Below are 57,671 nucleotides of genomic sequence, written 5' to 3' on the forward strand. Positions count from 1 at the left end.
TTTATGGTGATTTAATCTACTTATCTATCAATAGAGGGGAAGGCATGAGAGCTTGAAAAATACAATAGTTAAATGGACAATCGTTACTACTTTAGGCATTGGTGGTATAGTTACTCAAGTACCATTTTCTACGGCATATGCTGCGAGCATAAGTGATCTTAATAAACAAAAAGAAGATATTGAAAGCAAGCAGAATGATGTGGAAAATAAAAAGAGCGATAAAAACGATGAGTTAAGCAACATCCATGACGAGCAAGAATCTGTGGAAGCGGAGCTGAAGAGACTAAATACAGCCATTTCCACTACTCAAGTCAACATTACTGAGAAGAAAAGTCAGATAGAAACAACAAAAGCTGATGTGAAAAGGCTGGAAAAACAAATTAAAGAAACACAAAAACGAATTGATGAAAGAAATGAAGTACTGAAGGACAGAGCTAGAGCAATGCAGGAAACTGGCGGAGCAGTAAGCTATATGGACGTTCTTATGGGCTCTCAAAGCATAAGTGATTTAATCGACCGTATCGGAGCTGTTGCAACGATTGTGGAGGCAGACCGAACTATTCTAAAAGAGCAGGAAGCCGATAAGAAGCTTTTAGAAGATTCAAAAGCAGAATTAAAGGAAAAGCTCAGCTCTCTTGAAACAATGCTAAGTGATTTGGAAGATATGAAAGCTGATTTGGATTCAAAAAAGAAAGAAAAAGATAAAGTGATGGCTCAGCTTGAAAAAGAAGAGGATCATGTTCACGCAGAAATGCTGTCTCTTGAAGAAGAAGAAGCAATTTTGTCAGATCAAAAGGTAGCAATGGAAAAAGCAATTAAGCTGGAAAAACAGCGTCAGGCTGAAGCGGCTAAAAAAGCAGCAGAAGAAGAGAGAAAGAGACAAGAGGCAGAAGCAGCCGCTGCTGCAGCTGCGGCAAAAGCTAAAGCTGCAAAAGCGAGCAGCAGTTCAAGTAGTTCAAGTTCTAGCTCTAGCTCAAAAAGTTCAGGTTCAAGTAGCTCAAGCTCAAGTTCAAGTTCAAGCAGCTCAAGTTCTTCATCTGCACCTTCAAGCCCGGCAGTATCATCAGGTGCTTTCACTAAACCGGCAAACGGAGTTCTTACTTCTGGCTTAGGCCAACGTTGGGGGACATTCCATGCAGGAGTTGACTTAGCGGCAACTGGTGATAATGTGGCAATTCTAGCAGCTGCAGACGGTGTTGTTATCCGTTCTTATACATCAAGTAGCTATGGGGAAGTTGTTTTCATCGCTCACTCTATTGATGGTCAGACGTATACAACTGTTTATGCACATATGAAATCTGGAAGCAGAAAAGTAAGTGCAGGCCAGGTTGTTTCGAAAGGCCAACGCATCGGTACAATGGGGAACACTGGTGATTCTCAAGGACAGCATTTGCATTTTGAATTGCATAAAGGCGAATGGAACCAGGCTAAATCAAATGCAATTAACCCAGTTGGTATTGTTCCATTGTAATAGATTAAAAGACTTGTCCACAAATGTGGACAAGTCTTTTTCCTTTTTACTGGAAGAGCCTCCAAATAATGAAACAGGATACAACTATGCTATAATGGAGGCATTAGTTTTAGTTAACAAGAGGAGCAATGAAAATGAGCGGCAATGATCATAATAATGACGAGTTAAATCCGATAAACGGAAACAGTGCCATGCTTGATGAGGAAACTTTATTTATCGTTTCTCAAACCTTTAAAGCATTATCAGATCCAACGAGAATTAAAATTCTCCATGTATTATCTGAAAAGCAGCATTCTGTTAATGAAATTGCAGAAAGGCTTCAAATGCTGCAGTCTACCGTATCACATCAATTGCGGTTTCTAAAAAACCTTCGTCTTGTCAAATACCGTCGCGAGGGAACTACGATGATTTATTCCTGTGATGATGAGCATGTAATGAGCGTTTTAAAACAGATGATTGACCATGCAAGACATCACTAATGAAGAGCTACAGCAGCCGCTATTTTTGCGGTTGCTTTTTTATACCCATATTGGAAATTACATTGACACTTTAAAGCCTGCTTACATATAATATGAATATATGAGTAGTTGTTCATATATTAATTTATATATAAATAAGTAAAATAGATAAAACCACTTAAGATACTTTCATTAAGGTTTACGAAAGAGGGGATAACCATGGAGAAGGGAAGAGAGCTGCAAAAAAAGGATTTTATTTTAGAAGGGCTAGACTGTGCTAATTGTGCAATGAAAATTGAGCGAGGTGTTTCTTCAATTGAAGGGGTGGATGCCTGTCAGGTCAATTTTGCGACACAAACATTGTCTATGGAGTTCAGTCAAGAAGCTGAAGCAATTGTTGCAAAAACAGAAAAAACGATAAAACGATTAGAACCACATGTTAAATTAAGAGAAAAGACAGCAGGAGGACCTAAAAAAGCGAATAATCATGCACATCATCACCATCATCATAGCCACGCTCATGAACATGAACATGAACATGAACATGGACATTCTCATGAGCATGGAAATGAGAATATGAAAAGGATGATCTTTAGGCTCGTTATAGGGACAATTATAGCTGGTGCTGGCCTTTTTCTTCCATTAGATGGTTTTGCTGAGTTATCTGTATTTCTTGTTGCTTACTTGATTATTGGTGGAGATATTGTTTGGAGGGCATGCACGAATATTGTCCGCGGCCAAGTATTTGATGAACATTTTCTTATGGCAATTGCCACAATAGGCGCATTTGCTATCTCAGAGTATCCAGAAGGTGTTGCAGTAATGTTGTTTTATCAAGTCGGAGAACTGTTTCAAGGCGCTGCTGTTAATCGTTCACGCAAGTCTATTAGCAGCCTGATGGATATCCGACCTGATTATGCTAATGTGCAAAAGGGGCAAGGCTTTGAAAAAATGTCACCTGAGGACGTTGTAATTGGGGATATAATTGTCATCAAGCCTGGTGAAAAGGTCCCGCTAGATGGTATTGTGCTTGAAGGCAAGTCAAGTGTTGATACCTCTGCGTTGACAGGTGAATCTATGCCAAGAGATATAGAAGCAGGCCACGATATATTAAGTGGATTTATTAATAAAAATGGTGTTCTTACTGTTAAGGTAACAAAGGAATTCAGCCAGTCCACTGTTGCTCGCATCTTGGAGCTTGTTCAAAATGCCAGCAGCAGAAAAGCACCGACAGAAAACTTTATCACAAAGTTCGCCCGTTATTATACTCCGGTTGTTGTGATTATTGCTGTACTTTTAGCTGCTGTTCCGCCACTGGTATTGGAAGGTGCGACATTCTCTGATTGGCTTTACCGAGCTTTAATCTTTTTGGTTATTTCTTGTCCGTGTGCTTTAGTCGTTTCCATCCCCCTTGGATTTTTTGGAGGAATTGGAGCAGCTTCAAAGGCAGGAATCCTTGTTAAGGGAAGCAATTATTTAGAAGCATTAAATAGTGTTAAATATGCAGTGTTTGATAAGACTGGAACACTTACAAAGGGTGTATTTGAAGTAGTTGCAGTTCACCCTGCAAATGGATATGCAGACCAAGATGTGCTGAAAAATGCTGCGTTAGCAGAAGTTCATTCCAACCATCCTATTGCAGAATCGATTAGAAAGGCTTATGAAGGAAAAGTATCAGAAGCGGATGTAAATAAGTATGAAGAAATTCCTGGTCATGGTATATCAGCTATTGTAGGTGGAGCAAAAATTTTAGCAGGTAATCAAAAGCTGATGGTGAAAGAAGAAATAGATTTTACCGTAAGGGAAGAGTCGGGAACTATTGTCTATGTAGCAGTAAATAATGAATTTATCGGCTCTCTTATTATCTCAGATCAATTAAAGGACGATGCAGCACAAGCAATTACAGCTTTAAAGAAAGCAGGTATTAAAAAGACAGTCATGCTCACAGGTGATGCAGCAGCAGTTGGAAGGAGTGTTGCTAAGTCGCTGGATATTGATGAAGTCTATGCAGAGCTGCTGCCTCAGGATAAAGTCGAACAAATCGAAAAGCTAGACGCAAAAAAGCATGCTAAAGAAAAGATTTTATTTGTGGGAGACGGAATTAATGACACTCCTGTACTTGCAAGGGCAGATGTAGGGATGGCGATGGGAGGATTAGGATCAGATGCTGCTATTGAAGCAGCAGATATTGTTATCATGACAGATGAGCCTTCCAAGATTGCCACAGCAATATTAATTGCCAAAAAAACGAGAAGAATTGTTTGGCAAAACATAGTGTTTGCATTAGGCGTAAAGGCAATTTTTCTCCTGCTTGGAGCCTTTGGAATTGCAACAATGTGGGAAGCAGTATTCTCTGATGTTGGTGTCACATTAATTGCTGTCCTTAATGCAATGAGAGTTCTTAATAATAAAGATATACAATGATTAAACCCGCTGCTAAAAGGGCAGCGGGTTTTTGTGTGGATATTACATTACATTTGGAGGTGTAGTATGAACTGCAGGTGGAGCGGGCTTGAGTTTTGGGGCAGGTCCAAATGGCGGTACATCCTTTACATATTGGAATGTTCCCATGCCATCCATGCTTTGACCAGATGCCCATCTTCCTTTGCTGCTTTCGTCTCCCATCGAATGGTTCAAGAACAAATAAGAAACATCTCTTTTTTCCAGTTCCTTCGGGAATGTATTTGGAACAACAACACCCTCTTGCTGCTCTAGCTCATAGATAGCAGCAAGCCACTGGTTTTGGTGCATTGTGTCACGTGCAATAAGGTACGAAAGCATATCCTTAATACCTCTGTCATCCGTTTGTTCGTAAATTCTTACAGCCTGCAATCTGCCTTGTGATTCTGCATGAAGGTTTGAACGCATATCTGCAAGCAAATTACCACCAGCTATAATATAGCTGCCGCTCCAAGGCACTCCATTACTGTCTTTAGGTGTAGCAGATAACCCTGAGACAATGGCATGCTGCGGATCCATTCCACCAATTATTGCTGCTAAAGCAGGGTTAGTAGCCGCAGCAGTATCCAGCTCTGTAACAGGAGCATCATCTAAAAGGCGGGCAACCATTGTAGATAACAGCTCGATATGTCCAATTTCTTCTGTTCCCGTATCTAACAGTAAATCTCTATATTTAGCATGCCCTCTAGTTCCCCATGCTTGAAATAAATATTGGTTCATGACTGACATTTCACCAAATTGGCCGCCAATTAATTCCTGAAGCCTTCTCGCCATAATAGGATCTGGTCTTTCTGGCTTGGCTTGATAGGCTAATTCCTTAATATGATAGAACATTGTAGGCATTCCTCCCTCATAGTCTGTATAGGTTATTCAACTAAAGGGAAATAGGTTCATTTTACTTAAGGTATGCCGAAAAGCTGTCATCATAACTTGTCCTTTGGCCGCATATAAATGAGTAGGCACTTCTCATGAAGAAGACAGGCATGATGAAGAAGGAAGGGACGATCTTAGATGAATCGAAAATTGCTGGTGATTTGCATGACAGGCTCGCTTATAGTCGGAGCTGGCGGCACCTATATTGGAATGAATAAATGGGGAGAACATTCGGAGACAGCCGCTAATAGCAGTGAAACAGTCTTATCAAAGGTTGGTAAGGCATATGACCTTATACTAAATAATTATGTCGAAAAGGTAGATAAGAATAAATTGGAGGAGGGAGCAATAAAAGGCATGCTTTCCACCTTAGAGGATCCTTATTCTGTTTATATGGACAAGGATAGTGCGAAGCAGTTTGAACAGGCACTTGATTCCTCCTTTGAAGGAATCGGTGCAGAGATAAGTGCAGAGGATGATAAAGTGATTATCGTTTCGCCAATAAAGAATTCACCTGCAGAAAAGGCTGGCATTAAAGCAAATGATGAAATAATGAAGGTAGATGGCGAAAGTGTGGAAGGCTTTGATCTGTACGATGTGACACAGAAAATAAGGGGGAAAAAAGGAACAAAGGTAGAATTAGAGATTGTGCGACAAGGCTTGGAGAAACCACTGCAAATTGCTGTCGTCCGTGATGAGGTACCACAAATTACGGTCCATTCTTCCATTAAAAGAGAAGGTGGAGAAAATATAGGCTATATTGAGATTACCACCTTCTCAGAGGATACGGCATCTGAATTTCATAAGGCATTAGCTGCACAGGAGCAGGAAGGGATTGCCGGCTTAATATTAGATGTCAGAGGAAATCCTGGTGGCTTGCTGACAAGTGTTAATGCTATTTTAGAAGAGTTTGTAACTTCAGATAAGCCTTACGTACAAATTGAGCATCGCAACGGAGAAACAGAGCAATTTTATTCTGATTTAAAGCAAAAGAAGGATTATCCTGTAGTCGTGCTTGTTGATAATGGAAGTGCAAGTGCATCAGAAATTATGGCCGGAGCTTTGAAGGAAGCGGAAAACTATACCTTGATTGGCGAAAAGACATTTGGAAAAGGTACTGTACAGCAAGCAGTTCCGATGGAGGATGGCAGTAAGATTAAGCTGACTTTATTCAAATGGCTAACACCTGATGGTAATTGGATTCATAAACAAGGAGTTGTGCCAAACCTGGAGGTCGAAAAAACCGCCTTGTATAACACGCATCCGCTTCAGATAGAGAATACGTTAAAACGGGAAATGAATAACGAACAGGTCAAATATGCACAGGAAATTTTAACAAGTATCGGCTATCGAACAGACAGGCAGGATGGCTATTATAGCAGTCAAACGGAAATTGCCGTAAAGGCATTTCAAGGAAGTAATAACCTGCCAGAGACGGGTGCAATTGACTCAAATACAGCCGGAAAAATGCAGCAAGTTGTCAGAGAAGAAATGCAAAAAGATGAAAATGACATCCAGCTTCAAACAGCTTTACATTATATTGTTAATTAACAAAAAAGAGCACCGAATTTTTCCGGTGCTTTTTCTGTGCTTATTATTTATTTAAAATGCTGTCCTCAAGCATCAGTGTCTTGTCACCATATACCTTCGTAATATGTCTTTCACCCCAATTGCACAATGCATCAAGGATGCTTTGCAAGCTTTCTCCATATTCACTAAGCTCATACTCTACTTTTGGAGGGATTTGCTGATAAATAATGCGGTTGATAATGCCGTCATCCTCTAATTCACGAAGCTGCTGTGTCAACATCTTTTGCGTGATATTTGGCATTAAACGCTTCAGCTCACTTGTCCGCTTTTTGCCATGTGTCAGATGGCATAAAATCACACATTTCCACTTGCCGCCAATAACCTCAAGTGTTGCTTCGACAGAAATATTATATTTTTTCTTTTCCATCCTATTTCCTCCTAAAGAAAAAAATTAACTATATTTTGATAGGTACTAAAAAGTACCTATATAACTTTTTGGTTCCTATATTACAAAAAAGTACGTACTTCTCAAAGAAAACGATATGATTCATAATAACATTTGCCGGTCGAAAAGCAAGCTGATAAACAATTTAATTCCACTAGTGGATAACATATAAGAAGCATCAAGAAGGAGGACATATGAGTAATCAAAAAAGCAGCATGTATGCCTTGCTTGCATTGGCAGTTAGTGCTTTCGCTATTGGTACAACAGAATTTATTAGTGTAGGTCTTTTGCCGCTTATTTCCAAGGATCTGCACGTCAGTATAACCGCAGCAGGATTGACAGTTTCCATCTATGCGCTAGGTGTGACAGTTGGAGCACCTGTTTTAACATCAATCACATCAAGCATTTCAAGAAAGACATTATTATTATGGATAATGATTGTGTTTATTATTGGAAACAGCATCGCAGCAACGGCAGGAAGCTTAACTGTTCTGCTGACGGCAAGAATTATCTCTGCATTAGCACATGGAATATTCATGTCAATTGGTTCAACCATTGCAGCAGACCTTGTCAGCAAGGATAAAAGAGCAAGTGCTATTTCCATCATGTTCACAGGACTAACAGTAGCAACTATAACAGGAGTTCCAATTGGAACATTTATTGGCCAGCAATTTGGCTGGCGGCTAGCATTTTTTGCCATCGTGGTTGTTGGTGTCATTGCATTTATCGCCAACAGCATTCTTGTTCCTAAAAATTTGTCTCAGGCGAAGCCGGCTACTTTTAAGGACCAGCTTCGATTGGTGAAAAATGGCAGGTTGCTGCTGCTGTTCATAATTACGGCATTAGGCTATGGAGGAACATTTGTCGTCTTTACGTATTTATCACCACTTCTCCATGAAGTCACTGGCTTTAAAGAAGGTACTGTAGCGGGAATCCTGCTGCTGTATGGTGCAGCCATCGCAGCAGGGAATATGATTGGAGGAAGGCTTTCCAATAAAAAGCCGCTTACAGCCTTATTTTATATGTTCATGATCCAAGCTGTTATCTTATTCCTGCTTATCTTTGCCTTGCCATATAAAGGGGCAGGCCTTGCAATGATAGTGTTAATGGGACTGTTGGCGTTCATGAACGTTCCTGGCTTGCAAGTATATGTCGTCATGCTCGCAGAACGATATGTACCTGGAGCTGTCGATGTGGCATCAGCTATTAATATTGCTGCCTTTAATGCAGGCATTGCAATAGGCTCCTATCTGGGCGGTGTTGTCACCAACTCATTAGGACTGATTCATACAGCCTGGGTTGGCGGAATAATGGTCACAGCAGCAGTACTGTTGACTGGCTGGAGTTTAATACTAGAGAAAAAATCAAACAAAGAAGAATGGGGTAATTAAATATGAAACATTTACAAGATACAGTTGCATTATCAAATGGAGTCCAAATGCCATGGTTAGGACTTGGTGTATTCCAAGTGGAAGATGGTTCCACTGTTGTTGAGTCTGTTCGCACAGCGATAAAAAATGGATATCGCAGTATTGATACGGCGGCTATTTATCAAAATGAAACAGGTGTTGGGCAAGGCATTAAGGAGGGACTTGCGGAAGCTGGTATCAGTCGCGAAGAGCTTTTCATCACGTCTAAAGTTTGGAATGAAGATTTAGGCTATGACAAAACACTTGCAGCGTTTGAAACAAGCTTAGAAAAGCTAGGATTGGACTATTTGGATCTTTATTTAATCCACTGGCCAAAAGCTAATAAATATCAAGAGGCTTGGAGAGCACTAGAAACACTATATAGGAATGGAAAGGTAAAGGCAATCGGTGTAAGCAACTTCCAAATTCATCATTTGGAGGAGTTAATGAAGGATGCGGAAATTAAACCAATGATTAACCAAGTCGAGTTCCATCCAAAGCTAACACAAGTAGAATTAAGAGCTTTTTGCCAGCAGCACGGCATCCAAGTTGAAGCATGGTCGCCGCTGATGCAAGGCAAGCTTTTAGATAATAGTCTATTAATGACAATTGCTGCAAAATATAATAAATCTGTTGCACAAGTTATCATTCGCTGGGATTTACAAAATGGGGTCATTACTATTCCTAAATCTATTAAAGAGCATCGTATCATCGAAAATGCAGATGTGTTTGATTTCTCCTTAACTTCAGAAGAAATGGAGCAAATTGCAGGCTTGAATGAAGACTTGCGTGTTGGTCCAGATCCAGATAATTTTGATTTTTAATACTCGTAAAGGCCTGACTCCAAATGGATCAGGCCTTTTTATCGATGTTGGAGGGGAGTTGTTTTATGAAAACTTCAGAAAGCAAAATTTGTTGGTTTCCATTTCAAGGGGAGAGTGGACCTTTTAGATAATCAATAGACGACGCTTTTTCTAACTATTTCTAAAGTAAACTAACAGCTATTTTGCTGAAAAGTCTGACCTTATTAAAAAAATTACGCTACATGTACGTACCATTGTTATATAGTTAATAAGTTTTATAAAAATAAAACTATTTTCTCTATACATGTACGTACGAATATATGATAAAATGTACGTGTCAAAATAAATTTCATGAAAAGGTCTAAAATAGTTAGGAAGGGGATAGGGAATTGAAGCTGGCAATCGCAAGTGATCATGGCGGCTTTCGTTTGAAAGAAGCAGTAAAGGCATATTTAGCAGAGAAGGGCCTTGAGGTTCTTGATTTCGGGTGTACTGGCACAGAGAGTGTCGATTTTCCTGGGTATGCTAAGAAGGTGGGCGATGCTGTTAATGCTGGTGAAGCAAAATTAGGCATTCTTTGTTGTGGAACAGGGATAGGCATGAGCATTGCCGCAAATAAACTAAAAGGGATTCGTGCTGCTGCAGTTGGGGATGTGTTTACTGCTAAAGCTACAAGGGAGCATAATGACAGCAATGTTCTTTGTTTAGGGGAGCGTGTAACTGGAGAGGGATTAGCCTTAACTATTGTGGATACATGGCTGAATGCTGAATTTCTAGGAGGCAGGCATGCCCAAAGGGTAAACGCTATCAGTAATTTGGAAGCAGAGCTCTGCTGACTAAGGGAGATATCTGAAAAATCTGCTAAAAATAATCCTCTAAAAGACAAGTTTTTTTCCATTGCTCTAATAATCCTATATAATACCATTATACGAAAGTAAAAACGCATGCAAAAATTTAGGGGGTAAAATGCTTTGAAAGTGGGAGTAATTGTCTTTGGGAGTTTGCCTGCAGGGGTCAAACAAATAGTGTATAAAATGCAGCTTCATTTGGCTTCTAAGCACGAATTGGTAGGAATGGAGATAGAAAAGGATACAGGTGCAGCAACGTATAGAGAGTTGAACATTAACAGCGACGCTCCTTATTTAAGCCAATCTATGCTGATGATGTCTGCATATCCTGAAGATAATAAATGGGAAGAAATTTTCTCGGCAGTGGACGCTGCTGTTGTTATCGGAAATAAAGAGGCAAAGGAAAAATGGGAAACGCATCTTGCTGGCCGTTCTTCTGTTCGTTCTTTGTTTGTGCCAGTATCAATTTATAACGATATGGAAGGTTCTGATTCTTCTTTAGGATATGATACTGCTGTTAACAGCATTGTTGATAATATTTTAAGAGTCAAAGATACGATTAATTCGTTGAAGTATGATAAACCGAGGTTATTCGGTTTTTCTATAGATGGAAGCCCCTCCACAAAAATGCTGAAGGATATCTCCATTGCAGGAGATGGTCATTATTTTGCACAGGCAGCTAGTGAAGAGGAAATACTTTCTTTAAGAGAACGAATTGAAAACAGCTTTACGGAGTGGAACACGTCCTCCGTTATTGTTTATAGCAAGGCTTCAGCAAATGAGGCTCAAGAAAAAGTGGTCGACCAGTTGAATGTGGACTTTAAATACACGGAAATTGATGAAGCACTTTGTATGGGAACAAACCCAACTTCTGCAGACCGAATCATTGCTAATGGACTGGCAGTAGAGATATTATCATGGGTGCAGAATGAGCAGGAAACAGGCCAAGTGGCTGTTCACACAGATGGGTTTACCTTTTTGAAGAAATAACGACAATCCATAAAGGGCGGGAAATGATGAGTGAAATGACGAAGACAAATATTGAGCAAATGGCAATCAATACAATCAGAACACTATCTATTGATGCTGTCGAAAAATCCAATTCAGGTCACCCAGGAATGCCAATGGGTGCAGCACCGATGGCGTATGCATTATGGGCAAAGGAAATGAATCATAATCCAGCAAACCCAAATTGGTTTAACAGAGACCGTTTTGTGCTGTCTGCAGGACACGGTTCTATGCTGTTGTACAGCCTGCTGCACTTGTTTAATTATGGTGTGAGCATTGATGATTTGAAGAACTTCCGTCAATGGGGCAGCAAAACTCCTGGACATCCGGAATTCGGTCACACTCCTGGAGTGGAAGCAACTACAGGCCCACTTGGACAAGGGGTTGCTATGGCGGTAGGAATGGCAATGGCAGAAAGGCATCTTGCTGAAACTTACAATAAAGAAGGCTATCAAGTAGTTGACCATTATACATACAGCATCTGTGGAGATGGTGATTTAATGGAGGGTGTTTCTGCAGAAGCAGCTTCTCTTGCAGCACATCTAAAGCTGGGAAGATTGGTTGTCCTTTATGATTCAAATGATATTTCCCTTGATGGTGACCTGCATCTTTCCTTCTCTGAAAGTGTGCAAAAACGTTTTGAAGCATACGGGTGGGAGGTCCTTCGTGTCGAGGATGGCACTGATATTACTGCAATTCAGAAAGCGATCTCTCAAGCGAAAATATCAGATGTGCCAACATTGATTGAAGTCAAAACAGTCATCGGCTACGGTTCGCCGAATAAAGGCGGTAAATCAGCATCCCATGGTGCGCCGCTTGGAGCTGACGAAACATTGCTTGCAAAAGCTGCATACAGCTGGGATTACGAAGAAGCCTTCCATGTGCCAGCAGAGGTTGCTGAGCATTATGCAGGCTTAGCTGAAGAAGGTCAAGCAAAGGAAAATACTTGGAATGAAATGTATGACAAATATAAATCAGCATATCCAGAGCTTGCCGAGCAGTTTGAAACAGCTGTGAAGGGTGAGGTTCCTGCAAATTTACAAGAAAGCCTGCCTGATTTTGAAGCGGGGAGCTCTATGGCAACAAGAGATTCCTCTGGCAAAAGCATTCAAGCTGCTGCAAAGGCAATTCCTGCATTTATGGGCGGTTCTGCTGACTTGGCAGGCTCTAATAAAACGTTGATTGCTGATGAAAAGAATTTTGCAATCGACAGCTATGCTGCGAAGAATATTTGGTTCGGTGTTCGTGAATTTGCAATGGGTGCAGCAATCAACGGAATGGCATTGCATGGTGGAGTGAAAGTATTCGGAGCAACATTCTTTGTTTTCTCTGACTATCTTCGTCCAGCAATTCGTCTTGCAGCATTGATGAAGCTTCCTGTAACATATGTCTTCACACATGACAGTATTGCTGTAGGAGAGGATGGTCCGACACATGAGCCAGTTGAGCAGCTTGCTTCCTTGCGTGCAATGCCAGGCCTTTCAGTCATCCGTCCTGCTGATGCGAAGGAAACAGCAGCCGCATGGCAAATTGCCTTGGAAAGCAAGGATACTCCGACTGCTTTAGTACTGACTCGTCAAAACTTACCAACATTAGACTTGTCAAAGTCAGCGGCATATGAAGGTGTAAGCAAAGGGGCTTATACAGTTTCAGCAGCAAAAGGTGAGGCACAGGGCTTGCTGCTTGCCAGCGGGTCAGAAGTTTCACTTGCAATCAAAGCACAAGCAGCGCTTGCGCAAGAGGGCGTTAATGTAAGTGTCGTCAGCATGCCAAGCTGGGATTTGTTCGAAAAACAATCAAAGGAATATAAAGAAAGCGTGCTTCCAGAAGGTATTCAAGCACGTGTGGCAATTGAGGCAGGTGCTTCACTTGGGTGGAGAGAGTACATCGGTTCTAAAGGGGAGCATATTACGATAGACCATTTCGGTGCATCTGCTCCAGCCGACAAGCTTTTCCAAGAATACGGCTTTACAGTTGAGAACATATCAGCAAAAATAAAAGCGCTTATAGAAGCAACAAAATAATACAAAATAATTCGAAGAAGCCTGCCGTTTTGGCAGGTTTTTTTCATGGATTCTACACTAATTATCCTTCCTGGTCTTTCTATTACTTTGCTAGTAGAATATAATAGATTTATATAATGAGGAATATCACATTCTTGTTCAAATAGGAATAACTAGTTTTTAAAAAAGGTGGGACTCTTCATGTGGCAAGATTGGCTGTTTGAATTTTTAAAAGGATTTGGAAAGCTTTTTCTTCATCCTTTGTTTTATGTATCCTTTCTTCTAGCTGCCTACTTAGGTGTCTCGAGGGTAAAGATGGAAAGAAAGGAATTTACCATCAGGGCAAAAAATGCCTTTTATGAGCTGCGACAGCTCCTGCCAATGGGAATTATTATAGGGCTGTGCATGTCCATCCTTTCAATTGGACTCGTTCTTGTTGTACCGATGGAATTGATTATTTATACAGGAGTTTTTACAATCCTGCTTGGGTTACTTGGAAAAACACGCTTGCTTTCCCCTGCTTATACACTTGGTTTAGGGTTATTGGCAACAATGGCTTCCCTTTATATGGGCTGGGATTTTTTCCTGTTTTCCAAGGGGGCTATAGGTGAAGGTACATACATTTTCCCGACAGCTGTTGCAGTATTAGGCTTACTGCTTGCAGCAGAAGGCTTGCTGATGGAGAAGAATGGCAGTAAAGGAACATCTCCTCGTTTGAAAAAAAGCAGCAGGGGCCAATCAATCGGCATACATTTGTCAGAAAGAGTATGGCTTGTGCCAATGTTTCTGTTCCTGCCAAACGGTATTCTTTCAATTCCAATCGAAGGCTGGCCTGCATTTACTGTCGGTAATGAAACATATTCCTTTATCTTTGTGCCATTTTTGCTTGGATTTAGACAAGCCGTACAAGGAATGCACCCAACCCCTGCAATAAAAGCAGTTGGCAGAAAGGTCTTTTTGCTTGGGATTTTTATTGCATTGAGTGCAGCTGCAGCGTATTTTATCCCGCTCGCAGCAATTGGAAGCATTCTTGTTGCGATCATTTGCCGCGAATGGATTACAGCTAGCCAAAAAGCAAAGGAAAAAAATAAAGCCTTTTATTTCACGAAGAAAAATAACGGTATTATGATTTTAGGTGTCGTACCTGAATCCCCAGCAGATAAGATGGACCTTAAGGTAGGGGAAGTCATCACAAAAGTAAACAGTATTTCTGTGCATGATGAAATTCAGTTGTACAGAGCACTGCAAAAAAACTCTGCACATTGCAAGATAGAAGTTCTCGATATAAATGGAGAGGTCCGATTTGCACAACGTGCTCTGTACGAAGGCGACTATCATAAGCTTGGTATTCTGATGATTCAGGATGATAAGGCTAGGGATGATGAGGCAGTATAAAGGAAAGAGCTTGCTTGAGTGAGGCAAGCTCTTTTTTTGATTAGCTTTGTTTGATATAAACAAGTTATTGCAACAAACGGTGAAGTACAAAGACAGTACAGAATAATCCAGGTCAGATACTAAATCTCACTCCTTTCCTAATACAAAAGCCGTTACGGAATTGGTACGAGCTGTCATATTATATGGTGACAGTGCAAAAAAAGGACAAGGAGTGATTGATCTATGGATAAAGGCACACTTATCCGTACATTAGTGTTGGCAATTGCATTGGTTAACCAAGTTTTAGTATCTGTTGGCCTATATGAAATCCCAGGTACGAGCGAGGATTGGACAAACATTATAACAAATGCATTTACGGCAATATCTGCTGCGGTTGCATGGTTTAAGAATAACTATGTGACAGCTAAAGGGAAAATGCAGAAGGAAGTTTTGAAGGCAAATAATCTTACAAAAGCGAAATAAAGTTAGGGAGCATCTTTTTAAGGTGCTCTTTTCTGTTTCTCTCGAAGGGTTTGAGCGTATTAATTTTTTATTTAAGTTGATTATTTTATAATGGTAAAGAGAGACTAGGTAAGACATAAGTCTATAGTAAGTATTTGATGAAAAGAGGGAGCAATAATGAAAATAGAAGTATGGTCAGATTTTGTATGCCCATTTTGTTATATAGGAAAACGCCGCTTAGAGGAGGCAATTGCTCAATTCCCTGGTAAAGATCAGGTTGAGGTGGAGTTCAAAAGCTTTGAGCTGGACCCAAATGCAAAAACATATTCTGGCACAGGAATAAATGAAGCTTTGGCTAAAAAATATGGCATGAGCATTGAGGAAGCGAAGAGAGCAAATGAAGGTATTGGCAGCCAAGCAGCCGAGGTTGGCTTAACATTTAACTTTGATGAAATGAAACCAACAAATACGTTTGATGCACATCGTCTAGCGAAGTTTGCTGCTACTGTTGGTAAAGAAAAGGAAATGACGGAAAAGCTATTAGCTTCTTACTTTACAGAATCGAAGCTGATAAGTGATCATGATGTATTAGTAGAAATCGCTCAAACTGCTGGAATTGAAAAGGAAGAAACTTTAGCTGTTTTGAATGACTCAACAAAATATGCAAATGATGTCAGAATTGATGAAGCGCTAGCTCAGCAAATGGGAGTTACTGGAGTACCATTTTTTGTTATTAATCAGAAATATTCTATCTCAGGAGCACAGCCGACAGAAACCTTCAGACGTGCACTTCAGCAAGTATGGGAAGAGGAAGGAAATGCCCCTAAGCTGCAAGACCTTTCAGGAGGAAACACAGCCGCTGCTTGCACAGACGATAACTGCGAAATCCCTGGAAAATAACATATTATTTAAAGAGGCTTGGATATAAATATGTAAGACCGATTGAAAAAACGAACTATTCTACTTTGTTGAATGATAGTTCGTTTTTTTTTTTATCAGTTCGTTTCATTGCACTACGCCCACTCGCTTTCCGCGGGGAGGAAGCTGAGCCTCCTCGTCTTCGCCTGCGGGGTCTAAAGCGTCCTCTTTTTCCCGCAGGAGTCGAGTGGCCTCCGCTCCATTCCACTAAAGTTCTACCTATTGCAATGAAACGAACCACTTTTAAAACCACATTTATTTAAAGTCCCAAGCCCATTAAAAGTTAGATGTATTATTTTATTTATTTACTCGTGTTTGGACAGGTTATACTTTGTATTATTTCATCCCTTTTTTATTATTGAAATGATGTTTACATAAAAAATAATTGACATGGAGGTTCCTTTTATCATAAAATTACATGCATGTGCAATTATATGTAGTGCAACTATTTTTCTGGAAAGGATACTATATGTCAGATAAGTATATGAATAATAAAGAATTAGGCTTGATACTTTCAAGGACTTACTTAGCCTTTAAAAGGGCGGCTACACGCCAGATGAGCAGCTTCGGGCTGACACCAGAACAGTTTTCCGTACTGAGTGAATTGAGTAAGACAAATGGCGTTTCTCAAAAAAGGCTTGCAGAATTGACGGAAAGAGATCAGACAACAGTCGGAAAGATTCTCGATAAGCTTATAAAAAAGGAACTTGTTAGCCGGTCAGTAGATCCATCTGACAGAAGAGCAGTCCAACTGAATATCACTAGTAAAGGACTTGATTTGCATACACAAATTTGGCCAGAGCTTGAAATGCTTGAAAAACGAGTGTATGAAGGCTTGGAGGACTCTGAAATAGAGAGCTTTATATCCACATTAAATAAAATGTATGACAATCTTTCCTAATTTTTTTTAAACATATACATGCATGTGCAACTATTTTTGTGAACAGAAGTAAAGGGGAGTAGGAATGAAGATTTTACAAGGCTTTAAAAATATGATGAAAATTCCACAGACAAAGATTGGATTAGTATTTGCGATTTTTGTACCTGTGTTTTTTATGATTGTGTGGATGACAGGCTATAATAATGCGACAGAAAGACTTGATCAGCTGAATGTCGGTATTGTCAACGAAGATGGAGCATCTAGCAAGGTAATTGCAGAGCAAATAGCAAAAAACAGTCCGTTCCATGTAGTCGCTGCTTCTGAATATGATAAAGCGAAAGAGCAGCTAGATAAAGGGAAATATGCAATGCTTATTGTCATTCCTGAAAAATTTGCTGAGACAATGACAGATGGCAGTGGAGAATTGACTTTCTATGTGAACGAGGCAAATTCGCAAGTAGCTGTGTCAATGATGGAAAAAGCCGCAGCAGAAATTAGTGCAAACTTAGGAGCACATAGTGGTGTTACAGCAGATATTGTAAAAACAAATGAGCTTCATAATTTTGCGGCATCTATGCTGCCAATGATTCTAGGCTTCATTACGTATATTGCCGTTATGACAATGAATATTCAATTTAATTTAGTTGGTCAAATAATGAAAAAGGGTCATTCCAAATGGCAGATTTTCTGGAGCAGACAAATGCTTCTGTTAATCGTAGCACTCGTTGTTCCTACTATTATTATCAGTCTAACAGTGGCTTTTCAGGATGTCGCGGCATCCTTCTGGAAGCTATGGCTGTTCCATGTATTAGTTACAGCAACATGCATTAGCTTTACACAAATGAGCTTCAGCTTGTTTGGCAATGCTGGACCGCTGTTTAATGTGGCAATGGTGCCGTTGCAGTTAATGACAGCAGGGAACATTATTCCTGCTAATATGCTTGCACCATTTTATCAGCATTTCGGTGCATTCCTTCCAGCCTCTAACGGAGTCCAAGGTTTTACGAAGCTGATTTATACAGGCGAATCAGTGTCAGCATTTGCTGTTCACCTAGTGCTTCTGCTTCTAGTGACATTCGCGATAACTATCATCAGACTGGCAGCTCAAAAAGAAAAGGCAGTCAATCCAGCTTTATCAGCAAAGCAGCTAGCCCATTAAAAAAAGGAGAATTCACCTGTATTGGTGGATTCTCCTTTTTATTATGAGAGAGGTTGTTTATCTAATGTAAAAAATTGCACATCTTCTTTTAGGATGGGTTTTGAGAACAAGTAGCCTTGAATATAAGAGCATCCCATTTCTTGCAGGAGCTGCAGCTGTTCTGGCTGTTCCACCCCCTCAGCTACAAGCTTAAGATTCAGATTGTTTGCTAGCGTAATAATGGTATGAACGATGGCATTATTCGTTTCAGTACCAAGATTTTGCACAAATTCCCTTGGGATTTTTAATGCGTCGATCGGTAGCTCTGTTAAATAGGATAAGGAGGAATGACCTGTTCCAAAATCGTCAATGGAGATTCTAACACCTAGTTTTTTTAGCATGTACATCGTATCTACCGTTTTTTCAATTTGGTTCATAGCAATGGCCTCTGTAATTTCAATGATTAGACAGCTCGGGTCAAAACCAGATTCCTCCAGTGCATCAGCGATTAGATCGACTAGCTGGCTTGATTGAAATTGTTTAGGTGAGATGTTAATAGAAACTTGCAGCATTAAACCACTGTCGTGCCATTCCTTTCCTTGTCTGCAGGCTTCCCTTACAATCCATTCCCCAATAGGAATAATTAAGTTTGTTTCTTCTGCTATATCAATAAAATGGAAGGGAGTCAGCATTCCTAGCTTCGGATGCTGCCATCTTATCAATGCCTCTACTCCGTACATATGACTTTCCAACGTATCAACTTGCGGCTGGTAATACAGTTTAAACTCATTATTTACAATGGCATGATGCAAGTCCTGTTCCATTCTTAAGTGATTCTCCGAAACACCCTCCATTCCGGGCTGATAAAAATTATATTGATTTTTGCCATTTTTCTTTGAGTAGTACATGGCAATATCGGCTTGCTTCATCATCATAACCGCACTTTTTTCTTTTTCTTCCGATAATGAAACACCCATGCTCGGTGTTGTAATAACATAATTGTTTTTTATAAAGTAGGAAGGTGCCAATACTTTCATCATCCGCTCAAGTATTTCAATAATCTCAGCCTTTGTTTGAATGTCCATTAAGAGGATGACAAATTCATCTCCTCCTAATCTGGCAAGAATATCACCACGGCGGATTACAGAGGAAAGTCTTGCAGAGATTGAAACTAGCAGTTCATCGCCAGCGTCATGTCCTAAAGAGTCATTGATTACTTTAAATCTGTCAAAATCAATAAAAATGACAGCCATGTCGCCTCGGTTTGATGCATCCAGCTTCTTCTTAAGTGTTTCTTCAAAATATGCTCTGTTTGCCAACCCTGTCAATGAATCATGATAAGCCAAAAACTGTATTCTTTCCGTGCTTGCTATTTTATTTGTAATGTCTTTGGATATGACAAATACCCCGGCAACATTCTTATCTATATAAATCGGAATGAAGGTAACTGAATAATAGTACTTATTTCCAGCATTATCAAGATAGTCCACCTCAAAGCTTTGGTGCTGTCCTTGAAGGGCAGCTAGAAAGGACCTCTCCACAACCTTTCTTTTCTCCGGAAATATATGAAAGAAGGAAGCACCCAAAAAGGATTGAACTGGCTCATAAGCAATCCTGACAAAAGCATCATTAATTTCAATGATCGTTCCGTCCAAGTCAAGTGTCATTGCAGCATCTGGATGATACTTAAACAAGGACATAAACTTTTGTTTATCAGCAGCGGCCGTTTTAAGAAGCCTTTTATATCTTGTTAGAATGATAATCTGTCTTGCTATAATTAAAAGAACAGATATTATGCTGCCAATTGCTAAAACATAATGGTGATGATTCAACCAAATGGAAATACCTATTAAAATTAAGAACGCAGCGTAAGGAATATAAATCATGAACAATTCGTATTTAGATTCTTCAGGGCTGTCTGCAATCGGACTTTCCTTCGTCATCATGCTAGATAACGAGACTATCAGCAAGGATAACGTGAATAAAGGGTCAAAAAAACTTCCCGAATTATAATATGTTCCAAAAAGTGAGTACATATATCCTGTATCTGAGACTATTTGCACAAGTAAGCCGACTATGATTATCGACAAGCTTGAACGAAATGGTAATTCCTTAATGGAAAACAGAATAAGTAATGCTCCTGTCAATAAAGCAAGGTCACCTAAAGGATACCCAATTGCTATCGTCAAAAATACACCTGTAAATTCGTTATTATTTAATAAAGGTTCAATAATAAAATAGTAGCTTAAGCAGAATGCAGCGATCATAATAATCATCATTTCAAATACAAGCTGAACACTGCGGAGCGCGTTTCTCAGCCTGCTGAAGTAACGAATTAACCCAATTAAGTAAAAGAAAATTTGCAGTACATAAAAAATGTCGCTGTAATCAGGGAAGGGAATAGTGCGGTGCAGAATACTTTCCTGATACATCCAAATTAGATCTCCAATAAAGTAGGTAAACGTTCCAACAGCAAACCAAAACCAAATTACCTTGTCAGAAGCGACACTTTTTCTATAGGAATAAAATAAGACAGTAGAGGAAATTAAAGCACCAGCAACGGATAAAAAATTGCTGCTGACCACAGAAATATGACTTTCTTGTCCGAATAGTAAAATAGAGTAATAGAATAATGTATAAATGAAAATAAATGCTATGCCAAGTCTGATTTTGTAGGTATTTTTCAACGGTGTTCATCCTTTATTTCTCATATATTAATATGAATATTAGGTATTTTGTCTCATTATATACGAAATATTAGGTTATTCCTACAGTATAAGGGAATGTTTAAAGTGGTACTATTTGCTAAATGCTGTGGTGCAGTTTGAAGATATATTTTTACATATTAAGAAAGAAGTCTAAGGATTGAAAAAGTATTTTAGTTATTTACATGTCCTTATTTATAAATGTAGAGAACATTTGCCTAATAAAAGCATATATATAATTGACGTATTGTTGATATACATTTAAAATCTTTCCTAAGGGAAACTTTTTTAAATTAGGCAAAAAACATTGGTGATATGAATTGATTAGAAAACTCAAAAAATAAAAAAGGGGTATGAAGATGCCGGAGAATTTATTGCTAGCATTTGGTTTAACCTTATTAGCGGGCCTTGCAACTGGAATTGGGAGCATACTTGCGTTTTTCACATCCACGACAAATACGAAGTTTTTATCATGGATGCTCGGATTTTCTGCAGGTGTAATGATTTATGTGTCAATGATTGAAATTTTTGTTAAGGCTAAGGATTCGCTTGTGGGGTATTTAGGGGTTCAACAGGGAAATTGGGTAACTGTGGCAGGCTTTTTCGGAGGTATATTGTTGATTGCATTAATTGATAAATATGTTCCTGAACAGGGGAATCCGCATGAATTAAAGAAGGTGGAGGATTTATCTACAACTAACAAGGTTAAAGACCCAGCTCTTCTGAAAATGGGAACATTCACAGCGCTTGCAATCGCTATTCATAACTTTCCAGAGGGGATTGCCACATTTACTGCTGCGTTACAGGATCCTGCACTTGGAATTGCAATCACGGTTGCCATTGCCATTCACAATATTCCAGAAGGAATTGCTGTATCTGTACCAGTTTATTTTGCGACAGGCGATAAAAAGAAAGCATTCAAGCTGTCCTTTTTATCTGGTTTGGCAGAACCGGTGGGTGCTGTAGTTGCTTTCCTTATTTTAATGCCATTTTTAAATGATTTACTGTTTGGATTAATTTTTGCTGCTGTTGCCGGAATTATGGTTTTCATTTCTTTAGATGAACTATTACCTGCAGCAAAAAAATACGATGAAGGTCACTTGTCCATTTACGGGCTTATAACTGGAATGGCTATTATGGCAATAAGCCTGCTGCTATTTATCTAACGAGAAAAATAGCAGCAAGTGATTACTTTACGTCAAACTTTTGGTTTTCAATTTCTAATTTTTCAACTTCTAGCTTCATTTTATTTGTCTCCAAGAGAAAATTTTCATGCTTTAATTTCTCCAGTGCGATTTCATCTTGAAGCATCTTACGCTTTAGTTTCAGCTTATCTTTGGAATGTTCTGATATGATTGCTATAATGGGTATGGCAAATATCATTATTACTGCAACTAGTCCTGTCATGGTTATCCTCCTTAAATTCATTTCTTATTAATAAGTATACGAATAACCCCTTATGTATGTTTCAGAAGATTCCATATTTATGTGATAAAATAGTGAAAAAAAGAGGAGTTAATGGAAATTCCTCTTTTTTTGTATTACGATGAAGACAAGCATTTTTACCAACTAATGAGGTGAAAACAATGAATGAAAAAGCTGCAGTAGGAGAAAAGGCGGCAGTCGATTATGTTAAAGACGGGATGGTTGTTGGGTTAGGAACAGGCTCAACAGTCTACTATACAATATTAAAAATAGGTGAAATGATAAAGCAAGGGATGAAAGTCCAAGGTGTAGCAACGTCTGTTCAAACAGAAAAACTTGCTGAAGAGCAAGGCATCCCACTGTTAACGCTAGATGAGGTCGATTCCATTGATGTAGCGATTGATGGTGCAGATGAGATAGATCATTATTTTTATGCCATTAAAGGCGGGGGCGGAGCACTGTTGAGGGAGAAAATAATTGCAAAGGCTTCCAACAAGTTCATCGTTGTGGCTGATTCTAAGAAGGTCGTTCAAAAGCTTGGCAGCTTCCCATTACCGGTTGAAGTAGTCCCATTTGGAGTAAGGAAAACGGAGAGCTATATTCAACGTTTTGGTTGTCAGACGGTGTTAAGAATGAAAGGTGATACTCCTTATGTAACAGACAATGGTAATTATATTATTGATTGCATATTTGATGTAATAGCAGATCCGACACAACTGGAAAAGGATTTGAACAACATCACTGGTGTTGTCGAAAATGGTTTGTTTATCGATATGGTCAAGGATGTAATTACGATAAACGAGGATAAACAGGCAATCCTCCTTGATAAGCTAGAATAAGCTATACAATAGGAGAAGCTAATTTAGCGAACAAGTGATAAAGAGCTTTCCAGCTAAAACCTTTAACTTTGTTAGAGGTTTTTTATACTGTCTTTATTTGTTCATAAAATCCTCACAATATCGCCATTTTTTTTACTTTATTAAAGTTTCCATTTCATTTTGTAAGTTATATCATCGTTACATGGATATTTATAAAATGAAAAATTATCAGAAGTAAGTGGTTTTAGCTTTATCTGCTTATGATTTGATAAGCGAAAGGGAGAGAAAATATGTCATTACGAGAAGATGCTTTAAAAATGCATCAGGAAAAGCAAGGCAAATTAGAAGTAAATGCAAAGGTAGAAGTAAAGAATGCAAAGGATTTAAGCCTTGCTTATTCACCTGGTGTTGCAGAGCCTTGTAAGGTAATTCATGAGGAGCCGGAAACAGTTTATGACTATACAATGAAAGGCAATATGGTTGGTGTTGTAACGAATGGTACTGCTGTTCTTGGTTTAGGTAATATTGGTGCAGCGGCTTCTTTGCCTGTTATGGAAGGGAAAGCAATTCTATTCAAGAGCTTTGCAGGTGTAGATGCATTTCCAATCGCATTGGACACTACAGACCCAGATAAAGTTGTGGAAACAGTGAAATTGTTAGCATCTGGTTTTGGCGGAATCAATCTAGAGGATATAGCGGCACCACAGTGCTTTGAAATTGAAGAGCGTCTTAAGCAGCAATTAGATATTCCAGTATTTCACGATGATCAGCATGGAACAGCAATTGTAACGGTTGCAGGGCTGTTAAATGCTTTGAAAATCGTTAATAAAGAGTGGAAGGATATTAAGGTTGTTTTAAATGGTGCAGGTGCTGCTGGAATTGCTATCACAAAGCTTTTATATTCTTATGGTGTGACAAACATGATTATGTGCGACACAAAGGGAGCCATTTATGCAGGACGTTCTGAGGGCATGAATAAAGTGAAGGAATCTGTGGTCGCATATACAAATGTAAACAAAGAGGCTGGCTCTTTAGCTGATGTCATTAAAGATGCAGATGTGTTTATCGGTGTTTCTGTTGCAGGTGCCCTAACAAGTGAAATGGTTGCAACGATGAATAAAGATGCTATCATCTTTGCAATGGCAAATCCAGTGCCTGAAATTACACCAGATGAAGCGAAGTCTGCTGGAGCTGCAGTTGTTGGAACAGGAAGATCAGATTTCCCGAACCAAGTGAATAATGTTCTAGCATTCCCAGGAATCTTCCGTGGAGCACTTGATGTACGTGCAACAGATATTAATGAAGAAATGAAGCAAGCAGCAGTTGGTGCAATTGCTGACTTGATTATGGAGTCTGAGTTAAATCCGGATTATGTTATTCCAAGCCCATTTGATCCACGTGTTGCCCCGGCGGTAGCAGCGGCAGTTGCAAAGGCTGCAATGGAGACAAACGTTGCAAGAATTACAGTTGATCCACAGCAGGTCCAAGACAAGACTGCCGAGCTGACAAGCATTGGCGGTTAAGTTTTTAAATTAGTGAAGGGCTGCAGCATATGCTGCAGCCCTTCTTTATTATGATGATTGTTCTAGCGTAGGAGTAATCTTTTGGGTGGCTTTCTCTCTCTTAGGCTTGATGCTGAAAAGCAGATTTAACAGAATGGCAACAAGACTTCCAGAAATAATGCCATCACTGACAATTATGCGAAGAGCTGAAGGAAGCTGTGCGAATAAATCAGGAACAGCAGTTGCACCTAGGCCAATAGAAACGGAGCACGCCATGATAAGCAGATTTGCCTGTTTGCTGAAATCAACAGTGCTGAGCATCTTAATTCCTGAAGCTACGACCATCCCGAACATGACGACAGTGGCTCCGCCAAGAACGGGTGTTGGTATGATGGTCGCAAATGCAGCTATTTTAGGAATTAATCCTAAAAATACTAAAATACCGCCGGCTGCTACGACTACATTTTTTGTTTTTACCTTTGAAAGCTGGACAAGACCAACGTTCTGGGCAAAGGTGTTATAAGGGAAGGCATTGAGGATTCCACCAAGTGTGATGGCAACGCCTTCTGCCCGATAGCCTCGAGTCAAGTCTTTATCTGACAGCGGCTTTTCACAAATTTTACTTAGTGCAAAGAAGACACCTGTTGATTCAATAACAATAACAATTCCTACAACTAGCATCGTCAAAATCGGACCAATTTCAAAGGTAGGTGTTCCAAAATAGAAAACACTTGGCAAACGGAACCAGCTTGCTTCGGCTACTGGAGAAAAGTCGACCTTGCCCATTAATGTAGCTACAGCGGTTCCTGCGATAATGCCAATCAAGACAGATAATGATTGAATAAATCCTTTGGAGAAGCGACTTAGAACTAAGATGAAAAGCAGAACACCAAAGGATAAGGTGAGATTATCAATCGAACCAAAATCGGGACTTGTTGCACCGCCTCCCATATTTTTTATTCCAGAGGGTATTAGTGATAAGCCGATAATCGTCACAACAGTGCCAATGACAACAGGAGGGAACAATCTTGCAATTTTACTAAAGAGCGGCGCACATAGGACGATGAACAAGCCTGTAACGATGATGGCTCCATAAATGGCCGTAATACCATAATTTGTACCGATTGAAATCATCGGAGTGACGGCAACGAAGGAGCTGCCTAACACTACGGGCAATCCGATTCCTAAATACTTGTTTTTCCAAGCTTGCAATAATGTCGCAATTCCACATGTTAGCAAGTCGATTGCGACTAAATAGGAGAGCTGTTCTGCTGTCAGCTCTAACGCTCTGCCGACAAGTAATGGCACAAGAATCGCACCTGCGTACATTGCCAGCACATGCTGGAGGCCTAAGGAAAAGATTTTCCCGTTGTTCTGCTTTGTTTTTGTCATCATTATCACTCTTTCATCCTTAATGTTAATTAATCTAACATAACGAGTTAGGTTTAATAACATATTAAAGAGTGGAGAAAAAGAAGTCATTGGTTATAATGTACAAAATATTTAGAAAATATAGTTTACTTTACGCCTGCCGCTGGCTTCTGTGTATGCAATATTGATTTTATCCGAAAAGCAAGCCTTAAATGGAAGGTTGTATCAGCATCCTTCAAGCTTCTTCCTAAAAGCTCTTCGCATTTTTCCAAGCGGTAAATAACTGTATTACGATGAACAAATAATCTTTTGGCAGTCTCGGAAATCTGGCAATGTGTTTCTAAATAAACGGATAAAGTATGAAGCAGAATTTGTTCATCCTCTTCTTGCTGCTTGCTCGACAATCCTTGGAAAATATGATCACAAAATTCCTGCAAATCCTTTCCTGGAATAATGCGGAGCATTTCTGAAACATCCTTAGGACGATGGATCTGGATGAATTGTGCTTTTGCTGAAAGCAGTCCAGTATGATAAGCACTTAAAGCCTCTTTATAAGCATTAGGCATATTGATTAACTGATGACTTATATTACTTATTCCAAAGGACATTGTTTTCTTGAAAATATTGGCGATATTTGCTTGCAGTTTTTTTAAGTAAGAGATTGCCTGTGAACGGAATTCTACATTGGAATCGCCAGCCTCCATAATAAGGATGCAATGATCGCCTTTCACAAACAGTTGTGCCATAAATGGTGCCTTCGTAATTTCTGTTTCCAGAAATTCATACAAATAGTCTGTTTCAAGCTGGTGCTGAGTAAATGTTTTATGTACATCATCTTGATCAACCTTGCCAAGAAACATGAGACAGGGCTGTTCGTTTTGTAAGGAAAATTCTTTTGCTCTGCTGGCAATTTCCTCTTTTGAAGTAATTCTTCCTTCCACCATATTTAAAAAGAATTCATTACGAGCTCTTCTTGCATATTGTCTCTCCGTATTTTCACGCATCAGCTCAAAGGAAAGTACATTTGTAGCCTGTTCAATTGTCAGCAGCAAGTTTTTGTCATGGATAGGCAGGCTTCCCAACGCAATCAGAAATGCTGGTTTCCCGATAGGGGTATGAATTGGAAATGCACAAAAGACTTCCTCTGTGTACCTTGATGAAAAACATGTGCAGGCAGTGCTATTTAAAAACAAGCGAAAGTCCTCTGCATATAAGTTCATGACAAACTCACTTATTGGATGTTTGGAATGGGAGGATGCATGTGTTTGAAAATGCTGATCAAGCAAAATAACCCTTTGTCCAATCATGTTAGATAAATCATCAAGCAATCTTTTAATCCCTTTTCCTTTTAAAATATGCTGAGTGAATTTTCGGTGGGTTTCAAAAGCAGTCATTAAATCGGTTGTCCGCTCATTCAACATATAATGCAAAGTTGCATTTACGATTTCCCCTAACGATTTCTCCAGTGGAATTTGCATAATCGGAAATTGGTGCTCGTCAGCAAATTGTATAACACTGTCTGGAATTTGCTCTAAAAAACGATGTGTTTTAATCCCCAGACCGGCACATTTTTGCTTATGCATTGATTGCACCAATTCTAAAAGCAAGGCAGAATCATCCTTCAAGTGATAAGCGGTCGTTACAAGAAAATCATTTTCAAACAGGAAGTCAATGATGTCTGGGGCATCCATCATGGTGACGTTTTTAATTTCTCTGCTTAAACCGTTTTTTCCAGCAAGTACTTCGATGTCACAAAAAGCTGGTTTATTAAGAAGATCGGTAAGTTTCATAATAGCCTCCTTTATAAATGCCGTTTTTTCTTTATATTATAACGTCAACTTAGTTAATTTGCACAAAAAATTTAGATAATTCTAACATTACCTCTAATGAATTCACTAAATATCGTCTTTATGATTAATTTAATAAAAAACTGTTTATTGGTAAAAAAAGTGCTTATTGATGAAGATTGCTAGGAGGAAGTGAGGCAAAATGATGAAAACATCCATTCAGGTGAACGAACAAGAAATAGACAACTGGCTTAAATGGCTGTCTGATTACGGACAATCGGAGGAAGGTGGGGTAACTCGCCTTCTTTATGATGAGAGCTGGGCAGAAGCACAAACCGCCTTAAAGGACCGAATGGAGCAAATCGGATTGTCTGCCAGGTTTGACGGTGTAGGAAATCTATTCGGTAGACTTGAGGGAACTGAATCGGGTAACGCGATTTTGACTGGTTCTCATGTTGACACTGTCGTCAATGGCGGTATCTACGACGGGGGATTTGGCATTATCGCAAGCTTATTAGCTGTCGGTTATCTTTTTGAAAAGTATGGAAAACCGAAGAAAACGATAGAGGTAGTGTCACTATGTGAAGAGGAAGGAAGCCGTTTCCCATTGGCATTTTGGGGTTCTGGATCCATAACTGGAAAATATCAAAAGGACGAAAGCTTGCTACTCTTTGATTCTGCTAATATCTCTATGTCAAAGGCAATGAATAATATTCCGTTCATTCCAGATTCTGATAGTCTTCTGCGAAATGATATTGATTGTTTTATTGAATTGCATATTGAACAGGGTGCGGTACTAGAAAAAGAACAAAAATCGATCGGACTTGTTTCTCACATTGTTGGGCAACGGAGATTCACTATTAAAGTGACAGGCGAAAGCAATCATGCAGGCACAACACCGATGCCTTACAGGAAGGACAGCCTCCATATTGCATCACAATTAATTGTGCATGCATTGAATAAAGCCTCCACCATTAATAGTTTAGTAGCGACAGCCGGGAGTATAACGGCTTCTCCAAATGTCCCGAATGTTATCCCGAATGAAGTGGTATTTACATTAGATGTGCGCCATCATGAGGAAGAGATTATTCAGCAATATTGCGAAAATATCTTTAACTATTTCAAAGAAATAGGCGCGCAAAAGGGAGTTGCTGTCGAGATAGATCAATGGCTTGATGTAAAGCCCGTGGAAATGAACAAGGAGCTGACTCGGATTGCTGAGGAAGTGGTGAAGGAAAACGAGCTTTCCTATAAAACAATGACAAGCGGTGCAGGACATGATGCACAGGTATTTGGAACGTTTTGCAAAACAGTGCTGTTATTTGTTCCGAGTGTAAATGGAATCAGCCATTCACCATTGGAATATACGAATAAACATGACTTGAAAAATGGCGTTACAGTTTTGATAGAATTACTGCATAAACTAGCCTATTGATAGAAACCATTATGAAACTAAAGGAGAGATAATGATGTTTGCTGAATTGAATACACCGTTAAGAACGATCATGACCCCAGGTCCCGTAGAAGTTGATCCAAGGGTTTTACGCGCAATGTCCACGCCAATACTTGGACAGTTTGATCCTGCTTTTACAGATATTATGAATAATGTTATGAAAATGCTGCAGCGTACTTTTAAGACAAACAACGAATGGGCATTTCCGATTGACGGGACTTCCAGATCAGGATTAGAAGCAGTGCTTGCAAGTGTGATTGAACCAGGCGATAAAGTGCTTATTCCCATCTACGGCAGATTTGGCCATTTGCTCACAGAAATAGCTGAAAGATATGGCGCGGAAATCCATTTGCTTCATACTGATTGGGGAACTGTGTTTGATCCTGAAGAAGTAATTACAGAGATGAAAAAGGTAAATCCGAAAATCGTTGCAATGGTTCATGGCGAAACATCAACTGGCTGTATGCAGCCTTTAGAAGAAATCGGGAGGGCATGCAGGGAAGCGGATGTCTTGTTTATTGTAGATGCCGTTGCCACAATCGGAGGAGCAGATGTCCAGACAGATAATTGGTACATTGATGCTGCTATCGGTGGAAATCAAAAATGTTTATCTGTTCCTTCAGGGAATGCACCGATAACTTATAATGACCGGATTGAAAAAATCCTTAAGCAACGTAAAAAAGTTGAACGAGGCATTGCGACAGAACAGGAATTAGCAGAAGGCAGATCCTTTTCTGCTATTCGCAGCAATTACTTTGATTTAAGCCAACTACAGGATTATTGGGGACCAAGAAGACTGAATCATCATACGGAAGCAACATCCATGCTGTATGCTCTTCACGAAGGCTTAAGAATCGTTCTCGAAGAAGGACTTGACGAAAGGTTAAAGAGACATAAGCTTCATGAGAAAGCTTTGATTGCTGGGATTGAGGGGATGGGCCTTGAGCTATTCGGTGATGCCCGTTCAAAGCTGCCGACAGTAACATGTATAAAAATTCCAGACGGCATTGAAGCAGAATCAGTACGCAGCATGATGCTCAACGATTTTGGGGTCGAAATAGCAAGCTCATTCGGTCCGCTGCACGGCAAGATTTGGAGAATCGGCACAATGGGATACAGCTGCCGTAAGGAAAATGTTTTGTTTGCCTTAGCGAGTCTTGAAGCAGCATTAATTAGGCACGGTGCAAAAGTCAATGCTGGGCAAGCACTTCAAGCATCATTAAATGCCTACGAAAAGGAAAAGTCACTAATTTAGTTCCTTATATTTTTCAAGAAAATTGACAATAATAAATCTATTGGCTATTATGTTAAAAAATAAGGAAACAATAAAAAGGATTAGTAAACGGTAATGGCTATCAAAAGAGAGGGTCTTACAGCTGAAAGGGACCTATAGTACGGCCGTTGAACCTGCCTTTTTCGTTCTGCATCGGATAATGTGAAGATTGCAGCGGTTAAAAGACCGTTATCATGAAGAGTGTAAAGCTTTGCTTTGAATTAGGGTGGTACCGCCGATTTTTCGGTCCCTAATGAAAGCAGGGCTTTTTTTGTTTTCAAAAATGCGGGGAGTGAATAACATGAAGGGTAATTTTGTTGAAAAAATTACGAATATGGAAGATGATTTTGCAAAATGGTATACAGATGTAGTGACAAAAGCGGAGCTTGTTGACTATTCAAGTGTCCGTGGATCCATGATTATTAGACCATACGGCTTCGCCATTTGGGAAAATATTAAAAATGAGCTTGATAACCGAATCAAAGAAACCGGGCATGAAAATGTCTATATGCCATTGTTCATACCAGAAAGCCTTCTTCAAAAGGAAAAGGATCATATTGAAGGCTTTGCTCCAGAGGTAGCATGGGTTACACACGGTGGCGAAGAAGAGCTAACAGAAAGACTTTGTGTACGCCCAACATCTGAAGTGCTGTTTGGCGAGCATTATAAAGACATCATTCATTCATACCGAGACTTGCCAAAGCTTTATAATCAATGGGCTAATGTTGTCAGATGGGAAAAAACAACAAGACCTTTTTTGCGTACACTAGAATTCCTTTGGCAGGAAGGTCATACTTGTCATGAAACAGAAGAGGATGCAGACAAAGAAACCGTGCAAATGCTTCATGTTTATGCAGATATTTGTGAACAAATATTAGCAATTCCTGTCATTAAGGGGAAGAAAACAGAGAAGGAAAAATTTGCTGGGGCAAGATATACTTATACGATTGAAAGTTTGATGCATGATGGAAAGGCGCTGCAATCAGGCACCTCTCATCATTTAGGGGACCACTTTGCCAAAGCCTTTGGTATTCAATTTACAGACAGGAACGGTAGGGAAAGCTATGTGCAGCAGACCTCATGGGGATTCACCACAAGAATCATTGGGGCAATGATAATGGTTCACGGCGACGACAGAGGATTAGTTGTGCCTCCAAGGATTGCACCGACCCAAGTGATGATTATTCCGATTGCCCAGCATAAGGAAGGCGTCCTTGATTTTACTTACGAGCTAAAAAACCAGCTCCAAACGAGCTTCCGTACAGGCTTGGATGCAAGTGATAAGAAGCCTGGCTGGAAGTTCAATGAATATGAAATGAAAGGTATTCCTGTCAGACTCGAGGTTGGCCCAAAGGATATAGAGCAAAAGCAAGTTGTGCTTGTGCGGCGTGATACAGGCGAAAAGCTTGCTGTGCCATTAGAGGGGCTTGAGCAAACAATAGCCAATCTCCTTCATGATATCCAAGGAAATCTGCTGACAAAGGCTACAGAGCATCGCGAAGCAAATACCCATATTGCCCTTGACTTCGATACATTTAAAAAACAGGCAAATGAACAGAAAACCGGCTTTATAAAAGCAATGTGGTGTGGTGACAGAGTGTGCGAAGATTTCATTAAAGAAGAAACTGGCGCAACATCAAGATGTATGCCGTTTGAACAAAAAAAAATCAGTGATAAATGTGTATGCTGCGATAAAGAAGCAGACGCGCTAGTGTATTGGGCAAAAGCTTATTAATGCCAAAAAGCCGAAGGAGAATATCCTTCGGCTTAAGCTGATTTTTTTAAAAAAATACAAACGTTTTCATTTTTCGCTATTTTTACCATATAGATAGTAAGAAAGTAGTATAACCCAAGTATTGACCGTCATGTATTATTTGTTAACATTAAAAGTGGGAGAAATAAAGCGTTATTATGGCGTATACCAGTGTGCTATATTGGGAAAATAGATTGCCTTTAGTCCTTGCTGGTTGATGACAGGACATCAGGCAGTGGAGGGGTATTGGATGAGAAAATGGGCTGTAATCGTCATGGTGGCCCTGTTTCTGGCTGGCTGCAGCTCAGAAACATATGCAAACGACATGAAAGCAGCAAAAACTGCGATAGAGAGCGGCGACTTAAAAAAAGCTCTGTTATCACTTGAACTTGCCCTTGAGCAGAAGCCAAAGGATAAAACCGCGCACGATCTACATAAAAGAGTGGCAGGATTAATGGATATAAAAACCGCCATTGATAACGGAAACTGGAGCGATGCCTTAGCCAAAGCAAGCCATCTTGCAGAGGATGGCAAGGTGGATAAAGATTTAGATACACTGCTGGACAAATATTTAGTAGCAGCAGAAGCAAATGCAATTGAATAGGAGAGAGGACAGGCTTCAATCAGTCTGTTTTTCATTAAGAAAGGCGTATTTTCTTTGGAAAAGCGTCTTTTTTTATTGGATATATGATTTGTTCATTTACAAAAAAACGCCATACACTATGGTAGTATCAAAACCCTTACCAGAGAGAAAATGAGAGGTTAAAAGAGGTACCACGTATGCTGTCGGTAATAAAAAGGAAAAGAAAAACGTTGCGCTGCTATGATTATTCATTATAGTTGGACAAGTCTTCTTAGTTATTTCAGTAACGATAAAGGCAAATGCATGTCTCTTTATGAATAATGATATTCCAACTATTAATGCTATTTTTTATCTGTATGTAATTTCCCTAATGATTTGGTGAAAGGAAAATGATTAATGATGAAATTCTTAATACATACACCTTAATAGAAGAATAAGGAAGTGTTAAATACGTATAAAAGAGACCTAGTAGATAACTTCTTCTAGGTCTCTCTTTATTAGAATTCATTAAACTGTTTGATTGTTCTCTAGCTTTTCTCTCTCTTTTTCATTACTTTCATGCAAATGTTTTGTTGCTGGCCAAAAGGCAGCTTTTTTGCATAAGGCAGTTATGCTAGGCACCAAAAATGGACGAACAACAAATGTATCGAGAAGCACACCGATTGCGGTAATTGTTCCGAAATGGACTAATATTTGAATCGGTAATGTTGTTAATACCATAAAGGTGGCTGCAAGGATAACTCCTGCTGAGGTAATAACTCCCCCAGATTCGGCGACTCCTTCTTTAATCGCTTGGGTAAGCGGCATTTCCTTGCTCTTCTTCCAAATGCTCGAAATCATGAAAATATTATAATCTTCTCCAAGTGCGACAATGAAGACGAAGGCGTAAAGTGGAATCAGCCCTTGAATAGCGTCAACACCAAATCCGTAATGGAGAATGACCCAGCCTAAGCCTAATGCACTGAAATAAGACAGCAGCACTGTTGCAATTAAATAAATCATCGCTGTTATGGATCGCAAATATGCAAGCAATAGCACTGCTATCATTACAATAATAATCGGAATGACAAGAAGTGCATCACCATCAGCTGTTTCTTTCGTATCAAGCTGCTCTGCGGTTATGCCTCCAATCCAAACCTTGTCACTGCTGTTTGCAATACCATTGTCAGAAAGAGTTTTTTCAACAGCTTCACGGAGGTCAGGCAGCTTTTCCATTGCCTCATTTGAGTAAGGATTTGTGTTAAGCTCTACCGAGTATTTCAGCATGCCTGCATCATCTTTTCCTTGCTCACCCTCAGAAACCTTCTCTACATATGGCAGCTCGTTCAATGTATCTTCTACAGATATATTTTTTCCTTCTGTTTGGACAACAATTTCTGCTGGAGCAAGCTCACCTGCAGAAAAATGCTCAGAAATAATTGAGAATCCCTCTCTTGACGGCATATCTTCAGGGAAGGAAGACAATGTGTCATACGTGTATTCGGTCTTTAAGGATAATAAGGCGAAAATGCCGAGAAATACAGTCGTTATTATAGTAACCTTCCAAGGATGCTTCACGGCGATTTTACCGACAAATTCCCCGATTGCCCAAGTCTTTTTCGGTTTCTTCGCTTTTTTTGCTTTTTCCATGTCTGCGGTTTTTGGCATGAAAGGGAAGAAGGATATTCTACCAAAAATCGCTAGGATTGCTGGAACAAGTGTTAAACTTGCGATCATCATAATTAAAATTGCAAGGCTGAAGGGCACAGCAAACCGTTGGATAGATCCATATTCTGCAAGCAACAGAACTAGCAGGGAGAACACAACTGTCAGCCCGCTCATTGCCACAGCTCCGCCTGAACGGCGCAGGGCATTTACCATTGCGATTTCCTTTTTTGTTTCAACCTTTAGCAAGCTTCGGTATTTGCTTATAAGGAACAAGCAATAATCTGTTCCTGCGCCAAACAGTAAGACTGTCATGATGGCAATGCTTTGTGAGTCGAACTCAATCCAGCCTGCTTTTCCCATTCCCCCAAGGATTGGGCTAATCACTAAGTAGGCGATACCAACTCCAATCAGCGGTATGAATGCTAGAATAGGAGAGCGGTAAATAACTAGTAGACAGATTAAAACAATAATAACAGTACCAATTAGTAAGGATAAGTCACCTTGGCTAAACAAAGCGGCTGCATCGACTGCAATCCCGACAGGACCTGTAGTCCTTGCTGAGAGGTTATCGGCATCCCCAATTTTTGTTTTGAAGGGATCTGTGCTAAAAACATCGGACGCTGTGTTTTGAAGCTCTTCAAGACTTTTTTCTAATTCAGCAGTTGTTGCTGACTTCTCAAACAATACAGCAAGAACAAATGTGGTATCATCCTCTGAAACTTGCTGCTTCAGTACTTCAACAGGCAGCTGATGAAGCGGTGCGATACTCTGTTGATTTGCAACTGGCTTCTCCGCTAATTTACCAGCTAATTCCTGTATTTGCGTTAAATCCTCATCTGTAAGGCCAGCTTCTCGATGAAAGGTAATAAGTGCTGGTGTACCTTGTTCATTTGGGAATTCTTTATTAATAATTGCTTCTGCCTCTTGAGAAGGAGAATTCTCAGACAAATTTGCCGCAAGCTCGTTTTTTTGTGAGCTTGCTTGTGGCAATGTCAGGCTCAAAACAAGGACAAGACAGATCCATGCAAGCAAGGTTAACCATCTTCCTGTTTTACCTGAAACAAAACGAAAAACAGTAGGGATAAGATTTTTCACTGTATTTAGCTCCTTTAGATTAGTTTATATGATGAACTTATCAACTGATAAGCTGAGATGAAAAAAACAGCTTATCAAATGATAAGGTAATCAAAAAAATATTATGCTGCTTCTGTAATGGTGTAGAAACAGCATGCATATAAGAGTGAAACTCAGCCGTTTTTTTCTGCAATTCCACTTAAAAATATTTGGACGATGAGTCTAGCTTTCTTTTCAACGATGGCTTTTTGCTCCGATTCAGTTAAGCTTTTCATAAAATCTGGAAGGAGAGCTGACTTAATCATGTTCAACAAAAGGAGAGAAACTTCAAAGCTGCTGCTGTCTATAGCCTCAAATGAACCAATTTCCTTTTTGGAAACTGCCTCCTCGAACATATGAATAATCGGTGAAAGGAAGCCCTTTTGCCAATGGCTATTGATAACCTGTTTGACATCTTCCGGCATTTCATGATGAAGATCATGAAACATTTGCATTAAATCCTCTTGATAATTTTGCATGAAATAACAGGACAGATGAAAGATGCGCTGCTTTATGTCAGGAAAATCTCTAGCTATCTTGGTAAGATAGTTCTCTGTCTGAAGGATGGAAGCCTTTAAGACCTCTATATAAATTTCTTGCTTATTCTGAAAGTGGTGGTATAAAGCAGGCTGGGTTATCCCGCATTCTGCCGCGATTTTCCTTGTGCTGACTGCCCGATATCCAAGCTCCATAAATAATTTTGTTGCTGCCTTGATGATCAAATGGTGTGTATCCTGTGTTTGTGAAGGCAGCTCAGTGTGATTCCTTTTCATTTTGTTTCCTTTCTAATACCCATTAAAATGACTTATCACTCGATAAGTATAGGAGAAATTAAAGAAATATGCAACTTGTGAACAAAAAGTGAATAACTTTGTGAAATGTTGAACAAAGTTTTCTAAACCTATTGCGGACTGGTACAAAAGGGATTAAGATATGCTTGTAAGAAGAAAAAATGGTTTTACAGGATGAAATTTCCATTATTTAAATCTTTAATTGCAAACCGGGTCAATATATTAGACATGACGGTTTTTCTTTTAAAGACTTATGTGAAATTATTCACAAAGTACAAATCTGGAGGGATTAGGAATGTCGACTGTCGAAAAGGATGTTAAAACAAAACAGGAAGCGAATGACGTGCAAGCTATCATTGATGATATTGCTGCAAAAGGCAAGAAGGCGCTCAAAGAGTTTTATGAGCTGGATCAGACTAAGATTGATCAAATTGTGAAGGAAATGGCCTTGGCAGGTCTTGATAAGCATATGTATTTAGCTAAGCTTGCAGTTGAAGAAACTGGGAGAGGCATTTATGAGGATAAAATAACGAAAAATATTTTCGCAACAGAATATATTTATCACAGTATTAAATATGACAAAACGGTCGGAATCATAAGAGATGATGAATCGGCAGGAGTTGTTGAAATAGCTGATCCAATTGGTGTTATTGCAGGTGTTACTCCTGTAACGAATCCCACATCTACAACGATGTTTAAAGCCATTATTGCCATAAAAACACGTAACCCGATTGTATTTGCTTTCCATCCATCAGCACAGCGCTGCAGCAGTGAAGCCGCAAGAATTTTACGAGATGCTGCTATAAAAGCAGGCGCTCCTGAAAATTGCATCCAGTGGATAGAGAAGCCTTCCATTGAAACGACTAAGACATTGATGAACCATCCAGGCATTTCTTTAATTTTGGCAACAGGCGGTCCGGGAATGGTTAAATCTGCGTATAGCTGCGGAAAGCCGGCGCTTGGCGTAGGTGCAGGGAATGTGCCTTGTTATATTGAAAAAACAGCAAAGGTAAAGCGTGCTGTCAATGATTTAATTCTTTCTAAAACATTTGATAATGGTATGATTTGTGCATCTGAACAGGCAGTTATCGTTGATAAGGAAATTTATGAAGAGGTAAGAACCGAGCTTATTCGTAACGGCTGTCACTTCTTAAATGAAGCAGAAAAAAAGAAAGTGGAAGAGCTCGTCATTAATGTAAACACATGTGCAGTCAATCCTGATATTGTCGGTAAATCAGCCTATGATATTGCCGCAATGGCAGGAGTCGAAGTGCATGAAGAAACAAAAATTCTCATCGCAGAACTGGATGGAGTTGGTCCAGCATATCCTCTTTCAAGGGAAAAGCTCAGCCCTGTGCTTGCCTGCTATAAAGCAGACTCAACAGAAGAAGGGCTTAAGCGTGCGGAGGAAATGCTTGAGTTTGGAGGATTAGGGCATTCTGCTGTCATTCATTCAGAGGATGAGGAGGTAACGAAGAGGTTTGCTTTAAGGATGAAAGCATGCCGCATCATCAGCAATGCCCCGTCCTCTCAAGGAGCAATCGGTGATATATATAATGCCTTCATGCCTTCCTTGACATTAGGGTGCGGCTCTTATGGAAAAAACTCTGTTGCCACGAATGTAACAGATGTGCATTTGCTGAATATAAAAAAACTTGCTAAAAGGAATGTTAATATGCAATGGTTCAAAATTCCGCCGAAAATTTACTTTGAAAAAAATTCAGTCCAATATTTACAGAAAATGAAGGAGATTTCAAGGGTGTTCATTGTTACAGACCCTTATATGGTTAAGTTTGGCTATGTGGATAAGGTACTGCATCATTTAAGACAAAGATCCGACCTTATCCAAGTCGAAGTATTTTCAGATGTTGAGCCAGATCCATCTCTCGACACTGTTGCAAGAGGAACAGAAATGATGGCTAAATTCCAGCCTGATTGCATCATAGCATTAGGCGGCGGTTCACCAATGGATGCAGCGAAAGGAATGTGGCTTTTCTATGAGCATCCTGAGGAGGATTTCTTTGGATTAAAACAAAAATTTCTTGATATTAGAAAAAGAGTCTACAAGTATCCGAGTCTTGGAGGCAAAGCTAAGTTTGTCGCAATACCGACAACTTCCGGAACAGGCTCTGAGGTAACTTCTTTCGCTGTTATTACAGATAAGGAGAATAATATTAAATACCCGCTCGCAGACTATGAGTTAACACCAGATGTTGCCATCATTGATCCACAATTTGTTATGACAGTTCCTCCGGCTGTAACTGCTGACACGGGCATGGATGTATTGACACATGCAGTAGAGGCTTATGTTTCCAATATGGCGAATGATTACACAGATGGATTGGCTGTTAAAGCAGTACAATTAATTTTTGAATATTTGCCGCGAGCTTATCGCAATGGGTCTGACGAAGAGGCACGGGAGAAGGTGCATAATGCCTCCACCATAGCAGGAATGGCATTTGCTAATGCCTTTTTGGGAATTAACCATAGCTTGGCACATAAATTAGGGGCAGAGTTCCATATTGCTCACGGGCGTTCCAATGCCATTTTAATGCCACATGTAATCCGCTATAATGCAGAAAAACCGAAAAAATTTACAGCATTTCCTAAATATGAGCATTTTAAAGCAGATGAGCGTTATGCTGAGTTAGCAAGAATATTAGGTCTGCCTGCAAATACGACAGAGCAGGGAGTAGACAGCTTTATCAAAGCAGTCATCAGCTTGGCTAAGGAGCTGAATATTCCGATGAGCATTGCTGCTAACGGTGTTGAAAAGGAAGCCTTCGAGGAAAAAGTAGATTATTTGGCAGATAGAGCATTTGAAGATCAATGTACAACAGCAAATCCTAAGCTGCCATTAGTTACTGATTTAGCAGAAATATACCGTAAAGCATATAAAGGAGTTTAAGAATGCAAAAAAAAAGGCGCAGATTATCTGTGCCTTTTTTGTGTTTTTTTAGCTGTTTTCCTGACCCAACCGTTATGCTCGTCCTTTTATTTTTATAGAGGACGTTTTTCTTAAATCTAAATAATCATCTTTAATACGAACTAGTGGCAGATGAGGCTCATTTTGGTGGATAAAAATAATTTCCGCTGTTTGCTCAGTTGTTAGTGTTACTTTGTTAAAAAGCTGTTTTCGCATGAGGTAGGAAGCAAACGGAATAACGATGGCTGGGTTCAAAGAATTCCCATGAGCTTCGTCAACCAATTCGTTTATCGCTTCAAAATAGGTTTTTTTCTTTTGGTGCCAAGGATTGGAGCACATACTGTTAAAAATGTCAGCAACTGAAATAATTTGAATCATGAATGGAATATCCTTTTCCTTGCGGTTATAAGGATAGCCGTTACCGTTAATTTTCTCATGATGGAGCAGTGCTGTTCTTGAAATGATAATGTCTAATGAATTAATAGAAAAAAGAATGCTTTTTCCTAATGTTGTATGTTTTTGGATTTCTTTATATTCAGAATGTGTCAGCTTTGTCTTTTTGTGAAGGATATCTTCATTTATCAGGAGCATACCAATATCGTGAAATAAACCCATTTGGCTTAATAAATGATAGTTCTTTGCGGAGTATCCTAACGTATTGCCAATAAGAGCGGATATGATACCTACATTAATACTATGCTTATAAATAGAGCTGCTTGCAAGAGATTCATCGAGAATTATATCTAAAATAGAAATGTCTTGTATCGCTAATTCTATCAAATTTTCATAGTCTAAGAGCATTTTCTCTAGACCATCCTCACTTTTAGTGATTATAGCGGAAAATGTTTCTTTTACTTGCTCAATAAGCGTCAAGTAAGCATCCTCAACGGATAAGGGCTTGTAGGCCTCAGATAAAAAATTTAAAGAATTAATATCTACTTTGTGGTTTATAAGCAGTTCAATATGGGTATCATCCAAAACAGCGCCTTTTTTTAATAGTAAAAGACCTTCAGTGGAATTTGAAAAGATATCTTCATTTATTTTCGTTCCGATGTATTTTGTTTTTATTTTTTCAATATCCATATTGATTCCTCCTCCTAGAAATCATGAAGCATTGGAGTGTATGAACGTAGAAACAGGGTAAAATTAATATGTAAAATATATAGTAAATTCTACCTTATATTAATTTAGAGCGGAATAGACTATATCCCTAGGCGGCATACGACATTATTCCTAATTTCCTTCCATATAAGGAGGATACTGCCTTTCATGATTGACCTCTACTTATCAAGTAGATATATTTACACTTGAATAAAGAAGTTACTGAAACTAAAACGTCTACAATTGTATGTAACCAAAGTGAGGTGCAGCTATGTATAAAGAGGATCGTACACAGAGGGTTAATCAAGTTGAACAAAATGGGTTATCAAAATATGAATATCATATGAATATACTCAGAAAAGAGCTTATGCAATGTCGGACAATCAAAATTCCTTTTCAGAACATATCTATAAGCCATCAGGAGTTGGCAGATTGGATAATTGAAGAACTTTCTCCGCAAGAATTGAATGAAATTATTGTCATGTTGAGCAATGCTAAAAAAAGATCTTCATCTGTTAAGCCGCTTTTTCAAGTTATTGCCACAGGACTTATAAAAAACTAAGTATTTCTTAGACCTATATAAAATATAAATGCTGCAAACTGCAAATGAGGTAATTCCTTTCTTAAAGTTTGGTCAACAGCTGTAAAATGCATTTGATTCATACGGACAAGCTCCTTTTCTGTTAAGATACGGGCTTTTTATAGTACAATTACTATGGAGATATCCTTCTAGATAGTGATTAAAAGATAAAAACTCGCAATTTTAAAGATTGGACCGTCGCAAACTTTCAGGAGGGGATTACGTGTCAGATTGCAAACAAAAACTATACATCTATTTAAATGAACATATAGAATTTATGGCAGAGGAATGGATTAAAACATTAAGCGCAAGCGATTCTGTTTTTTATAAAATTGAAGAGGGACAGCCAATTAGGGAAGAACTAATTAGCAGCTTTCAAACATTGATGAAAAACGTTCTTCATGTCTTTAATTCAGAGGAAGACGTCTATCGAACAAGCATTGCTGAATGGGCTGTAAAGGTTGCAAAACAAAGATCACAAGACCTTGTGCCGATTTTGGAATCAATAGAGCAGCTTACTTGTGTTAAATCAATCTTGTTTAAGTATATTCAAAAATTTGCTGAGGAATCTGGTGAGCATTTGACAGTTAGTAATATGTTCAACTGGCTGCGTCTAGCAAACTATGCTTTTGATATTTTTACAAATATTTTTATTGAATACTATGATAAGTTTAAGCATCATCAGCTTTCCGCACAGCAGGAGACAATTTATGAATTAAGCAGCCCTGTTATTCCAATTACAAAGGGAATAGGGGTGCTTCCATTAATTGGCGATATTGATACACAAAGAGCAAATATTATTATGGAAACTACACTGAAGCAATGTAATAATAACAATATGGAAAAACTATTTATTGACTTATCGGGAGTACCGATAATTGATACAATGGTAGCACAGCAAATCTTTCATGTTATCCATGCATTGAACCTTATTGGGGTTAGTGCTTATCTATCCGGCTTGCGTCCAGAAGTGGCACAGACGGCAATCCAGCTAGGTGTAGACTTTAGTAAAATTCCAATTTTCAACAACCTTGCCAGTGCATTGTCAAGACTGGGGATTACGGTTAATGAAGGATAATTAACGCTCAAGCAAAAAAGAGGTGTATCATTATAAAATGATCTATTTAGCAGCACTCATTTTTCCTGGATTATTAGTATTGCTTTTTACAAGGGTAGCGTACAACCGTGTACTTGCCTTAGTGCTGACTGTTGCACTGATCGCTGCCTCTGCGTACAAAGGCTATACGAATTCTCTTTTGCTGATTGTAATTGATTCATTCTCCCTCACAGCGGGATTTTGGCTTAGTCATAGGTTAATAAAACGTGCGGCTAAACCAGCTGAATAAACATAGAAAAAAATGGCCTTCCTGCCAGGTGATATTATCCTTTGTGGAGAAATCATCTTTTAGGGAGGCCATTCTTTTTTTTCGGAAGAGCATACAAGTTTGTAAAGCCATCATAATAAAAGAAGAAGAAAAAAATAAAAAGGGGAATATTCGTTCGCATATTGTTGGTTTGAATAGGGCAGTTTGTGGTAGAATGGTGATATATCAATTTCTTACATTTCGATTAGGAAAAACGGTGTGCGTTTATAGAATGTTTCCTGAACATTTACATATAAAGCTACAATTTTAAAACTGGTGAACCTTAAGATACTTACCTTACAGATAAATGAAACAGGAGGATTACAGTGAGCCAAGAATTCGAATTAGTTTCTAAATATTCCCCTCAAGGGGACCAGCCGGCGGCAATTAAAGAGCTCGTTTCTGGAATAAATTCAGGCAAGAAAATCCAAACGCTCCTTGGTGCTACAGGGACAGGGAAAACATTTACTGTCAGCAATGTCATCAAAGAGGTAAAAAAACCGACATTAATTATTGCACATAACAAAACACTAGCAGGTCAGCTTTACAGTGAATTTAAGGAGTTTTTCCCGAATAATGCTGTTGAGTATTTTGTCAGCTATTATGATTATTATCAGCCAGAAGCATATGTGCCAAGCACAGATACCTTCATAGAGAAGGATGCAAGTATCAATGATGAGATAGATAAGCTTCGTCACTCGGCTACAGCCTCGCTGTTTGAGAGGGAGGATGTTATCATCATTGCCAGCGTTTCCTGTATATATGGCTTAGGTTCTCCTGAAGAGTACAAGGAAATGGTTGTTTCGTTAAGAACAGGTATGGAGATTGAACGCAACCAGCTTCTTCGCAGGCTTGTGGATGTTCAATATGACCGTAATGATATTGATTTTAAGCGGGGAACATTCCGCGTAAGAGGAGATGTCGTCGAAATCTTTCCTGCATCTCGTGACGAGCGCTGCATTAGAGTAGAGTTTTTTGGAGATGAAATCGACCGCATTCGTGAAGTAGATGCATTGACAGGAGAGATTTATGGAGAAAGGAATCATGTTTCCATATTCCCGGCTTCCCACTTCGTTACACGAGAAGAAAAAATGAAAATAGCAATAGAGAATATCGAAAAAGAGCTGGACGAACGGCTAGAAAAGCTAAGAGAGGACAATAAGCTGTTAGAGGCTCAGCGCCTTGAACAGCGCTGCCGTTATGACTTGGAAATGATGAGGGAAATGGGCTTCTGTTCGGGTATTGAAAACTACTCCCGCCATTTGACTTTAAGGCCGCCAGGCTCCACACCATATACATTATTGGACTTCTTTCCAAAAGACTTCCTGCTTGTCATTGACGAGTCCCATGTTACATTGCCGCAAGTAAGGGGAATGTACAACGGAGACCAAGCGCGTAAAGGGGTGCTTGTTGACCATGGCTTCCGCTTGCCGTCTGCATTGGACAACAGACCATTAACTTTTGGTGAATTTGAGGAGCATATAAATCAGATGATTTGTGTTTCGGCAACACCTGGTCCGTATGAAATTGAGCATACTCCAGAAATGATTGAACAGATTATCAGACCGACAGGATTGCTTGACCCAACGATAGATATCCGTCCGATAGAAGGTCAGATAGATGATTTAATCGGTGAAATTCAAGAGCGTATTAAGAAGAATGAAAGGGTATTGGTTACTACCTTAACGAAAAAAATGTCTGAGGACCTGACGGATTATCTGAAGGAAATCGGTATTAAGGTTCAATATCTCCATTCTGAAGTGAAGACATTGGAGCGGATTGAAATTATCCGTGAGCTCCGTTTAGGCAAATATGATGTACTTGTAGGTATTAATCTGTTGCGGGAAGGGCTTGATATTCCGGAGGTATCCCTTGTGACTATTTTGGACGCAGACAAAGAGGGCTTCCTTCGTTCTGAGCGTTCGCTGATTCAAACAATCGGGCGTGCGGCAAGAAACTCAAATGGGCATGTCATTATGTACGCAGATAAGATGACAAAATCCATGGAGATAGCGATAAATGAAACGAAACGCCGTCGAGCTATGCAAGAGGAATACAACGAGAAGCACGGCATCACACCGCAAACCATCCAAAAAGGCATCAGAGATTCAATCAGAGCAACACAGGCTGCAGAGGAACCAGAAGAGTATTCTGCATCTGCCAAGCTGGAAAAGTTAACGAAAAAAGACAAAGAAGCAATGATTGCACAAATGGAAGCAGAAATGAAGGAAGCTGCAAAGGCTCTCAATTTCGAAAGGGCTGCAGAGCTTCGCGATTTGCTTCTTGAGCTTAAGGCAGAGGGGTGAAGGCTTAAATGGCAAAGGATAAATTGATTGTAAAAGGTGCAAGAGCACATAATCTTAAAAATATTGATATCACGATACCAAGGGATAAGCTTGTTGTGATAACTGGACTGTCAGGCTCAGGGAAATCCTCTCTGGCCTTTGACACCATTTATGCAGAGGGACAAAGGCGCTATGTGGAGTCATTATCAGCATATGCCCGCCAATTCCTCGGCCAGATGGATAAGCCGGATGTTGACTCGATTGAGGGGCTTTCTCCTGCTATTTCGATTGATCAAAAAACAACAAGTCGAAATCCAAGATCCACTGTAGGAACAGTTACGGAAATTTACGATTATTTGCGTTTATTATATGCAAGAATCGGCAGACCAGTATGTCCTGAGCATGGTGTTGAAATCACGTCCCAAACGATTGAACAGATGGTTGACCGGATATTGGAATACCCGGAAAGGACGAAAATTCAGGTGCTTGCTCCGGTTATTTCCGGCAGAAAAGGAGCACATGTGAAGGTGCTCGAGGATATTAAGAAGCAAGGATATGTGCGTGTCAGAATTGACGGAGAAATGCATGAGCTGAGTGATGATATTGAGCTGGAGAAAAATAAGAAACACAGTATTGAAGTGGTTATTGACCGGCTTGTAGTCAAGGAAGGAATTTCTCAGCGTCTTGCAGATTCACTGGAATCAGCCCTGCAATTTGGCGGCGGAAAAGTAATCATTGACGTGATCGGGGAAGAAGAGCTGTTATTCAGTGAACATCATGCCTGCCCGATTTGCGGTTTTTCCATTGGAGAATTAGAGCCAAGATTATTTTCCTTTAACAGCCCATTTGGCGCATGTACTGAATGTGACGGTCTTGGTACAAGGCTTGAGGTGGATATCGAGCTTGTCATTCCTAATCCTAATTTGACATTAAAGGAAAATGCGATTGCGCCATGGGAATCAATCAGCTCTCAATATTATCCGCAGCTTTTGGAAAGTGTCTGCAACCATTATGGCATTGACATGAATATACCTGTTAAGGATATTCCAAAAAATATGCTTGATAAAATTCTTTACGGGTCAGGAAAGGAAAAAATCCATTTCCGGTATGAAAATGATTTTGGACAAGTAAGGGAAAATGATATCCAGTTTGAGGGTGTTGTTCGCAATGTAGAGAGAAGATATAAAGAAACGAGCTCTGACTTCATTCGTGAACAGATGGAAAAATATATGGCTCAACAGGATTGCCCGACATGCAAAGGCTATCGCTTAAAGAAGGAAGCCCAAGCTGTGTTTGTAAATGGCTTGCATATCGGCCAAGTGACAGAGAAATCGGTCATTGAAGGAAAAAATTTCTTTGAAAACCTTACGTTAACTCAAAAGGAACAGCAAATTGCCAATCTTATTCTTCGTGAAATTTCAGAACGACTTGGGTTCCTTAATAATGTTGGCTTGGATTATTTAACGCTGAGCAGAGCTGCAGGGACATTGTCAGGCGGAGAAGCACAGCGAATTAGGCTCGCAACCCAAATAGGTTCAAGATTAACTGGCGTCCTTTATATATTGGATGAGCCCTCCATTGGGCTTCATCAAAGAGATAATGACAAGCTGATTGATACATTGAAGCATATGCGGGATATCGGGAACACGTTAATTGTTGTAGAGCATGATGAAGATACCATGATGGAAGCAGATTATCTTATTGATGTCGGACCAGGTGCTGGTGTTCATGGCGGCCAAATCATATCGACAGGAACACCGCAGGAAGTAATGGCGGATGATAATTCTATTACGGGTCAATATTTGTCAGGCAAGAAGTTTATTCCATTGCCATTAGAAAGAAGAAAAAGTGATGGCAGAGAAATAGAGATTATTGGGGCGAACGAAAATAACCTCAAAAATGTCAATGTCAAAATTCCGCTAGGTGTGTTTACAGCAGTAACTGGAGTATCCGGTTCAGGGAAAAGCACCTTGGTAAATGAGATACTTCATAAAAGCCTTGCTCAGAAGCTGAACAGAGCGAAAGCAAAGCCTGGAGAGCATAAAGAAATCAAAGGAATTGAACAGCTTGAAAAGGTTATTGATATTGACCAATCTCCTATTGGCCGTACGCCAAGATCTAATCCGGCCACATATACTGGTGTGTTTGATGATATTCGTGACGTTTATTCCACAACGAATGAAGCAAAGGTACGAGGCTATAAAAAAGGCAGGTTCAGCTTTAATGTGAAAGGCGGAAGATGTGAAGCTTGCCGCGGTGATGGTATTATCAAAATTGAAATGCACTTCCTGCCGGATGTTTATGTTCCATGTGAGGTTTGTCATGGAAAACGATATAACAGAGAAACACTTGAAGTGCAATACAAAGGGAAAAATATCTCAGATGTACTTGATATGACTGTGGAGGACGCAGTATCCTTCTTTGAGAATATCCCGAAGATACACCGTAAGCTGCAAACAATAGTAGATGTTGGTCTTGGATATATTAAACTTGGCCAGCCGGCGACAACCCTGTCTGGCGGTGAAGCGCAAAGGGTCAAGCTTGCTTCGGAGCTTCATAAAAGATCAACAGGAAAAACCTTTTATATTTTAGATGAACCGACGACAGGGCTGCATGTTGATGACATTTCGAGACTGCTTGTTGTTTTGCAGCGTCTTGTAGATAATGGAGAAACTGTCCTCGTTATTGAACATAATCTGGATGTAATTAAGGCAACTGACTTTATTATTGACCTTGGTCCTGAGGGAGGAGACAAGGGCGGAACTATTTTAGGAAGCGGCACACCTGAAGAGATTGCTGAACTAAAAGGTTCATATACTGGTAAGTACTTAAAGCCCATCCTTGAAAGAGACCGTTTGCGTATGAAGAAAAGCATTAAAGAAGCGGAAGAAATAACAACAGGATAAGCTTTTCTCTTCAAGCCGGCTTTAGAGTTTATTCTCTAAGCCGGTTTTTTGTATAAAATCACCACAGGCATTTGATGGTGGACATTATTCTTAATCCTTAACACTGCTCATACGATAGAAAGAAATGTTTTATTCCCAGCTTAGATGAAACTTTAAGATTGTTTCATTCGTAGTAATAGGAAAGGGAAGCAAGTAAAAAATCCCGCTTATTACTGTATTTTTAGTAAGCCACAGGTGAAGAATGGACATAAAGAAAAGAAGCGGCAAGTATTATGCTCAAAGCTTAAAGTTTTACTTAAGTAGGGAAATATATAACAAGCATATGGGGAGGCATTTAGAATGGCTGATGAAAAAAGAAGAATTTTGCAACTGTTGGAAGAAGGGAAGCTTACGATAGAAGAGGCTCTGTCTTTAATTGAAAAAGCAGATGAAGCGGATTTGGTTAAAAAACTTAACAGTGAGGAGACTCCTGCTGAAGATTCTGTTTTTCAAGAAAAGAAGAAAGAACCATATCAGCAATCAGCTTTTAAATTTCAATCGGCGAAAGAGAAATTGTTCGACTTTGTAGATAATGCAGTGAAAAAAGTAAAGGAAGTAGACTTCGATCAGTTAAATATTACAAGACATGAAGAAGTATCGCATATTTTTCAATTTACAGAGGTATTTCCAAAAAACATAGATGTTGATATACCAAACGGTGAAGTAGAGATTATTCCTTGGGACCAAGACGAAATTCGCATTGAGTGCAAGGCGAAGATATACAGAGTGGATTCGAATGAACAGGCGAAGGAATTGTTCTTGAAGGAAGTGCAAGTAAAGGCGAAGGAAGATATTCTAGAGCTTAAAGTAAATCATAAGTGGATGAAATTGCAGACGAAGTTTTATATTCCGAAAAATGCTTATCATATAGCAAAGGTTAGATTATTTACGGGCTCCATTAAAACATACGATTTACTGGCAAATCAGCTTTATGCCAAAACAGCAAACGGAAAAATTACGATAAATGCCGGGCAAAGCGAAAAGCTTGAAGCGGATGCGGCAAACGGCAGTATTGTCATTGAAAACAGTGTGATTGAAAAGCTTGATGGAGAAACATTAAATGGTGCAATCAAGGCAGAAGGTTTCTTCCGAAAGGTCGACCTCCAATCATTTAATGGCAATATCCTTTGCATCAATCATTCAGAAGATATTGAAGTGCTTGAGTTGAACGGCACAACTGGAAGTATTGAGGTTCAAGTACCAGACCAGCTTGCTGTTACTGGAAATTTAAAGACTAATTTTGGTGGATTTAATGTTGAATTGGAGGGTATACAAATAATAGAGGAAAAAAATGATGTGCTCCAAAAGGTGATGCAGTTCCAGTCCATTCAATCATTAGATAAACGAACTAAAATTGAAGCAAATACAAAAACTGGATCCATCAAAATTAAAAAGCGGGAGCAGCAGTAATCTTCGAAAGGAGACAATATGAAGAAATTAGTGCGCTCAACAAATAATCGGAAATTGGCAGGAGTTATCGGTGGACTTGCAGAAAATATCAATGTTAATGCAAATCTGTTAAGAGTAATTTTCGTCCTGGCATTAATTCCGACTGGGTTTTCACTAGTGTTAATTTACTTATTATTGACGTTTGTTCTTCCAAATGAGGTGTAGGAAAATATGAAGTGGTTATTAGGTATTGTTATAAATGCAGTGTTTTTCATTGCGTTGGCAGGGTTGTTTAAAGATTCATTTTACCTTTCTGGTATAGGAGCAGCAATTGGAGCAAGTGTTATTCTGTCATTGCTTAATATTGTTGTTAAGCCTATCCTGATTCTTTTGACACTCCCTGTAACAATACTATCCTTAGGTTTGTTTTTATTTGTAATCAATGCAATTACCCTTTCTTTAACAGATCACTTAATGGGAGACAGCTTTGAGATTTCAAGCTTTGGCATGAGCATGCTTGCAAGTGTCCTGCTTTCTCTCTTTAATATCATTATTCAGAATACAATGCTGAAAAGTGAAAAGTAAATTTGTTAAGATGGTTTTAGCATGTGGAAAAGGCGGCGCATATGTGTCGGCCTTTTTTCTTTTCCTTGAAAAAAGCTATACGAAAAACGTCAATTAACATAGTCAGAATCTAGCATAAATTTATGGAATAATGCTAAAATAAGATGATGCGATAAAGTTATTTAGTTAAAGCAGCATTGAACCTTTGAAGGAGGAACCCCATTGGCTAAGGTATTAATAAAAGAAGTAATGGAAGAGTTTGATTTAGAACTGATCAGTGGTGAAGAAGGAATTAATAGACCGATTACGGTAAGTGATATATCTAGACCTGGATTAGAGCTTGCAGGTTATTTTGATTATTATCCTGCAGAAAGGGTGCAGCTCCTTGGGAAAACCGAGCTTACATTTGCAGAGAAGCTAAGTGAAGAGGAGCGGGAAACAAGGCTGACAAGGCTTTGTAATGATATAACGCCAGGAATTATCATCACAAGAGGTAAAGAGGTACCAGCAGAATTAATAGAAGCTGCTGAAAGAAATGCCGTGCCTGTTATGCGTTCCAAACAGAAGACATCTTTATTCTCAAGCAGACTGACAAACTTTCTTGAGCGCAAGCTAGCTCCGACTACTGCTGTTCATGGTGTGCTTGTAGATATTTATGGTGTTGGTGTGCTTATCACTGGAAAAAGCGGTGTTGGTAAAAGTGAGACTGCACTTGAGCTTGTTAAAAGAGGACATCGTCTTGTAGCAGATGACTGTGTAGAGATTCGCCAAGAGGACGAGGGAGTAATTGTCGGACGCTCTCCTGAATTAATTGAGCATCTGTTGGAAATCCGCGGATTAGGTATTATCAATGTGATGACATTGTTTGGAGCTGGTGCTGTCAGAAGTGATAAAAAAATCTCCATCATCATGTCTCTTGAGCTGTGGGAACAAAACAAGCAGTATGACCGCTTAGGCTTAGATGAAGAGAAAATGAAAATTATTGATACAGATGTAACAAAGCTGACAATTCCTGTTCGTCCTGGACGAAACTTGGCAGTTATCATTGAGGTTGCAGCGATGAACTTCCGTCTGAAAAGAATGGGTGTAAATGCTGCACAGCAATTTACGAACAAGCTTGCTAACGTGATTTCACACGAGAATGCATGATAGCCTTATAGAGAAAAATAACTAAAGGGGAAAAAGGGAGGAATAGTAGTGGAGAATATACAGCCGATTGATCCTATTGCATTTTCGATAGGAGGGCTAGATGTTCGTTGGTATGGTGTTATTATCGGAACAGGTCTTATCCTGGCTTTGATTTTGGCAATACGTGAAGGGAACAGGCGAGGCCTTGGAAAAGATGATTTCCCGGACTTAATGCTTTGGGCTATTCCGATATCCATAATATCTGCCAGAATTTATTATGTTATTTTTGAATGGGATTATTACGGCAGCCATTTAGGAGATATTCCGAAAATATGGCATGGCGGTATTGCCATTCATGGTGCGTTGATTGGTGCCATTATAACGACATACATATTTACAAAGAAAAAGGGCATTTCGTTTTGGAAAATGGCAGATATCGCAGCACCAAGCATTATTTTAGGTCAGGCGATTGGCCGTTGGGGCAATTTTATGAACCAAGAAGCACACGGCAGGGAAGTAAGCCGTTCGTTTTTAGAAGGCTTGCATTTACCTCAATTCATTATTGATCAAATGTATATAAATGGAACTTACTATCACCCGACATTTTTATATGAATCTTTATGGAATATTGTTGGTTTCATCATTTTAATGTTATTAAGAAGAGTTAACTTACGCAGAGGGGAAATATTCTTCTCTTACATTATTTGGTACTCAATCGGTCGGTTCTTCATTGAAGGGATGAGAACAGACAGTTTAATGGTTGGTGATTTAAGAATGGCGCAGCTTATTTCCTTGGCATTGATCTTAGTGTCAATTCTGGCTGTTATTTACAGAAGGAAATCCGGATTGGCGAGCGAGCGCTATTTGGAGAGCGGTAACTAGAAGTCAGAAAGGATAGATAAGATGAACGGAAAAATTAATACACTGTTATTTGATTTAGATGGAACACTTATCGATACAAATGAACTAATCATTTCATCATTTTTGCATACATTGGAGTTCTATTATCCTGGTAAATATCAACGCGAAGATGTCATTCCATTCATGGGCCCAACCTTAATGGAGACATTCGGCGGGATAGATGTAGACAAGGCAGAGGAAATGGCCGCTAAGTACAGGGCATTTAATATAGCTAACCATGATAATATTGTGACGATTTTTGAAGGTGTTTATGACACGATTAAGACTTTAAAAGAAAGTGGCTATAAGGTTGGAATTGTCACGACAAAGTTGTCAGATGTAGTCAATATGGGCTTGCGTTTAACGAAGCTGGATGAATTTTTTGATGTCATTGTTGCACTTGATCATGTGAAGAATGCAAAGCCAGATCCAGAACCAGTCTTAATGGCGCTGGAACAGCTCGGGTCTTCACCTGAGGAAGCAATTATGGTCGGTGACAACTCTCATGACATACTTGCAGGGAAAAATGCGGGAACAAAAACAGCAGGTGTAGCATGGACTTTAAAAGGAAGAGATTTCTTGGCTTCCTTGCAGCCAGATTATCTTTTGGATAATATGAGCGATCTGCTGACTATTCTTGAAGTGGAAGTTAAATGAGACGAACGACTCGCTATCCGGTGAGCGGTCCCAACTCTTTATGGCATGTTTATAAAACAGTTCCGTTTCTGAAGGTAATCAAAAATTTCATCGTCATTCAGCTTGCAAGATATACTCCGTTTCTTGGATTGAAAAACTGGATGTATCGCAAACTACTGAAAATGACCGTCGGCAGGGAAACATCCTTTGCTTTAATGGTGATGGTCGACATTATGTACCCAGAAAAAATAAAAGTGGGGAAAAATACGGTCATCGGCTATAACACCACAATTTTGGCGCATGAGTATCTCATTGAGGAGTATCGTCTTGGAGAGATAGTAATCGGTGATGAAGTGATGATTGGTGCGAATACGACAATTCTTCCTGGTGTGGAAATTGGTGACAAAGCAGTTGTTTCTGCAGGCACCCTTGTTCATAAGGATGTTCCTGCCGGCAGTTTCGTTGGCGGTAATCCAATGCAAATCATATATTCTGCGGACGAGATGCAAAAGCGGCGACAAAATAGTCCGATTTATATAGTAGAAGAATAAAATAGGGCAACTCTAATAATGAGTCTTATTTCAAAGGGAACGACAATAAGTCAGACCAATTTGGAAAAAGATCATGAGCTAGGGTTGCTTTTTTTTATAAAAGAGAAAAGTCAGAAAACAGTGTTTTTTACTTGACCAAAAGGGATTGGAAGAGTAAACTACAACTAACCTTTAATTTGTTAGCATATTAGCGAACTAAAGTATTCGGAATATTCTTCTTTATGAGGTGTATAAAATGAGCAGCTTGTTTATGTTTGAAAAGCCATTAGGAATGAGAGATAGTTTACCTGAAATATATGAAACAAAATATATAGTAAAGCAAAAAATGGACAAAGAAATAAAGCAATGGGGTTATCAATTTATTGAGACACCTACATTGGAGTACTACGAAACAGTTGGAGCAGCCTCTGCTATTTTAGATCAGCAGCTGTTTAAGCTACTCGACCAGCAAGGACATACATTGGTGCTTCGTCCTGATATGACTGCACCAATCGCAAGGTTGGCAGCTTCTAAACTGTTGAATGAAGACTTGCCGCTGCGCCTTGCCTATAATGCCTCTGTTTTTCGAGCACAGCAAAGAGAAGGTGGCAGACCTGCAGAGTTTGAACAAATTGGTGTCGAGTATATTGGTGACAAAACAGTTAGCGCAGACGGCGAAGGGATAGCGCTGATGATATCCTTATTAGAGAAGGCGGGCGTGCAGAAATATCAGCTTTCTGTTGGCCATATCGGCTTTGTGCAAGCTTTTTTTGAACAAATTCTTGGCACGAAGGAAAGAGCAGACGCCTTGACGAAATACTTGTATGAGAAAAATTATGTCGGCTATCGTCAGCATGTGGATAATCTTTCGTTGTCTAGCATTGATAAACAGAGGCTTCATGATTTTCTGAAGCTAAGAGGTGGGGAGGAAATCATTCCTCTTGCATATAAGCTGATTGAAAATGGCAGTGGAACACAAGCAATTGATGACTTACAGCAATTATGGGACATCCTATTAGATTACGGTGTTGAAAATCAAGTTCGCTTTGATTTAACCCTTGTCAGCCATATGAGCTATTACACAGGAATTCTGTATGAGGCATATGCCGAAGGGGTTGGGTTTCCAATTGGAAGTGGAGGCAGATATGATCTCCTCCTCGCTAAATTTGGAAAGAACACAGGCGCAACAGGGTTTGCTATTCGCATTGATCATTTGCTGGAGGCATTAGGAAGTCTTGCTAGAAAAAGTGATATTCACTGCATTCTTTTCAGTGGTGACAGAAGAAAAGAAGCATTCGAACTGGCAAAGCAAAAAAGAGCAGACGGCTTTAAAGTGATTACACAGGACATAAATGGTGTTGGCAACGTGGATGCTTGTACAAAGCAATATGATGAGATTACCTTGCTAGTCGGTAAAGCGGGAATGGAGGTTGTCAAATGAGTGATATTCTAACAATTGCCATGCCAAAAGGAAGGATTTTTGAAGAAGCAGCAGAGCTTTTACGAGAAGCTGGTTATCAGCTGCCACAGGAATTTGACGACTCCAGAAAACTAATTATTGATGTAGAGGAAGAAAACTTCCGGTTTATACTGGCAAAACCTATGGATGTTCCCACATATGTTGAGCATGGTGTTGCAGATTTAGGAATCGCAGGCAAGGACGTTATGCTAGAAGAAGAAAGAGATGTTTATGAGCTTTTGGACTTGAAAATAAGTGCTTGTTACTTAGCAGTTGCAGGCTTGCCAAATACAAAATTAAATGAGATTGCACCTCGAATTGCAACAAAATATCCAAATGTAGCTGCAGCATATTTTCGTGAACAAGGCTCACAGGTGGAAATCATTAAGTTGAATGGTTCTATTGAGATCGCGCCAATTATCGGCTTAACAGATCGGATTGTAGATATTGTTTCTACAGGAAAGACGCTTGTTGAAAATGGTCTTGTTGAATATGAAAAAATTGTTGATATTACTTCCCGACTTATTGTTAATCCAGTCAGCTATCGCATGAAGGATAAACGAATAAGTGATTTAGTCGACCGTGTTAACGTTGTAGTAAGAGCGGTGCAAAAATAGATTTTGGAGTGGAGACCGGAATGAAAATTGTAAATGGTGTAGACAGTTCCTACCTGAAACGATCTGTGGATGCAGGGACGGAAGAACAGAGAATTATTGTGAAGGACATTATAGCAAATGTGAAAAACGCTGGTGATAAAGCGTTGAAGGAATATACGTTGAAATTTGATCAAGCCGATTTATCAAGCCTTCTGGTCAGCGAAGAAGAATTGGAAGCTGCCTACGAAGACGTTGATAAGGAAATGGTAGCCATTATTCAAGAGGCGGCGGAAAATATTCGGTCTTATCACCAAAATCAGCTGAAAACCTCGTGGATGGTAACAAAGGAAGATGGCACAATACTCGGGCAAAAAATAACACCATTGGATTCAGTCGGTGTTTACGTTCCAGGTGGTACAGCGGCATATCCTTCATCTGTTCTGATGAATGTTGTACCCGCAAAGGTCGCAGGCGTTGCTAGAATCGTCATGGTGTCCCCTCCGAACGCAGATGGAAAATTGCCAAGTGCAGTTTTGGTAGCAGCACATATCGCTGGTGTAAAAGAAATCTATAAGGCTGGAGGAGCACAAGCAGTTGCTGCCCTTGCATATGGAACGGAAACGATAAACAGCGTCGATAAAATTGTTGGACCAGGCAATATTTTTGTAGCACTAGCAAAAAGGGAAGTTTACGGTGATGTTGATATTGATATGATTGCAGGTCCTAGTGAAATTGCCGTTCTTGCAGATGAAACAGCAAATGCAAATGAAGTGGCAGCAGACCTCCTGTCACAGGCAGAGCATGACACAAGAGCATCGGCTGTTCTTGTAACAACATCCCAGGTGCTTGCAGAACAAGTTTCAGCAGAAGTGGAAAAGCAGCTGAGCGAATTACCACGCAAAGAAATTGCTCAGAAATCTATTGAAGATTATGGGTTGATTGTGTTAACCGAGACAATGGATCTTGCGGTAGAATCAATCAATGCAATTGCCCCTGAACATCTGGAAATTATCACAGAAAATCCGTTTGAGCTGCTTGGTAAAATCAAGCATGCTGGTGCTATTTTTCTCGGGCGTTACAGCTCGGAGCCGGTCGGTGATTATTTTGCAGGGACAAATCATGTTTTACCGACTAATGGAACGGCTAGATTCTCCAGTCCATTAAATGTTGACGACTTCCAAAAGAAATCAAGCGTAATTTCCTACAGTGAAAAGGCGTTTGCCCAAAATGGCCAGAAAATTGCCGCATTTGCACGCCTTGAAGGCTTGGAAGCACATGCTAGAGCAATCGAAGCAAGATATAAAAACAAGTAATATTCTTTACAGGAGGATTAAAAGATGGGAAGAACAGCAGCGATAAGCAGGAAAACAGGCGAAACGAATATCCAATTGTCCTACAATATTGATGGGGAGGGCATTTCGGAAATTGATTCAGGCGTACCTTTTATGAACCATATGCTTGATCTCTTTACAAAGCATGGTCAATTTAACTTAACAGTTCAAGCAAATGGGGATATTGAGGTTGACGACCATCATACTACAGAGGACATTGGTATTTGTCTTGGTCTTGCATTGAAGGAAGCACTTGGTGATAAAAAGGGAATTAAACGCTATGGAAACAGCTTTGTCCCAATGGATGAAACATTGGCACAAGTGGTAGTAGATTTAAGCAATCGTCCTCATCTTGAGTTCCGAGCGGAATTTCCAAGCAATAAGGTAGGGACATTTGATACAGAGCTTGTTCATGAGTTTTTATGGAAATTTGCCTTAGAAGCAAGAATAAACTTGCATGTCATCCTGCATTATGGGCAAAACACTCATCATATGATTGAAGCAATCTTTAAAGCGTTGGCTAGAGCGCTTGACGAGGCAACAACAATTGATCCAAGAGTAAAAGGAATTCCATCCACGAAAGGAATGCTTTAAAATGCTTGGAATTATCGATTATGGCATGGGCAATTTATTTAGTGTAAGCAAAGCACTAGAAAGATTGGACATTCCTTATTTCATTTCGGAGGATGCGGAGAAGCTGATGGAAGCAGATGCGTTAATTCTGCCAGGTGTCGGGGCATTTAAGGATGCGATGGCAAAACTTAATGAATCAGGCTTAGCTGATATGATCCGTCAATATGCTAACAGCCAAAGGCCATTGCTTGGCATCTGCTTAGGCATGCAGCTCCTTTTTGATGAAAGCGAGGAGCATGGTCAGGCAGAAGGTCTCCACTTATTGCCAGGTAAGATCGTCCGCTTTCCAGGTGAAACAGCAGATGGTGAGAAATATAAAGTGCCGCATATGGGCTGGAACCGAATTGAGTTTAAGAAGGATTCAAAATTAACTGCGGGATTAACAAATGATTATGTTTATTTCGTCCATTCTTACTATGCAGAAACAAACGATGACATTATCATTGCCAGCAGTGATTATGACAAGGAAGTGCCAGCAGTAGTCGGAAAAGACAATGTATACGGAATGCAATTTCATCCTGAAAAAAGCAGCAAGCTGGGGATGGAGCTACTTGGCGGCTTTACGGAGCTTATAAAGAAAGGATGAACAACATGAGTTTTACTTTATATCCTGCGATTGATATGAGAGGCGGCAAGTGTGTCCGTCTCCTTCAAGGAGATTACGATAAAGAGACTGTTTACGGTGATTCTCCGTTTGACATGGCAAAAAGCTTTGCAGACCAAGGAGCAGAGTGGATACATATGGTCGACCTTGACGGAGCGAAGGATGGTAAAAGAGTCAATGATTTATTCGTAATAGAAGCAGCAAACAAACTGGGCGTTTCTGTGCAAATCGGTGGAGGCATTCGAACAGAGGAGGACATTGCTCACTATTTGGAAAATGGAGTTACACGTGTCATCATTGGAAGCATTGCTATATCCAATCCTGATTTTGCGATTGAAATGATTAAAAAGTATGGTAGTGCGATTGCTCTTGGTATTGATGCAAAAAATGGCTTTGTGG

Annotated in this window: 49 protein-coding genes and 1 other annotated feature (1 of these 50 only partly in view); of the genes, 40 read left to right on the forward strand and 9 right to left on the reverse strand. The window is 39.6% G+C overall.

Going from position 1 to position 57,671, the window contains the following annotated elements:
• Positions 1-52 precede the first annotated feature (52 nt).
• The 3 genes from NQZ71_RS04890 to NQZ71_RS04900 all read left to right on the forward strand — a co-directional run bounded on the left by NQZ71_RS04890 (position 53) and on the right by NQZ71_RS04900 (position 4,353).
• Positions 53-1,471 carry a murein hydrolase activator EnvC family protein gene (locus NQZ71_RS04890; protein WP_317011432.1) on the forward strand — a complete coding sequence of 473 codons (1,419 nt, stop codon included), beginning with the start codon at positions 53-55 and terminating at the stop codon, positions 1,469-1,471.
• Between the two features lie 134 nt (positions 1,472-1,605).
• Positions 1,606-1,950: an ArsR/SmtB family transcription factor gene (locus NQZ71_RS04895; RefSeq protein ID WP_260054628.1), complete on the forward strand. Its 345-nt coding sequence runs from the start codon at positions 1,606-1,608 to the stop codon at positions 1,948-1,950.
• Positions 1,951-2,148: 198 nt separating this feature from the next.
• The gene (locus NQZ71_RS04900) at positions 2,149-4,353 is read left to right on the forward strand and encodes a heavy metal translocating P-type ATPase (RefSeq protein ID WP_317011434.1); all 2,205 of its coding nucleotides are present in this window, start codon (positions 2,149-2,151) and stop codon (positions 4,351-4,353) included.
• Positions 4,354-4,395: 42 nt separating this feature from the next.
• Here NQZ71_RS04900 and NQZ71_RS04905 read toward each other — a convergent pair whose 3' ends face one another.
• Positions 4,396-5,223, reverse strand: coding sequence for a manganese catalase (locus NQZ71_RS04905; RefSeq protein WP_144453824.1), 828 nt, complete (start codon positions 5,221-5,223; stop codon positions 4,396-4,398).
• Positions 5,224-5,400: 177 nt separating this feature from the next.
• Between NQZ71_RS04905 and NQZ71_RS04910 the strand changes: the two genes are divergently transcribed.
• Entirely contained in the window at positions 5,401-6,813 is a 1,413-nt protein-coding gene (locus tag NQZ71_RS04910) for a S41 family peptidase (protein ID WP_275009076.1), read from the forward strand.
• A 43-nt stretch (positions 6,814-6,856) separates the two neighbouring features.
• Here NQZ71_RS04910 and NQZ71_RS04915 read toward each other — a convergent pair whose 3' ends face one another.
• The gene (locus NQZ71_RS04915) at positions 6,857-7,219 is read right to left on the reverse strand and encodes a winged helix-turn-helix transcriptional regulator (RefSeq protein WP_127738192.1); all 363 of its coding nucleotides are present in this window, start codon (positions 7,217-7,219) and stop codon (positions 6,857-6,859) included.
• 212 nt (positions 7,220-7,431) lie between these two features.
• On the opposite strand from NQZ71_RS04915, the gene NQZ71_RS04920 reads away from it, so the two are divergent.
• The 10 genes from NQZ71_RS04920 to NQZ71_RS04965 all read left to right on the forward strand — a co-directional run bounded on the left by NQZ71_RS04920 (position 7,432) and on the right by NQZ71_RS04965 (position 18,101).
• The gene (locus tag NQZ71_RS04920) at positions 7,432-8,628 is read left to right on the forward strand and encodes an MFS transporter (RefSeq protein ID WP_144453820.1); all 1,197 of its coding nucleotides are present in this window, start codon (positions 7,432-7,434) and stop codon (positions 8,626-8,628) included.
• A gap of 2 nt (positions 8,629-8,630) precedes the next feature.
• Positions 8,631-9,470, forward strand: a complete 840-nt coding sequence (locus NQZ71_RS04925; protein WP_144453819.1) for an aldo/keto reductase — start codon at positions 8,631-8,633, stop codon at positions 9,468-9,470.
• 368 nt (positions 9,471-9,838) lie between these two features.
• The gene (gene rpiB, locus NQZ71_RS04930; RefSeq protein WP_144453817.1) at positions 9,839-10,285 is read left to right on the forward strand and encodes a ribose 5-phosphate isomerase B; all 447 of its coding nucleotides are present in this window, start codon (positions 9,839-9,841) and stop codon (positions 10,283-10,285) included.
• A gap of 141 nt (positions 10,286-10,426) precedes the next feature.
• Entirely contained in the window at positions 10,427-11,287 is an 861-nt protein-coding gene (locus NQZ71_RS04935) for a 6-phosphofructokinase (RefSeq protein ID WP_260054636.1), read from the forward strand.
• A 26-nt stretch (positions 11,288-11,313) separates the two neighbouring features.
• A complete protein-coding gene (tkt, locus tag NQZ71_RS04940) occupies positions 11,314-13,329 on the forward strand; it encodes a transketolase (protein ID WP_394374123.1) in 2,016 nt (671 codons plus the stop codon).
• 180 nt (positions 13,330-13,509) lie between these two features.
• Entirely contained in the window at positions 13,510-14,703 is a 1,194-nt protein-coding gene (locus tag NQZ71_RS04945; protein WP_144453811.1) for a PDZ domain-containing protein, read from the forward strand.
• A 222-nt stretch (positions 14,704-14,925) separates the two neighbouring features.
• A complete protein-coding gene (locus NQZ71_RS04950; RefSeq protein WP_144453809.1) occupies positions 14,926-15,165 on the forward strand; it encodes a phage holin in 240 nt (79 codons plus the stop codon).
• Between the two features lie 156 nt (positions 15,166-15,321).
• Entirely contained in the window at positions 15,322-16,044 is a 723-nt protein-coding gene (locus tag NQZ71_RS04955) for a DsbA family oxidoreductase (protein WP_260054623.1), read from the forward strand.
• A gap of 487 nt (positions 16,045-16,531) precedes the next feature.
• A complete protein-coding gene (locus NQZ71_RS04960) occupies positions 16,532-16,963 on the forward strand; it encodes a MarR family winged helix-turn-helix transcriptional regulator (RefSeq protein ID WP_260054622.1) in 432 nt (143 codons plus the stop codon).
• A 64-nt stretch (positions 16,964-17,027) separates the two neighbouring features.
• Entirely contained in the window at positions 17,028-18,101 is a 1,074-nt protein-coding gene (locus NQZ71_RS04965; RefSeq protein WP_144453805.1) for a YhgE/Pip domain-containing protein, read from the forward strand.
• A 41-nt stretch (positions 18,102-18,142) separates the two neighbouring features.
• Here NQZ71_RS04965 and NQZ71_RS04970 read toward each other — a convergent pair whose 3' ends face one another.
• Positions 18,143-20,767 carry a putative bifunctional diguanylate cyclase/phosphodiesterase gene (locus tag NQZ71_RS04970; RefSeq protein WP_317011435.1) on the reverse strand — a complete coding sequence of 875 codons (2,625 nt, stop codon included), beginning with the start codon at positions 20,765-20,767 and terminating at the stop codon, positions 18,143-18,145.
• Between the two features lie 377 nt (positions 20,768-21,144).
• Between NQZ71_RS04970 and zupT the strand changes: the two genes are divergently transcribed.
• Complete coding sequence (gene zupT, locus NQZ71_RS04975) at positions 21,145-21,951, forward strand: zinc transporter ZupT (protein WP_144453801.1); 807 nt, start codon at positions 21,145-21,147, stop codon at positions 21,949-21,951.
• A 22-nt stretch (positions 21,952-21,973) separates the two neighbouring features.
• Here zupT and NQZ71_RS04980 read toward each other — a convergent pair whose 3' ends face one another.
• Entirely contained in the window at positions 21,974-22,192 is a 219-nt protein-coding gene (locus tag NQZ71_RS04980; protein ID WP_127738179.1) for a hypothetical protein, read from the reverse strand.
• A gap of 179 nt (positions 22,193-22,371) precedes the next feature.
• Here NQZ71_RS04980 and rpiA point away from each other — a divergent pair, with 179 nt between their 5' ends.
• Together rpiA and NQZ71_RS04990 are read left to right on the forward strand one after the other, a co-directional pair.
• Positions 22,372-23,049: a ribose-5-phosphate isomerase RpiA gene (gene rpiA, locus NQZ71_RS04985; protein WP_317011437.1), complete on the forward strand. Its 678-nt coding sequence runs from the start codon at positions 22,372-22,374 to the stop codon at positions 23,047-23,049.
• A 269-nt stretch (positions 23,050-23,318) separates the two neighbouring features.
• Positions 23,319-24,551 carry an NADP-dependent malic enzyme gene (locus tag NQZ71_RS04990; protein WP_317011438.1) on the forward strand — a complete coding sequence of 411 codons (1,233 nt, stop codon included), beginning with the start codon at positions 23,319-23,321 and terminating at the stop codon, positions 24,549-24,551.
• Between the two features lie 48 nt (positions 24,552-24,599).
• On the opposite strand, the gene NQZ71_RS04995 is transcribed toward NQZ71_RS04990, so the two are convergent.
• Complete coding sequence (locus tag NQZ71_RS04995) at positions 24,600-25,922, reverse strand: nucleobase:cation symporter-2 family protein (RefSeq protein ID WP_260054635.1); 1,323 nt, start codon at positions 25,920-25,922, stop codon at positions 24,600-24,602.
• Positions 25,923-26,047: 125 nt separating this feature from the next.
• Entirely contained in the window at positions 26,048-27,691 is a 1,644-nt protein-coding gene (locus NQZ71_RS05000) for a PucR family transcriptional regulator (protein ID WP_144453795.1), read from the reverse strand.
• A 199-nt stretch (positions 27,692-27,890) separates the two neighbouring features.
• Here NQZ71_RS05000 and allC point away from each other — a divergent pair, with 199 nt between their 5' ends.
• The 4 genes from allC to NQZ71_RS05020 all read left to right on the forward strand — a co-directional run bounded on the left by allC (position 27,891) and on the right by NQZ71_RS05020 (position 32,771).
• Positions 27,891-29,123 carry an allantoate deiminase gene (gene allC, locus NQZ71_RS05005; RefSeq protein WP_317011439.1) on the forward strand — a complete coding sequence of 411 codons (1,233 nt, stop codon included), beginning with the start codon at positions 27,891-27,893 and terminating at the stop codon, positions 29,121-29,123.
• Between the two features lie 31 nt (positions 29,124-29,154).
• The gene (locus NQZ71_RS05010; protein WP_317011441.1) at positions 29,155-30,396 is read left to right on the forward strand and encodes a pyridoxal-phosphate-dependent aminotransferase family protein; all 1,242 of its coding nucleotides are present in this window, start codon (positions 29,155-29,157) and stop codon (positions 30,394-30,396) included.
• A gap of 61 nt (positions 30,397-30,457) precedes the next feature.
• Positions 30,458-30,669 (forward strand) — a binding site (T-box leader).
• Between the two features lie 46 nt (positions 30,670-30,715).
• Positions 30,716-32,149 (forward strand): proline--tRNA ligase, encoded by a 1,434-nt coding sequence (proS, locus tag NQZ71_RS05015; protein ID WP_144453791.1) that lies wholly within the window; start codon positions 30,716-30,718, stop codon positions 32,147-32,149.
• 268 nt (positions 32,150-32,417) lie between these two features.
• Positions 32,418-32,771 (forward strand): hypothetical protein, encoded by a 354-nt coding sequence (locus NQZ71_RS05020; protein ID WP_144453789.1) that lies wholly within the window; start codon positions 32,418-32,420, stop codon positions 32,769-32,771.
• Between the two features lie 486 nt (positions 32,772-33,257).
• Here NQZ71_RS05020 and NQZ71_RS05025 read toward each other — a convergent pair whose 3' ends face one another.
• Both NQZ71_RS05025 and NQZ71_RS05030 read right to left on the reverse strand, forming a co-directional pair.
• Complete coding sequence (locus NQZ71_RS05025) at positions 33,258-35,492, reverse strand: MMPL family transporter (protein WP_144453787.1); 2,235 nt, start codon at positions 35,490-35,492, stop codon at positions 33,258-33,260.
• A 152-nt stretch (positions 35,493-35,644) separates the two neighbouring features.
• The gene (locus NQZ71_RS05030; RefSeq protein ID WP_275009087.1) at positions 35,645-36,283 is read right to left on the reverse strand and encodes a TetR/AcrR family transcriptional regulator; all 639 of its coding nucleotides are present in this window, start codon (positions 36,281-36,283) and stop codon (positions 35,645-35,647) included.
• A gap of 313 nt (positions 36,284-36,596) precedes the next feature.
• On the opposite strand from NQZ71_RS05030, the gene adhE reads away from it, so the two are divergent.
• Positions 36,597-39,209 (forward strand): bifunctional acetaldehyde-CoA/alcohol dehydrogenase, encoded by a 2,613-nt coding sequence (gene adhE / locus NQZ71_RS05035; RefSeq protein ID WP_317011442.1) that lies wholly within the window; start codon positions 36,597-36,599, stop codon positions 39,207-39,209.
• Between the two features lie 72 nt (positions 39,210-39,281).
• Here adhE and NQZ71_RS05040 read toward each other — a convergent pair whose 3' ends face one another.
• A complete protein-coding gene (locus tag NQZ71_RS05040) occupies positions 39,282-40,310 on the reverse strand; it encodes an HD-GYP domain-containing protein (RefSeq protein ID WP_144453783.1) in 1,029 nt (342 codons plus the stop codon).
• Positions 40,311-40,599: 289 nt separating this feature from the next.
• Here NQZ71_RS05040 and NQZ71_RS05045 point away from each other — a divergent pair, with 289 nt between their 5' ends.
• From NQZ71_RS05045 to hisA, 18 genes are all read left to right on the forward strand, one after another.
• Entirely contained in the window at positions 40,600-40,890 is a 291-nt protein-coding gene (locus tag NQZ71_RS05045) for a hypothetical protein (protein WP_127738168.1), read from the forward strand.
• A gap of 241 nt (positions 40,891-41,131) precedes the next feature.
• Positions 41,132-41,986, forward strand: coding sequence for an STAS domain-containing protein (locus NQZ71_RS05050; protein ID WP_260054612.1), 855 nt, complete (start codon positions 41,132-41,134; stop codon positions 41,984-41,986).
• A 37-nt stretch (positions 41,987-42,023) separates the two neighbouring features.
• Positions 42,024-42,254 carry a CsbA family protein gene (locus NQZ71_RS05055; protein ID WP_127738352.1) on the forward strand — a complete coding sequence of 77 codons (231 nt, stop codon included), beginning with the start codon at positions 42,024-42,026 and terminating at the stop codon, positions 42,252-42,254.
• Positions 42,255-42,598: 344 nt separating this feature from the next.
• The gene (gene uvrB / locus NQZ71_RS05060; protein ID WP_144453779.1) at positions 42,599-44,578 is read left to right on the forward strand and encodes an excinuclease ABC subunit UvrB; all 1,980 of its coding nucleotides are present in this window, start codon (positions 42,599-42,601) and stop codon (positions 44,576-44,578) included.
• A gap of 8 nt (positions 44,579-44,586) precedes the next feature.
• On the forward strand, positions 44,587-47,463 hold the full coding sequence (gene uvrA, locus NQZ71_RS05065) for an excinuclease ABC subunit UvrA (RefSeq protein WP_317011443.1): 2,877 nt from the start codon (positions 44,587-44,589) through the stop codon (positions 47,461-47,463).
• Between the two features lie 339 nt (positions 47,464-47,802).
• Positions 47,803-48,912, forward strand: coding sequence for a DUF4097 family beta strand repeat-containing protein (locus NQZ71_RS05070; RefSeq protein ID WP_317011444.1), 1,110 nt, complete (start codon positions 47,803-47,805; stop codon positions 48,910-48,912).
• Between the two features lie 18 nt (positions 48,913-48,930).
• Positions 48,931-49,116, forward strand: a complete 186-nt coding sequence (locus NQZ71_RS05075) for a PspC domain-containing protein (protein ID WP_144453773.1) — start codon at positions 48,931-48,933, stop codon at positions 49,114-49,116.
• A gap of 6 nt (positions 49,117-49,122) precedes the next feature.
• On the forward strand, positions 49,123-49,476 hold the full coding sequence (locus tag NQZ71_RS05080; RefSeq protein ID WP_127738162.1) for a phage holin family protein: 354 nt from the start codon (positions 49,123-49,125) through the stop codon (positions 49,474-49,476).
• A gap of 201 nt (positions 49,477-49,677) precedes the next feature.
• Entirely contained in the window at positions 49,678-50,604 is a 927-nt protein-coding gene (hprK, locus tag NQZ71_RS05085; RefSeq protein ID WP_127738161.1) for an HPr(Ser) kinase/phosphatase, read from the forward strand.
• A 48-nt stretch (positions 50,605-50,652) separates the two neighbouring features.
• Positions 50,653-51,465, forward strand: a complete 813-nt coding sequence (gene lgt / locus NQZ71_RS05090) for a prolipoprotein diacylglyceryl transferase (protein WP_222118233.1) — start codon at positions 50,653-50,655, stop codon at positions 51,463-51,465.
• A gap of 21 nt (positions 51,466-51,486) precedes the next feature.
• Entirely contained in the window at positions 51,487-52,140 is a 654-nt protein-coding gene (gene ppaX / locus NQZ71_RS05095) for a pyrophosphatase PpaX (RefSeq protein ID WP_317011445.1), read from the forward strand.
• Entirely contained in the window at positions 52,137-52,670 is a 534-nt protein-coding gene (locus NQZ71_RS05100) for an acyltransferase (RefSeq protein ID WP_144453767.1), read from the forward strand. Before ppaX ends, NQZ71_RS05100 begins: the two co-directional genes overlap by 4 nt.
• Positions 52,671-52,905: 235 nt before the next feature.
• A complete protein-coding gene (locus tag NQZ71_RS05105; RefSeq protein WP_275009090.1) occupies positions 52,906-54,090 on the forward strand; it encodes an ATP phosphoribosyltransferase regulatory subunit in 1,185 nt (394 codons plus the stop codon).
• Complete coding sequence (gene hisG / locus NQZ71_RS05110; protein ID WP_144453763.1) at positions 54,087-54,725, forward strand: ATP phosphoribosyltransferase; 639 nt, start codon at positions 54,087-54,089, stop codon at positions 54,723-54,725. The genes NQZ71_RS05105 and hisG overlap by 4 nt, the downstream gene beginning before the upstream one ends.
• A 20-nt stretch (positions 54,726-54,745) precedes the next feature.
• Positions 54,746-56,017, forward strand: a complete 1,272-nt coding sequence (gene hisD / locus NQZ71_RS05115; RefSeq protein WP_275009091.1) for a histidinol dehydrogenase — start codon at positions 54,746-54,748, stop codon at positions 56,015-56,017.
• Between the two features lie 24 nt (positions 56,018-56,041).
• Positions 56,042-56,629 carry an imidazoleglycerol-phosphate dehydratase HisB gene (gene hisB, locus NQZ71_RS05120; protein ID WP_144453759.1) on the forward strand — a complete coding sequence of 196 codons (588 nt, stop codon included), beginning with the start codon at positions 56,042-56,044 and terminating at the stop codon, positions 56,627-56,629.
• 1 nt (position 56,630) lies between these two features.
• A complete protein-coding gene (gene hisH, locus NQZ71_RS05125) occupies positions 56,631-57,254 on the forward strand; it encodes an imidazole glycerol phosphate synthase subunit HisH (protein WP_144453757.1) in 624 nt (207 codons plus the stop codon).
• 5 nt (positions 57,255-57,259) lie between these two features.
• Positions 57,260-57,671: the 5' portion of a 1-(5-phosphoribosyl)-5-[(5-phosphoribosylamino)methylideneamino]imidazole-4-carboxamide isomerase gene (hisA, locus tag NQZ71_RS05130; protein WP_317011446.1), read on the forward strand. 320 nt of this gene lie beyond the right edge of the window; the window shows 412 of its 732 coding nt (coding positions 1-412); the start codon lies at positions 57,260-57,262; its stop codon lies off the right edge, out of view.

Source organism: Niallia taxi (assembly GCF_032818155.1).
GTDB classification, from domain to species: Bacteria; Bacillota; Bacilli; order Bacillales; family Cytobacillaceae; genus Niallia; species Niallia taxi_A.

Excerpts from the sequence above, each read along its gene's own strand:
- NQZ71_RS04895 (WP_260054628.1), top strand. The coding sequence starts at position 1,606 with ATGAGCGGCAATGATCATAATAATGACGAGTTAAATCCGATAAACGGA.
- NQZ71_RS04900 (WP_317011434.1), top strand. The coding sequence starts at position 2,149 with ATGGAGAAGGGAAGAGAGCTGCAAAAAAAGGATTTTATTTTAGAAGGG.
- NQZ71_RS04905 (WP_144453824.1), bottom strand. The coding sequence starts at position 5,223 with ATGTTCTATCATATTAAGGAATTAGCCTATCAAGCCAAGCCAGAAAGA.
- NQZ71_RS04910 (WP_275009076.1), top strand. The coding sequence starts at position 5,401 with ATGAATCGAAAATTGCTGGTGATTTGCATGACAGGCTCGCTTATAGTC.
- NQZ71_RS04915 (WP_127738192.1), bottom strand. The coding sequence starts at position 7,219 with ATGGAAAAGAAAAAATATAATATTTCTGTCGAAGCAACACTTGAGGTT.
- NQZ71_RS04920 (WP_144453820.1), top strand. The coding sequence starts at position 7,432 with ATGAGTAATCAAAAAAGCAGCATGTATGCCTTGCTTGCATTGGCAGTT.
- NQZ71_RS04925 (WP_144453819.1), top strand. The coding sequence starts at position 8,631 with ATGAAACATTTACAAGATACAGTTGCATTATCAAATGGAGTCCAAATG.
- tkt (WP_394374123.1), top strand. The coding sequence starts at position 11,314 with ATGAGTGAAATGACGAAGACAAATATTGAGCAAATGGCAATCAATACA.
- NQZ71_RS04945 (WP_144453811.1), top strand. The coding sequence starts at position 13,510 with ATGTGGCAAGATTGGCTGTTTGAATTTTTAAAAGGATTTGGAAAGCTT.
- NQZ71_RS04950 (WP_144453809.1), top strand. The coding sequence starts at position 14,926 with ATGGATAAAGGCACACTTATCCGTACATTAGTGTTGGCAATTGCATTG.
- NQZ71_RS04955 (WP_260054623.1), top strand. The coding sequence starts at position 15,322 with ATGAAAATAGAAGTATGGTCAGATTTTGTATGCCCATTTTGTTATATA.
- NQZ71_RS04960 (WP_260054622.1), top strand. The coding sequence starts at position 16,532 with ATGTCAGATAAGTATATGAATAATAAAGAATTAGGCTTGATACTTTCA.
- NQZ71_RS04965 (WP_144453805.1), top strand. The coding sequence starts at position 17,028 with ATGAAGATTTTACAAGGCTTTAAAAATATGATGAAAATTCCACAGACA.
- zupT (WP_144453801.1), top strand. The coding sequence starts at position 21,145 with ATGCCGGAGAATTTATTGCTAGCATTTGGTTTAACCTTATTAGCGGGC.
- NQZ71_RS04980 (WP_127738179.1), bottom strand. The coding sequence starts at position 22,192 with ATGACAGGACTAGTTGCAGTAATAATGATATTTGCCATACCCATTATA.
- rpiA (WP_317011437.1), top strand. The coding sequence starts at position 22,372 with ATGAATGAAAAAGCTGCAGTAGGAGAAAAGGCGGCAGTCGATTATGTT.
- NQZ71_RS04990 (WP_317011438.1), top strand. The coding sequence starts at position 23,319 with ATGTCATTACGAGAAGATGCTTTAAAAATGCATCAGGAAAAGCAAGGC.
- NQZ71_RS04995 (WP_260054635.1), bottom strand. The coding sequence starts at position 25,922 with ATGACAAAAACAAAGCAGAACAACGGGAAAATCTTTTCCTTAGGCCTC.
- NQZ71_RS05000 (WP_144453795.1), bottom strand. The coding sequence starts at position 27,691 with ATGAAACTTACCGATCTTCTTAATAAACCAGCTTTTTGTGACATCGAA.
- allC (WP_317011439.1), top strand. The coding sequence starts at position 27,891 with ATGATGAAAACATCCATTCAGGTGAACGAACAAGAAATAGACAACTGG.
- NQZ71_RS05010 (WP_317011441.1), top strand. The coding sequence starts at position 29,155 with ATGATGTTTGCTGAATTGAATACACCGTTAAGAACGATCATGACCCCA.
- proS (WP_144453791.1), top strand. The coding sequence starts at position 30,716 with ATGAAGGGTAATTTTGTTGAAAAAATTACGAATATGGAAGATGATTTT.
- NQZ71_RS05020 (WP_144453789.1), top strand. The coding sequence starts at position 32,418 with ATGAGAAAATGGGCTGTAATCGTCATGGTGGCCCTGTTTCTGGCTGGC.
- NQZ71_RS05030 (WP_275009087.1), bottom strand. The coding sequence starts at position 36,283 with ATGAAAAGGAATCACACTGAGCTGCCTTCACAAACACAGGATACACAC.
- adhE (WP_317011442.1), top strand. The coding sequence starts at position 36,597 with ATGTCGACTGTCGAAAAGGATGTTAAAACAAAACAGGAAGCGAATGAC.
- NQZ71_RS05040 (WP_144453783.1), bottom strand. The coding sequence starts at position 40,310 with ATGGATATTGAAAAAATAAAAACAAAATACATCGGAACGAAAATAAAT.
- NQZ71_RS05045 (WP_127738168.1), top strand. The coding sequence starts at position 40,600 with ATGTATAAAGAGGATCGTACACAGAGGGTTAATCAAGTTGAACAAAAT.
- NQZ71_RS05055 (WP_127738352.1), top strand. The coding sequence starts at position 42,024 with ATGATCTATTTAGCAGCACTCATTTTTCCTGGATTATTAGTATTGCTT.
- uvrA (WP_317011443.1), top strand. The coding sequence starts at position 44,587 with ATGGCAAAGGATAAATTGATTGTAAAAGGTGCAAGAGCACATAATCTT.
- NQZ71_RS05070 (WP_317011444.1), top strand. The coding sequence starts at position 47,803 with ATGGCTGATGAAAAAAGAAGAATTTTGCAACTGTTGGAAGAAGGGAAG.
- NQZ71_RS05075 (WP_144453773.1), top strand. The coding sequence starts at position 48,931 with ATGAAGAAATTAGTGCGCTCAACAAATAATCGGAAATTGGCAGGAGTT.
- NQZ71_RS05080 (WP_127738162.1), top strand. The coding sequence starts at position 49,123 with ATGAAGTGGTTATTAGGTATTGTTATAAATGCAGTGTTTTTCATTGCG.
- ppaX (WP_317011445.1), top strand. The coding sequence starts at position 51,487 with ATGAACGGAAAAATTAATACACTGTTATTTGATTTAGATGGAACACTT.
- NQZ71_RS05100 (WP_144453767.1), top strand. The coding sequence starts at position 52,137 with ATGAGACGAACGACTCGCTATCCGGTGAGCGGTCCCAACTCTTTATGG.
- NQZ71_RS05105 (WP_275009090.1), top strand. The coding sequence starts at position 52,906 with ATGAGCAGCTTGTTTATGTTTGAAAAGCCATTAGGAATGAGAGATAGT.
- hisG (WP_144453763.1), top strand. The coding sequence starts at position 54,087 with ATGAGTGATATTCTAACAATTGCCATGCCAAAAGGAAGGATTTTTGAA.
- hisD (WP_275009091.1), top strand. The coding sequence starts at position 54,746 with ATGAAAATTGTAAATGGTGTAGACAGTTCCTACCTGAAACGATCTGTG.
- hisB (WP_144453759.1), top strand. The coding sequence starts at position 56,042 with ATGGGAAGAACAGCAGCGATAAGCAGGAAAACAGGCGAAACGAATATC.
- hisH (WP_144453757.1), top strand. The coding sequence starts at position 56,631 with ATGCTTGGAATTATCGATTATGGCATGGGCAATTTATTTAGTGTAAGC.